The 57671-nt window shown below is 53.1% G+C and carries 54 protein-coding genes and 1 riboswitch (1 of these 55 running past the window's edge); of the genes, 8 read left to right on the top strand and 46 right to left on the bottom strand.

Going from position 1 to position 57671, the window contains the following annotated elements; all coding sequences use genetic code 11:
- Together PBA01S_RS10700 and PBA01S_RS10705 are read right to left on the bottom strand one after the other, a co-directional pair.
- A partial coding sequence (locus PBA01S_RS10700) for a hypothetical protein (protein ID WP_164744145.1) occupies nucleotides 1–432 on the bottom strand: 432 nt, incomplete at its 3' end.
- Between the two features lie 178 nt (nucleotides 433–610).
- Nucleotides 611–985: a winged helix-turn-helix transcriptional regulator gene (locus tag PBA01S_RS10705; RefSeq protein ID WP_028538167.1), complete on the bottom strand. Its 375-nt coding sequence runs from the start codon at nucleotides 983–985 to the stop codon at nucleotides 611–613.
- A gap of 113 nt (nucleotides 986–1098) precedes the next feature.
- Between PBA01S_RS10705 and PBA01S_RS10710 the strand changes: the two genes are divergently transcribed.
- Complete coding sequence (locus PBA01S_RS10710; RefSeq protein WP_016314165.1) at nucleotides 1099–2133, top strand: zinc-binding alcohol dehydrogenase family protein; 1035 nt, start codon at nucleotides 1099–1101, stop codon at nucleotides 2131–2133.
- A gap of 56 nt (nucleotides 2134–2189) precedes the next feature.
- On the opposite strand, the gene murA is transcribed toward PBA01S_RS10710, so the two are convergent.
- From murA to upp, 14 genes are all read right to left on the bottom strand, one after another.
- Nucleotides 2190–3533, bottom strand: a complete 1344-nt coding sequence (gene murA, locus PBA01S_RS10715) for a UDP-N-acetylglucosamine 1-carboxyvinyltransferase (RefSeq protein WP_127575965.1) — start codon at nucleotides 3531–3533, stop codon at nucleotides 2190–2192.
- 311 nt (nucleotides 3534–3844) lie between these two features.
- On the bottom strand, nucleotides 3845–4096 hold the full coding sequence (locus PBA01S_RS10720; protein ID WP_016314167.1) for a DUF1146 family protein: 252 nt from the start codon (nucleotides 4094–4096) through the stop codon (nucleotides 3845–3847).
- A gap of 288 nt (nucleotides 4097–4384) precedes the next feature.
- A complete protein-coding gene (locus tag PBA01S_RS10725) occupies nucleotides 4385–4801 on the bottom strand; it encodes a F0F1 ATP synthase subunit epsilon (RefSeq protein ID WP_016314168.1) in 417 nt (138 codons plus the stop codon).
- Nucleotides 4802–4861: 60 nt separating this feature from the next.
- Nucleotides 4862–6253 carry a F0F1 ATP synthase subunit beta gene (gene atpD / locus PBA01S_RS10730; RefSeq protein WP_016314169.1) on the bottom strand — a complete coding sequence of 464 codons (1392 nt, stop codon included), beginning with the start codon at nucleotides 6251–6253 and terminating at the stop codon, nucleotides 4862–4864.
- Nucleotides 6254–6288: 35 nt separating this feature from the next.
- On the bottom strand, nucleotides 6289–7149 hold the full coding sequence (atpG, locus tag PBA01S_RS10735; RefSeq protein WP_016314170.1) for an ATP synthase F1 subunit gamma: 861 nt from the start codon (nucleotides 7147–7149) through the stop codon (nucleotides 6289–6291).
- Between the two features lie 183 nt (nucleotides 7150–7332).
- Entirely contained in the window at nucleotides 7333–8847 is a 1515-nt protein-coding gene (gene atpA / locus PBA01S_RS10740; RefSeq protein WP_127575966.1) for a F0F1 ATP synthase subunit alpha, read from the bottom strand.
- A 15-nt stretch (nucleotides 8848–8862) separates the two neighbouring features.
- The gene (locus tag PBA01S_RS10745; RefSeq protein ID WP_009223741.1) at nucleotides 8863–9408 is read right to left on the bottom strand and encodes a F0F1 ATP synthase subunit delta; all 546 of its coding nucleotides are present in this window, start codon (nucleotides 9406–9408) and stop codon (nucleotides 8863–8865) included.
- Complete coding sequence (atpF, locus tag PBA01S_RS10750; protein WP_009223740.1) at nucleotides 9405–9893, bottom strand: F0F1 ATP synthase subunit B; 489 nt, start codon at nucleotides 9891–9893, stop codon at nucleotides 9405–9407. The genes PBA01S_RS10745 and atpF overlap by 4 nt, the downstream gene beginning before the upstream one ends.
- A 115-nt stretch (nucleotides 9894–10008) precedes the next feature.
- Complete coding sequence (gene atpE / locus PBA01S_RS10755; protein ID WP_009223739.1) at nucleotides 10009–10233, bottom strand: F0F1 ATP synthase subunit C; 225 nt, start codon at nucleotides 10231–10233, stop codon at nucleotides 10009–10011.
- 115 nt (nucleotides 10234–10348) lie between these two features.
- Complete coding sequence (gene atpB, locus PBA01S_RS10760; RefSeq protein WP_009223738.1) at nucleotides 10349–11167, bottom strand: F0F1 ATP synthase subunit A; 819 nt, start codon at nucleotides 11165–11167, stop codon at nucleotides 10349–10351.
- 40 nt (nucleotides 11168–11207) lie between these two features.
- Nucleotides 11208–11582, bottom strand: coding sequence for an ATP synthase subunit I (locus PBA01S_RS10765; RefSeq protein ID WP_009223737.1), 375 nt, complete (start codon nucleotides 11580–11582; stop codon nucleotides 11208–11210).
- Nucleotides 11575–11820: an AtpZ/AtpI family protein gene (locus tag PBA01S_RS10770; protein WP_009223736.1), complete on the bottom strand. Its 246-nt coding sequence runs from the start codon at nucleotides 11818–11820 to the stop codon at nucleotides 11575–11577. Before PBA01S_RS10770 ends, PBA01S_RS10765 begins: the two co-directional genes overlap by 8 nt.
- A 182-nt stretch (nucleotides 11821–12002) precedes the next feature.
- Complete coding sequence (wecB, locus tag PBA01S_RS10775) at nucleotides 12003–13157, bottom strand: non-hydrolyzing UDP-N-acetylglucosamine 2-epimerase (protein ID WP_127575967.1); 1155 nt, start codon at nucleotides 13155–13157, stop codon at nucleotides 12003–12005.
- A gap of 327 nt (nucleotides 13158–13484) precedes the next feature.
- Complete coding sequence (upp, locus tag PBA01S_RS10780) at nucleotides 13485–14114, bottom strand: uracil phosphoribosyltransferase (protein WP_009223734.1); 630 nt, start codon at nucleotides 14112–14114, stop codon at nucleotides 13485–13487.
- A 281-nt stretch (nucleotides 14115–14395) separates the two neighbouring features.
- Here upp and PBA01S_RS10785 point away from each other — a divergent pair, with 281 nt between their 5' ends.
- Nucleotides 14396–14887: an RrF2 family transcriptional regulator gene (locus PBA01S_RS10785; RefSeq protein ID WP_028538172.1), complete on the top strand. Its 492-nt coding sequence runs from the start codon at nucleotides 14396–14398 to the stop codon at nucleotides 14885–14887.
- Between the two features lie 59 nt (nucleotides 14888–14946).
- A complete protein-coding gene (locus PBA01S_RS10790) occupies nucleotides 14947–15852 on the top strand; it encodes an NAD(P)/FAD-dependent oxidoreductase (RefSeq protein ID WP_085170574.1) in 906 nt (301 codons plus the stop codon).
- Between the two features lie 85 nt (nucleotides 15853–15937).
- On the opposite strand, the gene glyA is transcribed toward PBA01S_RS10790, so the two are convergent.
- The 19 genes from glyA to cls form a co-directional block, all read right to left on the bottom strand.
- Nucleotides 15938–17185 (bottom strand): serine hydroxymethyltransferase, encoded by a 1248-nt coding sequence (gene glyA, locus PBA01S_RS10795; protein ID WP_127575968.1) that lies wholly within the window; start codon nucleotides 17183–17185, stop codon nucleotides 15938–15940.
- 33 nt (nucleotides 17186–17218) lie between these two features.
- On the bottom strand, nucleotides 17219–17803 hold the full coding sequence (locus tag PBA01S_RS10800) for a TIGR01440 family protein (protein ID WP_085278154.1): 585 nt from the start codon (nucleotides 17801–17803) through the stop codon (nucleotides 17219–17221).
- Nucleotides 17804–17955: 152 nt separating this feature from the next.
- Nucleotides 17956–18038: riboswitch (ZMP/ZTP riboswitch) on the bottom strand.
- A 48-nt stretch (nucleotides 18039–18086) separates the two neighbouring features.
- Nucleotides 18087–18671, bottom strand: a complete 585-nt coding sequence (locus PBA01S_RS10805) for a low molecular weight protein arginine phosphatase (protein ID WP_016314175.1) — start codon at nucleotides 18669–18671, stop codon at nucleotides 18087–18089.
- A 74-nt stretch (nucleotides 18672–18745) separates the two neighbouring features.
- Nucleotides 18746–19306 (bottom strand): manganese efflux pump MntP, encoded by a 561-nt coding sequence (locus PBA01S_RS10810; protein ID WP_028538175.1) that lies wholly within the window; start codon nucleotides 19304–19306, stop codon nucleotides 18746–18748.
- 470 nt (nucleotides 19307–19776) lie between these two features.
- Nucleotides 19777–20640 carry a DUF72 domain-containing protein gene (locus PBA01S_RS10815; protein ID WP_127575969.1) on the bottom strand — a complete coding sequence of 288 codons (864 nt, stop codon included), beginning with the start codon at nucleotides 20638–20640 and terminating at the stop codon, nucleotides 19777–19779.
- A gap of 4 nt (nucleotides 20641–20644) precedes the next feature.
- Nucleotides 20645–21742: an L-threonylcarbamoyladenylate synthase gene (locus PBA01S_RS10820; RefSeq protein WP_307719245.1), complete on the bottom strand. Its 1098-nt coding sequence runs from the start codon at nucleotides 21740–21742 to the stop codon at nucleotides 20645–20647.
- Nucleotides 21743–21997: 255 nt separating this feature from the next.
- Nucleotides 21998–22699 carry a stage II sporulation protein R gene (gene spoIIR, locus PBA01S_RS10825; RefSeq protein ID WP_127575970.1) on the bottom strand — a complete coding sequence of 234 codons (702 nt, stop codon included), beginning with the start codon at nucleotides 22697–22699 and terminating at the stop codon, nucleotides 21998–22000.
- Nucleotides 22700–22803: 104 nt separating this feature from the next.
- Nucleotides 22804–24027 carry an FtsW/RodA/SpoVE family cell cycle protein gene (locus PBA01S_RS10830; protein ID WP_085170570.1) on the bottom strand — a complete coding sequence of 408 codons (1224 nt, stop codon included), beginning with the start codon at nucleotides 24025–24027 and terminating at the stop codon, nucleotides 22804–22806.
- Nucleotides 24028–25262: 1235 nt separating this feature from the next.
- Nucleotides 25263–25538, bottom strand: a complete 276-nt coding sequence (locus PBA01S_RS10835) for a hypothetical protein (RefSeq protein WP_028539303.1) — start codon at nucleotides 25536–25538, stop codon at nucleotides 25263–25265.
- A gap of 153 nt (nucleotides 25539–25691) precedes the next feature.
- Nucleotides 25692–26558, bottom strand: coding sequence for a peptide chain release factor N(5)-glutamine methyltransferase (gene prmC, locus PBA01S_RS10840; RefSeq protein WP_127575992.1), 867 nt, complete (start codon nucleotides 26556–26558; stop codon nucleotides 25692–25694).
- A gap of 25 nt (nucleotides 26559–26583) precedes the next feature.
- On the bottom strand, nucleotides 26584–27651 hold the full coding sequence (gene prfA / locus PBA01S_RS10845) for a peptide chain release factor 1 (protein WP_016314183.1): 1068 nt from the start codon (nucleotides 27649–27651) through the stop codon (nucleotides 26584–26586).
- Nucleotides 27652–27867: 216 nt separating this feature from the next.
- The gene (locus tag PBA01S_RS10850) at nucleotides 27868–28335 is read right to left on the bottom strand and encodes a TM2 domain-containing protein (RefSeq protein ID WP_127575971.1); all 468 of its coding nucleotides are present in this window, start codon (nucleotides 28333–28335) and stop codon (nucleotides 27868–27870) included.
- A 2-nt stretch (nucleotides 28336–28337) separates the two neighbouring features.
- Nucleotides 28338–28682 (bottom strand): TM2 domain-containing protein, encoded by a 345-nt coding sequence (locus PBA01S_RS10855; protein ID WP_028539305.1) that lies wholly within the window; start codon nucleotides 28680–28682, stop codon nucleotides 28338–28340.
- A gap of 247 nt (nucleotides 28683–28929) precedes the next feature.
- On the bottom strand, nucleotides 28930–30030 hold the full coding sequence (gene ychF, locus PBA01S_RS10860; RefSeq protein ID WP_016314186.1) for a redox-regulated ATPase YchF: 1101 nt from the start codon (nucleotides 30028–30030) through the stop codon (nucleotides 28930–28932).
- 93 nt (nucleotides 30031–30123) lie between these two features.
- Nucleotides 30124–30954 carry an energy-coupling factor transporter transmembrane component T family protein gene (locus tag PBA01S_RS10865; RefSeq protein ID WP_127575973.1) on the bottom strand — a complete coding sequence of 277 codons (831 nt, stop codon included), beginning with the start codon at nucleotides 30952–30954 and terminating at the stop codon, nucleotides 30124–30126.
- On the bottom strand, nucleotides 30951–32801 hold the full coding sequence (locus PBA01S_RS10870) for an ABC transporter ATP-binding protein (protein ID WP_127575974.1): 1851 nt from the start codon (nucleotides 32799–32801) through the stop codon (nucleotides 30951–30953). Before PBA01S_RS10870 ends, PBA01S_RS10865 begins: the two co-directional genes overlap by 4 nt.
- A gap of 15 nt (nucleotides 32802–32816) precedes the next feature.
- Nucleotides 32817–33377: an ECF-type riboflavin transporter substrate-binding protein gene (locus PBA01S_RS10875; RefSeq protein WP_255315340.1), complete on the bottom strand. Its 561-nt coding sequence runs from the start codon at nucleotides 33375–33377 to the stop codon at nucleotides 32817–32819.
- 653 nt (nucleotides 33378–34030) lie between these two features.
- Complete coding sequence (gene fni, locus PBA01S_RS10880) at nucleotides 34031–35059, bottom strand: type 2 isopentenyl-diphosphate Delta-isomerase (RefSeq protein WP_127575976.1); 1029 nt, start codon at nucleotides 35057–35059, stop codon at nucleotides 34031–34033.
- Nucleotides 35060–35106: 47 nt separating this feature from the next.
- Nucleotides 35107–36618, bottom strand: a complete 1512-nt coding sequence (cls, locus tag PBA01S_RS10885; RefSeq protein ID WP_028539311.1) for a cardiolipin synthase — start codon at nucleotides 36616–36618, stop codon at nucleotides 35107–35109.
- A gap of 190 nt (nucleotides 36619–36808) precedes the next feature.
- On the opposite strand from cls, the gene PBA01S_RS10890 reads away from it, so the two are divergent.
- Nucleotides 36809–37714 (top strand): TetR/AcrR family transcriptional regulator, encoded by a 906-nt coding sequence (locus PBA01S_RS10890; RefSeq protein WP_051417018.1) that lies wholly within the window; start codon nucleotides 36809–36811, stop codon nucleotides 37712–37714.
- Between the two features lie 44 nt (nucleotides 37715–37758).
- Nucleotides 37759–41052: an efflux RND transporter permease subunit gene (locus PBA01S_RS10895; RefSeq protein WP_127575977.1), complete on the top strand. Its 3294-nt coding sequence runs from the start codon at nucleotides 37759–37761 to the stop codon at nucleotides 41050–41052.
- Nucleotides 41053–41426: 374 nt separating this feature from the next.
- Here the strand turns inward: PBA01S_RS10895 and PBA01S_RS10900 are convergent, their stop codons facing one another.
- Entirely contained in the window at nucleotides 41427–42122 is a 696-nt protein-coding gene (locus PBA01S_RS10900) for a TorD/DmsD family molecular chaperone (RefSeq protein ID WP_127575978.1), read from the bottom strand.
- 314 nt (nucleotides 42123–42436) lie between these two features.
- Here PBA01S_RS10900 and moaA point away from each other — a divergent pair, with 314 nt between their 5' ends.
- On the top strand, nucleotides 42437–43444 hold the full coding sequence (gene moaA / locus PBA01S_RS10905; RefSeq protein ID WP_127575979.1) for a GTP 3',8-cyclase MoaA: 1008 nt from the start codon (nucleotides 42437–42439) through the stop codon (nucleotides 43442–43444).
- On the opposite strand, the gene mobA is transcribed toward moaA, so the two are convergent.
- Nucleotides 43441–44124 carry a molybdenum cofactor guanylyltransferase gene (gene mobA / locus PBA01S_RS10910; RefSeq protein WP_127575980.1) on the bottom strand — a complete coding sequence of 228 codons (684 nt, stop codon included), beginning with the start codon at nucleotides 44122–44124 and terminating at the stop codon, nucleotides 43441–43443. The two genes, moaA and mobA, sit on opposite strands and share 4 nt — an antisense overlap.
- Nucleotides 44125–44256: 132 nt before the next feature.
- Here mobA and PBA01S_RS10915 point away from each other — a divergent pair, with 132 nt between their 5' ends.
- Both PBA01S_RS10915 and PBA01S_RS10920 read left to right on the top strand, forming a co-directional pair.
- Complete coding sequence (locus PBA01S_RS10915) at nucleotides 44257–45480, top strand: MFS transporter (RefSeq protein ID WP_085278142.1); 1224 nt, start codon at nucleotides 44257–44259, stop codon at nucleotides 45478–45480.
- A 181-nt stretch (nucleotides 45481–45661) separates the two neighbouring features.
- Nucleotides 45662–46639 (top strand): LacI family DNA-binding transcriptional regulator, encoded by a 978-nt coding sequence (locus PBA01S_RS10920; protein ID WP_127575981.1) that lies wholly within the window; start codon nucleotides 45662–45664, stop codon nucleotides 46637–46639.
- 81 nt (nucleotides 46640–46720) lie between these two features.
- On the opposite strand, the gene PBA01S_RS10925 is transcribed toward PBA01S_RS10920, so the two are convergent.
- From PBA01S_RS10925 to PBA01S_RS10965, 9 genes are all read right to left on the bottom strand, one after another.
- Nucleotides 46721–48493, bottom strand: a complete 1773-nt coding sequence (locus tag PBA01S_RS10925; protein WP_127575982.1) for a glutamine--tRNA ligase/YqeY domain fusion protein — start codon at nucleotides 48491–48493, stop codon at nucleotides 46721–46723.
- A gap of 115 nt (nucleotides 48494–48608) precedes the next feature.
- The gene (locus PBA01S_RS10930) at nucleotides 48609–49100 is read right to left on the bottom strand and encodes a GNAT family N-acetyltransferase (RefSeq protein ID WP_084770905.1); all 492 of its coding nucleotides are present in this window, start codon (nucleotides 49098–49100) and stop codon (nucleotides 48609–48611) included.
- 21 nt (nucleotides 49101–49121) lie between these two features.
- Nucleotides 49122–50345, bottom strand: a complete 1224-nt coding sequence (locus PBA01S_RS10935; protein ID WP_016314201.1) for an MFS transporter — start codon at nucleotides 50343–50345, stop codon at nucleotides 49122–49124.
- Between the two features lie 157 nt (nucleotides 50346–50502).
- Nucleotides 50503–52572 carry a molybdopterin-containing oxidoreductase family protein gene (locus PBA01S_RS10940; RefSeq protein ID WP_127575983.1) on the bottom strand — a complete coding sequence of 690 codons (2070 nt, stop codon included), beginning with the start codon at nucleotides 52570–52572 and terminating at the stop codon, nucleotides 50503–50505.
- A gap of 651 nt (nucleotides 52573–53223) precedes the next feature.
- Complete coding sequence (locus PBA01S_RS10945) at nucleotides 53224–54057, bottom strand: formate/nitrite transporter family protein (RefSeq protein ID WP_127575984.1); 834 nt, start codon at nucleotides 54055–54057, stop codon at nucleotides 53224–53226.
- Between the two features lie 221 nt (nucleotides 54058–54278).
- A complete protein-coding gene (locus PBA01S_RS10950) occupies nucleotides 54279–54878 on the bottom strand; it encodes a TetR/AcrR family transcriptional regulator (protein ID WP_028539321.1) in 600 nt (199 codons plus the stop codon).
- Nucleotides 54879–54970: 92 nt separating this feature from the next.
- Nucleotides 54971–55717: an SDR family oxidoreductase gene (locus PBA01S_RS10955; protein ID WP_127575985.1), complete on the bottom strand. Its 747-nt coding sequence runs from the start codon at nucleotides 55715–55717 to the stop codon at nucleotides 54971–54973.
- Between the two features lie 47 nt (nucleotides 55718–55764).
- The gene (locus PBA01S_RS10960) at nucleotides 55765–56688 is read right to left on the bottom strand and encodes an SDR family oxidoreductase (RefSeq protein ID WP_127575986.1); all 924 of its coding nucleotides are present in this window, start codon (nucleotides 56686–56688) and stop codon (nucleotides 55765–55767) included.
- 193 nt (nucleotides 56689–56881) lie between these two features.
- A protein-coding gene (locus tag PBA01S_RS10965) for an FAD-dependent oxidoreductase (protein WP_127575987.1) crosses the window boundary here: on the bottom strand, nucleotides 56882–57671 show its 3' portion. Its footprint extends 572 nt past the window's final position; the window shows 790 of its 1362 coding nt (coding positions 573–1362); the start codon falls outside the window, past its right edge — the gene reads right to left on this strand; the stop codon is at nucleotides 56882–56884.

Genomic DNA, 57671 nt, shown 5'->3' on the forward strand with positions numbered 1-57671 from the left:
GCCGGTGCCGCCGAACCATCTCCGCCCGAGGCGGGAGAGGGTTCGGCGCGGCCGCGTGCGGACGCTGACGCGCACGCGGGTCTCCGGCGGCACCACTTGCAGCAGCGGTACCGCCGGCGGTGCCCCGGGCCCTGCCGTAAGCTTCACCCTGGCCGTGCCTTCATGGACCGCACTAGCAATCCCCGCACGCCCGTGTTGCTCGACTCCTCCTTTTCCACGTTCTTCACTTAACTCCGTCGCTTGTTCCAATTTCGGTTGAACCTTCATCATAGATACGGGCGCCGGCTTCTTCGTCGCATTCGCCCCGTCATCCCTTAAAGGCTGGCTCACGGCCGGATGACTTATGGGAAGATGGCTGCTTTCTTTTTGGCTTTGCTTGACCTCTCGACGAGGTGCCACATTGACTTTGACTGCTTGAGATCGTTCCTGCATCGATGGATTCCCCCGCCCTCATCATGCTGCCTTACTAGCGAGCTAGTAACCTAGCTTTCTGCCCTTATATCGTTTGCCCGCTATACTTATAGATATGAGTTTTGAGGGATTGCTAGAACAGTAAAAAGACCCGATTTCGCGGGTCCCTTGCAAAAGCTTCTAGATTTTATAGAAACGATCAACCTTGGTCTTCCATCTTGTTCAGAAACGGAGCCGTCTTCTTATAGGTTTCGCCCCATTCCTTCATTTGGATAATGATCGGAATTAAGGTTTTGCCAAATTCCGTTAAGGAGTACTCCACCTTCGGAGGGACCTGGTGGTACACCTCGCGATGAACGACGCCATCCTCCTCCAGTTCGCGTAGCTGCAGTGTCAGCATCCGTTGGGTAATTCCCGGGCAAATTCGGCGAAATTCGTTGAATCGAATCGGTCCGTTCATCAAATGATATAATAAGACCCCTTTCCATTTGCCTCCGATTACATCCAACGTGAACTCCACCGGGCAGGCTTCATCGTTGGGACAAAAGCCATAACCGCTCTTGCGATTGCGCATTGCTGCATCCCTCCACAATAGTATACAAATGTGTACTACATAACATTAATGTGCGTACTTCCCATTTTAGTGCATTACATTTACATTAACAATAGAAAAGGAGGAGGTATACTATGGCTAATCAAACCATGAAAGCCGTTGGATTCTATAACTATTTGCCCATCGAGCACCCGGAGAGCTTGTTGGATGTCGAGATCGACAGACCTGTTCCAACCGGTAGAGATTTGCTGGTCAAGGTTCACGCCATCTCCGTCAATCCAGTTGACACGAAAGTGCGAAAACCCAAAAGTAAAGTGGAGTCTTCCCCCCGAGTGATTGGTTGGGACGTTGCAGGCATCGTTGAAGAAGTGGGGCCAGATGTGACCTTGTTTAAGCCGGGGGACGCCGTGTATTATGCCGGCAGCATCACCCGTCCCGGAGGGAACAGCGAATTCCACCTGGTTGACGAACGAATCGTTGGTCGTAAACCAACTTCGCTGGATTTCGCCGAGGCTGCCGCTCTCCCATTGACCGCAATTACCGCTTGGGAAGCGTTGTATGATCGCTTAGGCGTCTCCAAAGACGCCAACCAGAATGCCGGGAAAACGATTCTAATCATCGGCGCTGCCGGAGGCGTGGGCTCTATCGCCACGCAACTTGCCAAGCATGCCGGACTTACGGTGATCGGCACAGCATCCCGTCCTGAATCGGTCAAATGGGTAAAAGAGCTGGGGGCGGATGACGTCATCAATCACTATGACCCGTTTGTTCCTCAACTTCAAGCGCTGGGAGTTCAACATGTCGACTATATCTTTTGCTTGAACACCACCGAAAAACACTGGAAGAACATGGTCGATGCGATCGCTCCTCAAGGCAAAATCTGCTCGATCGTCGAAACGGATGAGCCGGTCAACATCTCCCTGTTGCAGCAGAAAAGCGTCACCTTCGTGTATGAACTGATGTTCACTCGCCCGATGTTCCAAACGGAAGATATGATTGAGCAGCATCATCTGCTGAACGCTTTGGCTGATTTGATCGATCAAGGTGTGATTCGTTCGACCGTGGCAGAGAAGCTCTCTCCCATCAACGCCGCCAATCTCCGCAAAGCCCATGCGCTACTCGAATCCGGAAGAACGATCGGCAAAGTGGTCCTAGAGCATTTCAACTAAAGAAAAAGAAAAACCATGCCTCGGGCATGGTTTTTCATACTTCTATAAACTTCAACTTAAGCCCAAGAGGGCTGAATTTTCAAAACTGGGATTTCCTCTTTGGCGCTAGCTGATACTTTCTCGGTTTCCGGTGCGGTCTCTTCGACCGAAATCCGCCAAATGTCCGCACCCAAGCCGGACAGCTTCTCGGCCAAATCCACGTATCCCCGGTCGATATGATGGGTACCGCTGACTTCCGTCGTCCCGTCCGCTACCAGTCCAGCTAAGATCAGTGCCGCTCCGGCACGAAGGTCGGTGGCGCATACCTTGGCTCCGCTGAGTTTGTTGCTCCCGGAGAGAATTGCACTGCGTCCTTCCACCTTAATGTCGGCATTCATTAAACGGAACTGATCGACATGCATAAAGCGGTTTTCGAATACCGTTTCGGTAATGACACTTGCTCCTTCGGTTACGAGCAGCAAGGCCATCATTTGCGCTTGCATATCCGTTGGGAAGCCCGGATACGGTAATGTTTTCACATCCACTGCTTTCAGCGGTTTGTCTGCAATCACACGCACGCCGTTCTCCTGAACTTCTATGGTGACGCCCATTTCCTCCAATTTGGAAATCACCGGTCCCAAGTGATCCGCAATTGCCCCTTCAACAAAGACGTTCCCGCCAGTGATTGCCGCAGCGACCATAAACGTTCCTGCCTCGATCCGGTCAGGGATCACCGTATGCTCGCATCCACGCAACCGTTCGACGCCTTCAATCCGAATCATGCCCGTTCCGGCTCCGCGGACAACGGCTCCCATACTGTTCAAATAATTGGCCAGATCAACGATTTCCGGCTCTTTCGCTGCATTTTCAATAATGGTTGTGCCTTCCGCCAAGGTTGCCGCCATCATAATGTTCTCCGTTGCGCCTACACTGGCAACGTCCAAATAAATCTTAGCCCCGCGGAGGCGGCCGTTCGACTTGGCTTCGATAAACCCGTGGCCGATGGTGATTTCTGCACCCATCGCTTCGAAGCCTTTCAGATGCTGGTCAATCGGTCTGGTCCCGATCGCACAGCCACCCGGGAGGGAAATCCGGGTGAATCCCATTCTTGTTAACAATGGACCCATGACAAGAAAAGACGCCCGCATCTTTCGCACCCATTCATAAGGCGCCTCGCAAGAAGTGATTTGCCGCGCATCGACGGTAATGACCTCTCGGTCATACTTAACAGCTGCTCCTAGCGACTCCAACACTTTATTAATGGTCATTACATCGTCAAGAGGGGGTGCATCGCGAATGACGCTGACTCCTTCTTCACCCAGTAAAGACGCTGCAATGATCGGTAGCACTGAATTTTTAGCACCGCTGACTTTTACGTTCCCGGCCAAAACATTGCCACCGCGGACGATAAATTTGCTCATCATGGTTCCCTCCGCGCGTTCATTTTCACTTTTTTCCCGATTTGGAAAAAGATTTACCTGGTTCAATCCCTAAATTTCATCATATCACCGGTCATTTAAGGCACACAAGGCTCCAATCTTGTCGAAAAAGCGAGTTTTGGCACAGAAATCGCTTCTTGCCCCGATTATGGACATGTTCTCGAGTTGTAGTCCTTATTCACCATTGTTGACACAATGAAATGATGTTATTCGACAATTTCCTTCCTGATCTGTCTGTAGACGAACTCCGCAAACACTAAGCTAAACACTCATACGAATGCTTAAAGTTAAGCTCAAAACATATACTTCAGCATTTGGGTATATTGCCAATAATCCATAATAAAAGCAGCTACGAATCGGCCTAGTACAATGGCGAGCAGCAGATGCAGCAGCTTGCCTTGCGGGCTCTTGGGGTGGCGAATGAATAGATCCAGCTTCAAATTCTGCAGGGCCAGCCACGACAGCACCACGCACGCCAAGGAGACGAGGATCGCTGTCAAGCCGTTTACCCCCACTGAAGACGCTACCTGATCGACGGGATTCATAATAAATCCTCCATCACGTTTATATTTATGCAGCAAGTACCTAAACGGTTAATTCTTCCCCATTAGACGCTGTCACATTGATCATAGTTGCGTTAGGTTCGTATTTATATATCGGTTTCGATCCTGTAAAAATATAGACCTTATATATCATACTTGGCATCGCCGCAATAATCCAGCTTTTCTTTGTCATGCAAAGGCTTCCAACGGCATCTATTACCAAAATATCATTCTGACGTCATTCTGTAAGAAAAAACAGGCACCCCAAAGAGGTGCCCGTTATTTTGCAGTCTATTGCTGTTTGCGGTTGGTGACCACGTTAATCCGGGTGACCGCCCGCTGCAACGCGAGCTCTGCACGGCGATGATCGATACGATCCTGGTTGCTGCGATTCGCCAAACGGCGTTCCGCACGCTCACGTGCCGCGATGGCCCGCTCCAGATCGATCTCCTCCGGCAGCTCTGCGCTCTCGGCAAGTACGATCACCTTATCGCCCTGTACTTCGATAAATCCACCGTGTACGGCGATGTACGTCTCTTCCTTGCCGATTTTCGCAACCACCGGGGCAACTTGCAGCGGGGTCACGAGCGGGATATGGCCCTTCAAAACGCCAAATTCCCCTTCAACGCCGCGGACCGTCAAGCTGTCAACCTCTTTCGAGAACACCACATGCTCCGGCGTAACGATTTCCAATAAAAAGGTGCTCAAGTGTTATCCCTCCTGTTCGTGGGACAGTTCATTTCTGAAGCATCCGGATTCGGCTTCGAATTACAGCGTTTTGGCCTTTTCGACAGCTTCTTCAATCGTTCCTACGAACAGGAACGCTGCTTCCGGAAGATCGTCATGCTTGCCTTCCAAGATTTCTTTGAAGCTGCGGACCGTCTCGGCGATCGGCACATATTTCCCTTTAATTCCCGTAAACTGCTCAGCCACGTGGAATGGCTGCGACAGGAAGCGTTCGATTTTCCGGGCACGGGCAACGAGCGTTTTATCGTCGTCGGACAATTCATCCATACCGAGGATCGCGATAATATCCTGCAGTTCTTTATAACGAGCCAAGATTTGTTTTACGCCTTGGGCTACGGCATAGTGCTCTTCGCCTACGATTTCCGGCGTCAAAATCCGCGAGCTGGAAGCCAGCGGGTCTACGGCCGGGAAAATCCCTTTCTCGGAAATTTTCCGTTCCAGGTTCGTCGTTGCGTCCAAGTGAGCAAACGTTGTAGCTGGAGCCGGGTCGGTATAGTCGTCCGCAGGAACGTAAATCGCTTGAATCGAAGTAACGGAACCTTTCTTCGTCGAAGTGATCCGTTCTTGCAATTGACCCATTTCCGTTGCCAGCGTCGGCTGGTAACCTACTGCGGAAGGCATCCGTCCGAGCAACGCGGAAACCTCAGAACCCGCTTGCGTAAACCGGAAGATGTTGTCGATGAAGAGCAATACGTCGCGGCCTTCTTGGTCGCGGAAGTATTCTGCCATCGTCAGACCCGTCAAGGCTACGCGAAGACGTGCACCTGGCGGTTCGTTCATTTGACCGAAGACCATCGCCGTTTTCTCGATAACGCCGGATTCCGTCATTTCCATGTAAAGGTCGTTCCCTTCACGGGTACGTTCCCCTACACCGGCGAATACGGAGATCCCGCCATGTTCGTGAGCGATGTTGTGGATCAATTCCTGAATCGTAACGGTTTTACCTACGCCGGCACCACCGAACAAGCCGATTTTACCGCCTTTGGCGTAAGGCGCCAGCAGGTCGATAACCTTGATCCCGGTTTCCAGCATTTCCGCTTGCGTCGACAGATCTTCAAACTTCGGCGGTTCGCGGTGGATTGGGTATCTCAATTCGCTGTTGGTTTCACCCTTGTTATCAATCGGCTCACCCAGCACGTTAAATACGCGGCTTAATGTCGCCGAACCGACTGGAACCGAAATCGGTGCTCCTAAGTCGATTGCTTCCGTACCGCGCACAAGGCCGTCTGTCGAGGCCATTGCGATACAACGAACGAGGTTATCGCCCAGATGATTGGAAGCTTCCAGAACCAAAGCAGACTGGCCGTCTTGCTTCTCAATTTTAATTGCGTTATAGATTTCCGGGAGTTGACCGCGCTCAAATTCGATGTCAACAACCGGACCCATTACGCTGACAACGCGTCCTTTGTTCATCTTCGTTTCCCTCCTAAAATTGCTGCCCGGAACGATCAGCCTTGTGCGTTAGCTCCGGCCACGATCTCCGTAATTTCTTGCGTAATCGCCGCTTGACGAGCGCGGTTGTACGTCAGGGTAAGTTCATTAATCATCTTCGTCGCGTTTTTGGTCGCGCTGCCCATTGCAGTCATTTTCGCACCAAGCTCACTGGCTTTACCGTCAAGAAGCGCACCAAAGATCAACGTTTCGGCATATTTCGGAAGAAGCACTTCTAATACGCCTTCCGGCGAAGGTTCATACTCATAGCTGCTGACCGGCGCTTCGCTCTCCACCGAATCAAAGGGGAGAAGGCGCTCCACGGTTGGCAGTTGGGTAATCGCATTGATGAACCGGTTATAGCAAACGTAAATTTCGTCGAATTGTTCAGTTTCGAAGCCTTGCACCGCTGCATAGGTCAACGACTTAATATCCGCAAATCTCGGAGAGTCCGAAAGCTCAGTCACTTCATGAACAACCGGATAATTGCGGCGTTTGAAATAATCTCTGCCTTTACGGCCGATAACAAACAGTTCGTATTCCGAAGCCGAGGCGTGGCGAGAACGGATCAGATCCGTCACTTTCCGCAAAATATTCGCGTTATATCCGCCAACCAAACCGCCGTCGGACGTAATCACGATATACGCGGTCCGCTTGACCGGACGCGACACGAGCATCGGGTGACTAACGCCTTGAGAGGCAGCCGCGATGCTGGATACTACCTCTTTCAGCTTCTCTGAGTATGGCCGAGCCGCTTGCGCTCTCTCCTGCGCTTTACGCAGTTTCGCCGAGGCTACCATTTCCATCGCTTTGGTGATTTGCCGGGTGTTCTGAACGCTTTTAATCTGACGCTTGATTTCGCGCATCCCTTTTGCCATGATTTCACCACCTTAAAGTTTTGGCGAAGCCAAAACTAACTTCGTAAGCATGAGCCTAACTTTGGCAGAGCCAAAGTTACTTCGTAAGCATGAGCCTAACTTTGGCCTGACCAAAGTATTTTTTACACATAGGCGTAAACCGGCATTGCGCTTAGCCAAGGCCGGTTTGCCGCAAGAACATTCTTATGCCGTAGTCGCGAAACCGCGTTTGAATTGCTCGATTACTTCTTTCAGCTTCGTTTCGTTCTCTGGCGTCAGATCCTTGGTGTCGCGGATCGACTGCAGAACATCGTCATGCTGATTTTGGACAAAAGACAGGAATTCCGCTTCGAAGCGGCGCACGTCAGCCAGCGGGATATCATCCAGATACCCTTTGACTGCGGTATACAAGCTGATGACTTGTAGTTCAACCGCCAACGGTTGGTTAACGCCTTGCTTCAGGATTTCCATCATACGCGAACCACGGGTCAACCGAGCTTGCGTCGATTTGTCCAGATCAGAACCGAACTGGGAGAACGCTTGAAGCTCGCGGTATTGGGCCAGGTCCAGACGCAACGTACTGGCAACCTTCTTCATTGCCTTGATTTGCGCGGAACCGCCAACCCGGGATACGGAGATACCCACGTTAACCGCTGGACGTTGACCGGAGTAGAACAGGTCGGACTCCAGGAAGATCTGACCGTCGGTAATGGAAATAACGTTTGTTGGAATGTACGCCGATACGTCGGAAGCTTGCGTTTCGATAAACGGAAGCGCCGTGATCGAACCGCCGCCAAGCTCGTCGCTCAGTTTGGCTGCACGTTCCAGCAGACGGGAGTGCAGGTAGAAGACGTCACCCGGATACGCTTCGCGGCCCGGAGGACGGCGGAGCAGCAAGGAAAGTTCGCGGTAAGCTGCTGCTTGTTTCGACAAATCGTCATAGATAATCAGGACATGCTCGCCTTTGTACATGAAGTACTCGGCCATCGCTACGCCAGCATAAGGGGCAATGTACAGAAGCGGTGCCGGTTCCGAAGCAGAAGCCGATACCACGATTGTATAATCGAGTGCACCATGGCGACGAAGCGTTTCAACAACGCTAACAACCGTTGATTGCTTCTGACCGATGGCAACGTAAATACATTTCACACCGTTGCCCTTTTGGTTGATGATCGTGTCGATAGCAATCGCCGTTTTACCGGTTTGACGGTCACCGATGATAAGCTCCCGTTGACCACGGCCGATCGGAACCATCGAGTCGATTGCTTTAATCCCCGTCTGCATTGGTTCATGAACCGATTTCCGGTCGATAACGCCAGGAGCGTTATTTTCGACTGGACGGAATTCCGTTGTTTCAATCGGTCCTTTCCCGTCGATCGGTTGACCGAGCGGGTTCACAACGCGGCCCAGCATCGCTTCGCCTACGGGAACCTGCATGATTTGTCCCGTCCGTTTCACTTGATCGCCTTCACGGATTTCGCTGTAAGGGCCGAGGATAACGACACCCACATTGCTCTCTTCCAGGTTCAGAGCAAGACCAAAAATGCCATTTTCAAACTCGAGCAGCTCGTTTGCCATCGCGTTCTCAAGTCCGTGAACACGGGCGATACCGTCACCAACTTGAATAACGGTGCCGACTTCAGCTACTTCGATTTCCGATTTATATTGTTCGATCTGACTTTTAATCAGTGTACTGATCTCTTCAGGTCTGATACTCAAGTGTTTCACCCCTATCTACAGTGCTTGTCTTCGAAAAGACTTTTCAAGCCGTTCCAATTTCCCGGCCAAGCTTCCATCGTACAACGTGTCGCCAATTCGTACTTTCATTCCGCCAAGCAACGATTTGTCGATCACGTTCTCGACGCGAATCTTCTTATTTAAGAGGGCGCCGAACTCCGCAGCAACCTGCTGCTTCTCCTCTTCGCTAAGCGGGTAAGTCGTTGTCACCAACGCATTGGCAAGTCCAAGCGCTTCGCTGGAAATGCTCACGTAAGCGTCTACCAGCTCCGGCAAGAGTCCGATTCTTCCGCGTTCTACCAGAAGCTTCACCGTCGAAACTACAGGTTTGGACAGTTTGCCTTCAATCGCATTGGAGATGGCTTCCCATTTCGCCGATTCCGTAATCTTCGGTGAGGCAAGAAAATGCTCAATATCCCCTGCCTGGAAAGCTGCCGCCAGTGCTTTCAACTCTTCTTCAACTTCCAGCGTCCGGCTTTCCGCCGCAGCGATCTCATACAATGCTTTGGCATACCGTTTTGCAGCTACGGTCTCGCGGCTCATGAGCGGCCACCGACCTCTTTAAGGTACTTGTCAACCAGTTCGCCTTGAACGCTGTCTTCGCTGACTTCTTTCTCGATCAGCTTGGATGCGATCTTCACCGACACAGCGCCCACTTCGCTGCGAAGTTGTTCCACCGCGCGGTTCTTCTCGTTCTGAATGTCGCGTACCGCTTCTTCTTTCAAGCGGGCCGCCTCGTTCTTGGCTTCCTCCAGCATTTGAGCGGCTTGCTTGCTGCTCGTCTGCTTGGATTGTTCAATAATTTCATACGCCTCTTTGCGTGCTTGCTGAAGGGCAGCTTTTTGCTCCTCCACATAAGCATTTGCCTGTTCACGTGTTTGCGCCGCTTCACTCAGCTGTTGCTGAACGAGTTCACGACGCTTCTCCATCACGGAAAACAGCGGACCAAATGCGTATTTGTTCAACAAGAAGTATAAAATCCCGATCGCAATCAATGCGAGGACGGTGTTTTCCCATACGAATTCCAAACTCAAGTCACTCCTTTCCGAAGCCTATCCGCATATCGCGTATCGCCCGCCCTGGGCTAAAAAGAAGGCGAGGACGTCTGTGGCCTTCCCCGCCATTTCTTTTCTAAAAATCTTATTAAGCCTGACCAAAGAACATAAATGCCAGGACCACGCCGATGATCGGAAGTACCTCGATCAAACCTACGCCGATAAACATCGTTGTTTGCAGAGTGGACTTCGCTTCAGGTTGACGAGCGATCCCTTCAACTGTTTTGCTGATAACCATACCGTTACCCAGCGCTGCGCCAAATGCGCCCAAACCTGCTACGATAGCTGCTGCTAATAATGCCATTGCTCCCATTTTGTATATCCTCCTTAAGTAAAATCAATTTTTATAGTTCAGTCAGGTTGAAGTCGTTCTCCAATCCGTAACTTGAAACTTAGACTAGCTTATGCGGGCTTCCAACACTGCCCGGTTAATGCTCTTCGTGACTTTCCAGGTTTTGCGAGATATAAACCATCATCAAGATGACAAAGACGAAAGCCTGGATAGCACCTACGAAAATACTGAATCCATCCCATACCATCAAGAGCGGAACGGAGAAGATCGCACCAACCACGCTTGCTTTGGCCAACGTCATAATGGTGGAGATCAGTACCTCGCCTGCGAAGATATTCGCGTAAAGACGAACGCCATGCGTTACCAGCTTCGAGAGCTGCTCAATCAAGTTAATTGGTAGAAACAAAGGATAGGGCTGAACGTAATGCTTAAAATAATTTCTCGTGTTTCTCACCATCCCCAAACCGTGGGACAATGTGAAGACGAGCAAGGCCAGACCCATCGTTACGCTGAGATCAGCTGTCGGCGATTTCCACCATGCCACCTCGGCGTGAGCTTCCTCACCCGGATGCTTCTCGTGCTCTTCCGCGAGCACCTTCGTAACCGAAGTGATTTCCTGACCGAAAATTTTCGCTTTCGCCGGATCATCATACTCCGTTACGACCCCAAACAGAAGCCCTAGCATGTTGGCGACAAAGATAAACATAATCATCGTCATGGCCAGGGAGAGAAAAGGTCTTCCCTTCTTCAGATCCATGGTGCTGGAGATCAAGTTCTGAACGAACTCAGCCGCCCACTCCATGAAATTCTGAAGCTTGCCGGGATTCTCTACGGATAGATTCCGAGTCGCTAGACGCGCGATGACGAACACGATGGTGCAGGTCACCACCAGCATCAAGATGATGGACAAGTCCAAATGCAGACCGCCCAACTCTATGACCGGAGCTTCATGCATGTTTTCTCACCCCCATTCCAAGTTGAAATGCTATCAAGCTTTAAGGCTTACGAGAAAAACGAATACCTATAAAAAGAAGAAAAAATTGCGCAAAAACCAGACTGCCGGCAACCGCATACACGTTAAAATACTGCGGATATTTCATTGCGGCAAAAACCGCTAGAACCGCCAGTGCTGCACGGGTTAGAAACCCCATGTTCAACCGCTTCGAACCACCGTTAACCGCGGCATCTAGCACTTGCCGGACTTTGCGGCCTAAGTAAACCGCGTTAATCCAGCTGACCGCTGAGCCGAGCGCGATGCCGAGCATAATGCTTTGATACTGCGGCAATAAAGCGCCTCCCAGAAAACACAGGGCCAAGAAACCTAGGGTTCCGGCTGTTAGAGCGCGGTTGTATTTCGAGAGCTCATCCATCTTTTCCTCCCACAACCGACTTAATTAGAGCGACAATGCCGACAATACCCGCTGCAATGCCGATCAGAACCCCAAGGCCAATGCCCAGTCCATTCTTGAACCACAGCTTATCCAACCAGGCGCCAAGGAAGTAACCTCCCACAGCGCACACGGCAAAGTTCGTTCCTAAAGCGGTTACCACAGCGACAGCCTTCCATACGCTGTTGTTGTTTTTATCAGGTTTAATCGGGTCTTTCATCTCAAATCACCCTAATAATCCCAATTTATTTTACTAATTGTGAAGAGTTATTGTCAATTGAGGTTTTTTAGTGATTTAAAGCCATGAAATGCTAAATTTGCCCTTGCAATCCTGAATAAAACGCATACAGCGTACAGTAATACTGTATACTTTTTTGGGCTCGCGATCAAAACAAATTTTCGCTAGTTTGTGAACTTTCTGTGAAATTCCTCCGGACGATCCTTCAAAAATCCAAAATGGTGACAAATCGCATTGACAATTCTTTGAGATGCTTGTCCATCGCCGTACGGATTCGCTGCCCGGCTCATCGATTCGTATAGCTTTTGATCGCTAAGCAACGCCTTTGTCCGTTCATAAACCATCTCCTCATTTGTGCCGACTAACTCCAGCGTCCCCGCTTCGATCCCTTCGGGCCGCTCCGTCGTATCACGAAGCACTAGCACCGGAACACCAAAGGATGGTGCCTCTTCCTGCAAACCGCCCGAATCCGTAAGTATCAAATGCGTATGAGGGTAGAAGTTGTGCAGATCCACCACATCTAATGGATCAATAAGTTTAATACGGGGATGATCGCCCAACGTTGCATAAGCCGGCTCCCTGACCGCAGGGCTTGGGTGAACCGGGTACACGATGGCTATATCCTCAAACTCATCGGCAATTCTTCTTACGGCGCGGAAGATATTCAGATGCGGTTCGCCTTGCGACTCGCGGCGGTGCGCCGTCATGAGAATAAGCCGCTTTCCAGCGGCCCAGTCCAGCACAGAATTTGTGTAATTCGGCTGTACTGTATATTGAAACACATCTGTCACCGTGTTGCCTGTGACATATATAGCTGACCCCGGTTTATTTTCCTTACGTAAATTTCCAGCTGACCATTCCGTCGGAGCAAAATGAAGATCAGCTAAAACGCCGGTCAACTGCCGGTTCATCTCTTCTGGATAAGGGGAGAGCTTGTTCCACGTCCGCAATCCGGCCTCGACATGCCCCACCTTGATCTGTTGCAGGAAAGCAGCATAACTTGCCAAGAAAGTCGTTAACGTATCACCGTGCACAAGCACAATGTCGGGTTTGGCCTCCTTCAGGACGCCCTCCAATCCTTGCAGCACACGAATCGTAATTTCGTTCAGCGTCTGGTTGGGCTTCATGACGTCCAGATCATAGTCCGGAACGATCTTAAAGACGTCCAGCACCTGATCAAGCATTTCACGGTGCTGGGCCGTTACACACACCACCGATTCGATTTTGTCGGGATGCTTCTGCAGCTCCAGAATCAGCGGCGCCATTTTAATCGCTTCGGGTCGAACGCCGAAGATCGTCATTACTTTAATCTTGCTCACCCTACTCAATTCCTTCCATATAGAGGTAATCAAAATAAGTTGTTGTCGTCTGCCTGTCTCGCAGCAACTAACTGTAAAAGCTACCGTTAATTTTGGGATATCCGGCATAAGTGCCTCGATTAGCTGTAAAAGCTACCGTTAATTTCGGCGCAATCCCGCATTTTCGCTGAGATCGGCCAAATTAGAGACAGGATTTACTGTTATTTCTCTTCATTGCGCAAATAATAGAAAATTAACGGTACAATTTGCCGTTAAACCGGCCCTATGCCCTACGCCTTCGCCCCAACCATCTCCTAAGACGTTGGAGGCTTGATTCAGGCGTTTGGCTTACTTCGTGCCGTACAACCGATCACCGGCATCGCCCAAGCCCGGAATGATATAGCCATGTTCGTTCAGATGGCTGTCCAATGCCGCGACATAAATGTCAACGTCCGGATGCACGTCATGCACCGCCTTGACCCCTTCCGGCGCGGCAATCAGGTTCATCATTTTGATCTGCGTGCAGCCGCGATTCTTCAACGCGGTAATCGCCGCAATAGCGGATCCCCCAGTAGCCAGCATCGGATCGATCACAATCAGCTCGCGCTCCTGAACATCCGTAGGAAGCTTGATGTAATACTCAACTGGCTGCAGCGTATCCGGATCACGGAACAAGCCGACATGTCCCACCTTCGCCGCAGGAAGCAGCTTCAACACTCCGTCCAGCATGCCCAGCCCGGCGCGGAGAATCGGAATCAGCCCCAGCATCCGCCCAGAGATGACCTTCGACTCGGCCTCAGCAACCGGCGTCTGCACTTTGATTGACTCGAGCGGAATGTCCCGCGTAATTTCATAAGCCATCAACGTCGCTACTTCATCTACCAGTTCACGAAAATCCTTAGTGTTCGTGCGCATGTCGCGGATAAAAGTCAGTTTGTGTTGAATCAAAGGGTGATCACATACCACCAGTTTTCTCATATTTCGTTCTTCCCTCCGGTTTTATTGCTAAGTCTTTACTTGCTTGTTCGTTCCCATTCTTCGAACGTCCACAAATCTTGTCTATTATATCACTCCAAGATGGCATTTTCACCCTCACGCCAACTTGTCAGAAAGCCGTCATAAAAACGTCACTCATCCTTTAAAAGATCCGTCGGGGCCGAAAAACACCGCACTCTCTCGCAGATCGTCTTGACAATGTGGAAAAGCCCTCGTTAATATGGATATATTAAGTCCATAATTAACAGAGGAGAGGAACTGCCATTCAGTATTCCAAAAGTACCGATTATGCGCTGCATGCTCTCATTCACTTGGCAAGCGTGGATCGTGGCCAGAACATTGGAATCAAACCATTGTCCGCTGCGCTTGGCGTTTCGGAGAGCTATCTTTCTAAAATTATGTCCAAGTTGCGGCAAGACGGCATCGTCCGGGCTGTTCCAGGTGTAAACGGCGGCTATGAACTGGCGAAGCCTGCAGATCAAATAACGTTTCTTGAAGTAATACAGGCAATCGAAGGCCGCCAGCACCTGTTCGAATGTTCCAACATATCATCCCAACAGCATCAGTTGCTTGCTGAACAAGATCAGGAGGAACGCGGACAATCCAACCTGAATCCTAACCGGAACGTCTGTCTCGTTAAACAGGTCATGGACGGTGCTGAACGTCAGCTCAATCAATACCTACAGGAGCATACGATACAGACGGTGGTGGATGCGGCAGTCGCAGCTGGGAGGTTCCCCGTCCACAAGAAGTGATTTAACGCTTCTTGTATTTTAATTATGGATATAATAGATCCATGGAGGTGTATTAAAGTATGCTTGATGCTGTCATTATCGGCGGCGGCCCTGCCGGCCTGAGTGCCGCCCTGATGCTGGGAAGGGCCCGAAAACACGCAGTGGTCCTCGATGAAGGACGCCCCCGCAACGCGGTGACCCGTGAGGCCCACGGATTCCTGACGCGCGACGGAATTCCCCCCGGGGAACTGCGGCGGTTAGCCAAGGAACAAATCTCACGTTATCCTGGCATCACTTTTATGGAAGATATAGCCCATCTCGTTACCGGCTCGAATGGCAATTTTCAAATCACGACCTCCCGAGGCGCAACCCTTCACAGTAAGAAGTTGCTGTTTGCCGTTGGCATGAAGGATCGTCCCTTGAATATTCCGGGGCTGGCTGAGGTTTATGGAAAAAGCGCCTTCGTTTGCCCTTATTGCGACGGCTGGGAACTACGCGACGAGCCTTGGGTAATCATATCAACCGGAGCAGATGCCATGCACTTCATCCCGCTGATTTCCGGCTGGACGGATCGCTTTACCTTGTGCACGAATGGTCCCGACGGATTGACCGAAGCGGATCGCGAGGATTTACGACGCCATGGAGTCCCTCTATATGACACTCCCATCCGTTCCATTGAATCGGAAGAAGGGATCGTGCAGCAGGTTGTTCTCGAGGACGGTACAGCCATTGCATGCAGGGGGATTTTTTTTAGACCGGATCTAAAGATCGGATCGGACCTCCCTGAAGCCTTAGGATGTGAGATGACCGAAGCGGGAACGATTGTCGTCGATGAATTCGGAAGAACTACCGTGCCAGGGGTATTTAGCGCTGGAGACGCAATTACGATGCGCCATCAAGCGATTGCAGCAGCTTCTTCCGGAGCCATGGCTGCTGCGGCACTTAACAATGAATTAAATATGGAGGCTTGGAGGGAAAACGGTTAAGCTTCGTCCAAGATGAGGAAAAATTCATGAAACGCCAAATAACCGGGAGCGAAGTGCTCCCGGTTTTGCTCTAGATAAATTCAAATTAATATTGAAGATTTGGATACAGCGGGTACCGATCCGTTAATGCCGACACCTGTTTACGCGCTTTATCCAACACCGCTTCGTCCTTCGGCGATTTCAGCACAGTAGCGATGATCTGCCCAATTTCCTTCATCGCTTCCTCATCCATGCCGCGGGAAGTCGCCGCCGGCGTACCGATGCGGATACCGCTGGTGATGAATGGGCTGGTTGGGTCGAACGGAATCGCATTTTTGTTCACCGTGATCCCGATCGAATCCAGAACTTGCTCGGCGTCTTTCCCTGTGATGTTCAGGTTGCGCGTATCCACCAGCATCAGGTGGTTATCTGTGCCGCCGGATACGATGTTAAGGCCTTCGGACATCAGCGTTTCCGCCAGGACTTTAGCGTTCTTCACTACATTTTGGGCATAAGTTTTAAAAGAAGGCTGAAGCGCTTCGCCCAAGGCCACTGCTTTCGAAGCAATCACGTGCATCAGCGGGCCGCCTTGCGTACCAGGGAATACCGCTTTGTCAATCGCGGCTGCCCAAGGCTGCTTGCACAGAATCATCCCGCCGCGTGGTCCGCGCAGCGTCTTGTGGGTGGTGGTCGTCACAAAATGAGCATGTGGAACCGGGTTTGGATGCAAGCCCGCAGCCACAAGACCGGCAATATGCGCCATGTCGACCATAAACAACGCACCTACGTCGTTGGCGATCGAAGCCAGCTTCTCGAAATCGATGATCCGCGGATATGCGCTCGCTCCAGCCACGATCAGACGTGGACGATGCTTAAAAGCGGCTTTGCGCACTTCATCGTAATCGATCAAGAACGTATCTTCTTGTACCCCATAAGCCACGAAATTATAGTACAAACCGGAAGCGTTGACCGGGCTGCCGTGGGTCAAGTGACCGCCATGCGCCAGGTTCATCCCCAACACGGTGTCGCCAGTTTTGAGGGCAGCCAGGTAAACCGCAAGGTTCGCTTGTGCTCCGGAATGCGGTTGAACGTTGGCGTGGTCAGCGCCAAACAATTCCTTGGCCCGATCGCGGGCGATATTTTCCACGATGTCTACGCGTTCGCAGCCGCCGTAATACCGTTTGCCTGGATAACCTTCAGCGTATTTGTTTGTGAGCACGGATCCCATCGCTTCCATAACCGCCTCACTGACGATGTTCTCGGAAGCGATCAGCTCAATGTTGTTACGCTGACGCTTGAGCTCCAGATTCATAGCCTCCAGTACCGCTGGATCTTGCTTTCTCAAATTTTCCATCTTCCGTTGTCCTCCTTAGAATCTAATCTATACTTAATCGCAAAGCGTGGAATCCGAATCCGGCGGCAGCGTATAAACGGCTCGTTCCCCGCCGATCAGCTTCGGACGGGTCGTCGCTGCTGTAACGCGTGCTTGCCCAACCAGGCGCAGTGAAGGACGAAAAGGCACCGCCACCCGCCGCAAATGCATGCCGATCAGCGTTTCGCCGATATCGATCCCGGCATGGGCTTCAAGCGTCTCGGCCAGGCACGGGTCCGACAAACGCCGATAGGCTGCAGCGGCCATCGAACCGCCTGCCTTCGGCACGGGAACCGCAGCAACTTCCGTCAAGGAAAATCGCTCCAGCACCGCCCGTTCAACCACCAGCGCACGATTTAAGTGCTCGCAGCATTGAAAGGCGACGTCAAAGCCGTATTTGGCCCGAACCTGTTCAATTCCCGCCCACAGCTCAGCCGCGATGTCCTCAGCTCCGCTCGTGCCAATTCGTTTGCCCGCCACTTCACTCGTGCTGGCCCCGATGACCAGCAGCTTCCCCGGACCCAGATGAGCTGCAACGGCTACTTCCTCTGCAATTGTTGCTACCAGTGCCCGCAGGGTACCGAGCTCTTCCTGTTCCATGTGATGCCAGCTCCTTTCTCCGCAAACCAAACAACATGTCACAAAGACTGTCCTTATTATATCAGAGAAAGGCGAACCGCAAACGGATGTCCGTCCGCTTCGTTCAAACCCAACCAACAAAAAAAGAGCATAACGCAACTGACGTGCGTCGTGCTCTTTGCCCAGGCGACCGGCCGTATTCTCCGATGCTCCATCGTGGTTTGATCCACTCTTGTCGCCAGTTACATCGGAGCTTAAACTTCTGCTATTAGAATAAAGCATCCGCGCAGCAAATGCAACTGGTTTAATGCCCCTCGCCGCGCTCCAGCTTGGCGATCAGCTTCTCCAGCGCTGCGCTGATCTCCGCCGCCGTTCGGTCGTAGTCTGCTCGCGAACCGCCAAACGGATCGGAAATATCGAACGCGGGCAGCCGAAGATGCAGCTCATCCAGTCGCCGCTGCTGCTCCGCAGGCCACTCCTTCCCCAGCGCTCGCGCCAGCTCCCGATCCGCCGCAAGGCGTCGGAACTCCTCCAAGGTAGCTAATATGGAGGCGTCTTCTTCAACGTATTCTTTTAATGTAAATATTTTATCGGCTGTCTCCGGAAATGAATGGATCACCTGGCGCTTATGCCCTTGCGTCAGTGTCAGAATCAGATCAGCCCACTCCGCCAGTTCGGCATAAAGAGGGGTAGATTCGAAAGTCTCTTTAATCCCCCGGTCCCGCAACACCGCTTCCGCATGACGGGAAATGGAGGCCCCTTTCATGGCGGCTACGCCAGCCGAGCGGACTTCCACGTCCAGCCCCCGGTCCCGCGCCAGCTTGCGCAGCATCCCTTCGGCCATCGGGCTGCGGCAGGTATTTCCGGTACATACAAACAAGATGCGCATGCCCTTTCACCTCCATATTCAGCGGGAAAGCTTACCCGCGTTTGGACCTTATTTTATCACGAAAGGCCTCGGTTTCAAAAGATAAACAATAGTCCAAACGCCAGCAAGATTGCTCCGCCAGCCGCCTCCCCGTAATCGCCCAGCGAACGCCCCATGCCTCGTCCCATCGCCAGTCCAAACAAGGACATGATCCCGCCAAAAAATCCAAAGGCCAGCACCGTCAGGAGCCAGTCTCCATGGAACATGCCCAGCGACACCCCGACGGAAAACGAATCGATGCTGACGCTTAACGAAAATAGCAGCGCACCTAACCAAGTCCGATGGTTGATGGACTGTACGCCGCTGCCTTTGATCGAGCTGACGATCATATGCGTCCCAAGCAGGAATAGAAGTCCGCCTGCCACATACCGTGCCAAGCTTCCCAGCAGCGCACCGACATACTGTCCCGCTGCAATTCCCAACAGAGGCATTAACACGTGAAAGAGAGCCACCATCGTCCCGATGCGGAACGCATCTTTCCGCCGGACTCCCTTCATGCCGATGCCGACACCCAGCGATAAAGCATCCATGCCCAGCGCAATCGCCATCAGCAGGATCGTCACCAGCTCTCCCAGCCGCTCATAAGCCTCTGCCATAACCGTAAGTCCCCTTTGTCCGTCTTTTGTACAACCATATGCGGACAGGTCCCGGTTCATGACTTCACGCAGCCTTCTTTGTGCATTCCTATCAAGTGAGCCCCACCATTAACGGCGAGCTCCCAACAGCAGAGGATCTCCGATCAATGGAGGAGCTCCCACCAACAATAGTGGAACTCCCCCAGCAATGTGAAATTAGCGGTAAAAGACGACGTTATTTTCTCAACACATGGGGAAAGTTGGACAAATAACGGTATTTTGTACCGCTAAACTGCCCTTTAGACGCCTGTAATTCCGAAATCCGTAAAAATAACACCATGATTTACCGCTATTTACTCAAAACATATCCTTACCTCTAATAATAACGTCACTTTTTACCGCTAAAAGCGGCAACCATCGTCGCACGTGCCTACACAGTACCAAGACACCTTAAGCTTCCCTTTAGTTCAGCAGGCGAAACGTTCATTCCACTAATCCTCCCAACCGCCGAACAAATCAATCTGATGCGGTGGAAGCTCCCGTGGCGATTGACCCAGCAGGCCCATCATATCCAAAGCGTTAGATGCTGCATCCCCGCCGGAATTGTTGTTAAAGACCATACAGATTTCCTGGGTCCCTTTGCTGAGCAGCTGGTCCAGCATGTCAACCCACTCCTGCAACTCCTCCAGCGAGTAACGGTACAACGTGCGAATCTCCCGCCAATTGGGCGCGCTGGCTTGACTCCAACCCGCAGCATTTCGTCCATGCATGCGAACGATCGTTAACTCAGGGTCAGTGGGCTCCAGCACCGTGGGTACGGAGCCTTGGCCGATCTGGGGCTCATCGCAAACGATATGGATCCAGCCCTCCTGCCGCATGAACTCCAACGTGCGTTCTCGGTTAGCGGGCGTGAACCAGCTTTGATGGCGAAACTCCAACGCCAGCGGCAAGTTGCCCATCCATTTACGGATTGCGCGCAGCTGCCGGACATGCTCCGCCGTGCAATCGAACCAAGGTGGAAATTGGAACATTACAGCTTTGAGCCGGCCCGACTCCACCACCGGGTGAATCGAATCGAGATAGGCCTGGAACATCTCTCCGGGACCGCCAAAGGGCGTTTTCCCTCGGCTATGTCCAGTCATCCCTTGGTACGCTTTGATAATAAACGTGAAATCGGACGGCGTCTCCGCCAACCAGCGGCGATAGACCTCCTCGCCCAGTACAGCATAAAACGAACTGTCCACCTCGACCACGTTAAAAAACTTCGCGTACCAAGCGAGCTTGTCTTTGGCCGGCGTTCGGGCAGGGTATAAATCGTCATGATCGCCCCAGCCGGCCAGGCCGATGCGGATCATGACCTCACCCCCTGCCCTCTTCCGAATCTCCGCCGGCCTCAATCACCCGGTGACCGGCAGCTTTCAGCAGCCGGTTCATCACCGCCGAGCCGAGTCCGTCTTCGGGGCAGGCTTCGGCGAGAATGTACGTGACGCCGCAATCGTCGAAGCGGCGGAGCGCAGCGTAGAGACGGTGCGCCGCCGTCTCCAGCTCGTCCTCGCGGCCGAGCGAGAGCGCACAGTCGGCGCGGTAGGACGGGAGGCGCTCGTCGAAGGCGAGCACGCCCGTCTTCTCCCCGCGCGCCGCGGCCGCCGCGAGCTCGGCCTGGATGCGGTCCGCCACCCGGTTGGCGGACCCGCGCACAATGTGCAACACGCCCTGCGGCGCATAGTGCGTGTACTTCATGCCCGGCGCGCGAGGCGCAGCCGCCGGGCCAGGGGCCGCTTCGCCGCCCGCCTTCGCCTTCGGCTGCAGGGCGGCGTCCAGCCGCACGCCCGCGCCAGCCACGCGGGCGAGCAGCTCCACCGTGATCCCGCCAGGGCGGAGCACGGTGACAACCCCGTCCCGGCCGGCTTCCACAACCGTCGACTCCAGGCCCACCCCAGTGGGCCCGCCGTCGACGATGCCGTCAATGCGGCCGGACAAGTCCTCGCCCACGTGGCTCGCCAACGTGGGGCTCGGGCGCCCCGACCGGTTGGCGCTGGGCGCCGCCACCGGGCATCCCGCTGCGGCAATGAGCCGCAGCGCCACGTCGTGGGCGGGCATGCGCACGCCCACGGTAGACAACCCCGCCGTCACGCGCGGCGAGACAGCGCCTTCGGCCACGGGCAGCACCAGCGTAAGCGGCCCGGGCCAAAACGCCTCCATCAGCCGCTGTGCCGTCTCGTTCACTTCCGTGACGAGTCCGTCCAGCTGGCTCACGTCGGCGATGTGCACGATGAGCGGATTGTCGGACGGACGGCCCTTGGCGGCAAAAATTGCCTCCACCGCCGCCGTATTCCGCGCATCTGCACCAAGCCCATACACCGTCTCCGTCGGAAACGCCACCGTCCCGCCGGAGGCGAGTACAGCGGCGGCCTCTTGCAGCGCCGCCGCTTCCTCCGCAGCCACATCATCCGACACTTCAGCCCCAGCTCCTGTTCCAGGCTGGATACGCCACCAACGTGTCGTTTTGGGGGTTACTTCTTTTAAAGCAGGGAGATCCCCGCGATGTTCCGTTTGATTGAAATTCATAGATTCCTGTCGGCTCATACTTGTTCATCCCAAACTGTTCAATAATATATTCTACTATTATACCCGAACCCCGCCTTGCGCATAGCCCGCAAAAAAACCGCCCGGCATCCCCGAACGGTTAAACAGTTCTCAATATATAAATCATTAAGCAAATAGACTAACAATCCAGTTCCAGAGCTTCACCAGCATATCCCACAGGAAGAAACGCACTTCTGTCTCCTGCGGTTCAACCTGAACGGCATCACCCGCACTCCCGTCAGCCGAGGCTTTTGCCGTTGCTGTGGTTACAGCCCCAGCGTCCTTTGCCAGCGCATCCCCACTCCCGGCGTCAATGAAGCATAGCGGCGGAAACAATACACACCACCAGTTTTTCCCTTTGCCTTCGCCCAGCGTCACGCGCAGCGCTTCGTAGTCGCCCGCTGGATAAACAGCGCCGCCATACATTTTGGTCGGAAACGGCACGGTGCCGAGCTCAACTTGATAATCGTAGTTTTTACCATATTGCTTAAGCGTTTGACCAACTTGTTCCTCGATGGCTGGCAGATGCTCACGGATGATCCGGCGTGCTTCCTCCAGACTCCGCGGATTGTCCAGCTGTGCAACCCAGCCGTTCATTTGCTCAACGACAGCATCGCGAACACGACGCTTGACGAGTTGATCCGCAGCTCCATCCGAGTTAGCCAAAATGCGCAGCCGAATCGATTCCTGAGGAATCTGCGAAATCACCGTTTGTGCCCCTGCCGCCGCGGCTGTATCAACCAATTGCCCTTCCCAGGACATCATCAACATCACAATCGAAAAAAAGATAAGTGCGATTTTCTGACGGGAAAAAGAACGTTTACCCATGATTCCTTGCTCCTAACCAAACCGGTATTTCAGCCGCTGATGTCTATCAGTATGTCCGGTTAAGAGACTTCTAAACCTAGAAATCTAGGAATCTAGTAAAAATTTTACCCCCGATTTTCCGATTGACGTTTGGACCGGAGCAAGGCATAACGCGACGTAGGAGCCGACGAAGCCACAGGAGGATTCTCTTCCTCCTTCTCTTGCCCATAGATCCGGATACTCATCGCCACGCCGATGCTCGCCATGTTAATTAACAGCGAAGTACCGCCATAGCTGATGAAGGGCAAAGTAATCCCTGTCAAAGGCATGAGGCCAATGAACATGCCGATATTTTCGAAAATCTGATACAACAGCATTGCCACAATCCCCACTATTAAGTAGGGCCCACTGGTTTCACGAGTCTCCAGAGAGATCAGAATGAGCCGATGAATCAGTACAAAATACAACAGCAGTAGCGCCGAGCTCCCGATAAAACCAAACTCCTCAGCGATCACCACAAAGATCGAGTCCGAGTAGGTCAGCGGTACCCGTTCCGACTGCACCGTTTCCCCTTTCATATACCCTTCTCCAGTCATGCCCCCAGAGGCAATGGCTAACTTGGCGTTTCGAGTGTGGTAGGAGGCGTCCTCAGACGCTTTCTCCGGCATGAGCCAAGGATCAATCCGGTTAATCCAGTGTTCCCGGCCGATTTCGACGAAGAAGTTGTACACTTGATCATGGTACGCTTTGTACGCCGTGATACCACCGATCACCGAGCCGGCAAAAATCACAAGCGCAATCAGCGCATGCCAATATTTAATATTCCCAATCCATAACATGCCCGCCAAAATCACGACATAGCTGAGTGCATTCCCCAAGTCGTTTTGGGCCATAACCGCAACAAACGGGATAAAAGTAAGCAAGCAGATCGGTACAACGTCCCGCCAAAAGGACAGACGAAGCTTGCGCTTGCGCAGCAACAAAAACCCGAGAAAAAGAACCAGCAGCAGCTTAAAAAACTCCGCCGGCTGAAAACTCTGATTAATGACCGGGATCGTCAACCAACCGGTTGCGTTATAGTAGGTATTACCAATAAACATAACGACGATCAACAGCCCGAAGCCAAACAGGTACAAGTAAGGCGCATATTTCACAAGCAGCCGATAGTCGACAATCGAAACTCCAAAAAAGGCAACAAACCCCAGCGCATAATAAGCAAGCATGCGAATGTGATAGCCATGATATTGGGTGTTTGACGTAGCGCTGTACAACACCGCAATACTGATGGCCATGAGCAGCAACAGGATCACGACGATGGAGTAATCGATTTTTTTCAGTTTGCTCAGCATGAACATCCTCTTTTCTTGATCTAAAAACCCCGTACCTTTACTTTAAAAGAAACCCGGCCTAACTACAAATGAGCCCTACGACTCAAATAACGAGTCACAGCGTCAAAAGGTTACCTTTTTAGACTTATTTTGCCCCATGGCGTCATTTCTCACGTCTCCCTCATCCCTTGCCCCTCTTGCCTTGCTGTACCTTCCTCCCCCTCTTCACACGATTATCCCTTTCGCTCAGAAAGAAGAAAATGACCATCTATCTCCTCCTTCCGCCACTTTTCCACTCGAACTAACTTCACTCTTTTCTCTTTTTCTCACGCGCTCCCCTCTCACCTTGCCACTCTTTGCACCATTATCCCTTTTGTTCAGATAGGGGGAGCCTTCTTACGCTTTCTTACACCATTATCTCTTTCGTTCAGATGGGAAGTGTTTGCTTACTCCTTCTTACACCATTATCCCCCTTGATCAGATGGGGGAGCTTTCTTACACCTTTTTACGCCATTATCCCTTTCGTTCAGATGGCAAGTTCTTTCCTCCCCCTTCTTACACCATTATCCCCCTTGATCAGATGAGAGGTGCCTTCCTATTCCTTCTTACACTACTATCCCTTTCGTTCAGAAAGGAGTATCCTCTTACGCCTTTACACCACTATCCCCTTCGCTCAGGCAGGAAGGATACTCATCGTCTCAACCATATCCAAATCGATCAGAAAGAAGAACTTGCTCTCGTCCCTATTTTCCAGGTTATCCCTCTCACTCAGGAATGAGGAGTCCAGGAAACTACTTCTTCATCCTTTGTTACCGTTACTCATTGTTTTCCTCAGTCTTTATTGTTACGCGTCCCCCTACGATCTGATGCAACGGGATAATCCTCAAAAAGAGGACCCGAATAGATACATTTACCATAAAACTCGAATAATACGCCAGTGCTAAGATTAAAACCAGCTCCGAAACCAATCCGGCTCTTGGGCTCTAATGTCGCCTATGTACAATTCCGGCATCTCATTGCATAATTATCCCTTTCGTCTTCTTTGTACCATTATCCCCTTCGTTCAGAGGTAGGAAACGAACCTTTCCCCCATAGGTAGTCTCTATTGTTGTTTCGAGTGTACACAGCAACTGATGCAACGGGATAATCCTTAAAAAGAGGGCAAAAGACAGACTTATTGCAAAAAAATGAGCGCCGACGCGTGCGCCGGCGCCCTAGTGGGGTCGGGATAAGAAAGGGAATGGAGGGGGAGCAGGTTATACGGGAGTGATCAAGGTGATCGTTCCCGTCGCTGCCGTCAGCGCAAAAATTCCGATCGTTTGGATGTTGCTCAGTTGAACGGAAAATGTGCTGCCTTGCGTTACAGTCTGAATAAAGTCAGGAGCGTTGTACCGGGTAATCCGGAGTTCGACGTTACCCACTGTAGCCTGAACCGTTACAATCCCGGTTGGGCCCAGCGGGTCGGCGGCCACGAAATACCCTTGGCCGACGCCGGCAGCTTGCGCGTACGGAAACGTCAGTGTAAACGCCATGTGATATCTCCTCCTTTCGGCTTGAGATACCACATTCTATGAAACTATCCTTCCAAAAATAGCGGCTTTTGGTTGAGGAGATCCACCCATTTTCATAGAATCGGCAGAAAGGGGAAGCCCCGGCGCGGCCATCGAACTTTGCAGCCGCGCGGGTTACCCTCGTGCGATTCCGAGCACGTGACGGTCGATACCGGCGAGATCGGGGACGGTCACGATCTCGTCCCAATGGCCGGCGGCGCGGAGCAGGGCCGCGACGTCGGCCGCTTGGCCTTGGCCGAGCTCGAAGCCGATGAGGCGAGGCGGCCGCGGCAGCAGCGCGAGCTGCGCCATCATGGTCCGGTAGGGCGCGAGCCCGTCCGGACCGCCATCCAGCGCGCCGCGCGGCTCATAGTCCCGCACCTCTGGCTGCAGGTGCGGGATGTCCTCCGCCGGTATATACGGCGGATTCGACACCACGATGTCCAGCGGCTCGCCGGCAAAAGGTTCAAGCAGGTCCCCCTGCTTGAACGTCACCGCGAGGCCGAGCCGCCGGACATTGTCCTGCGCCACCGTCAGGGCGTCCGGCGAGATATCGCTCGCCGCGACGCGCCATGCTGGGCGCAGGTGGGCCAGGGCTGCGGCAATCGCGCCGCTGCCCGTGCCGATGTCGGCGGCGTACGGCGCGCCGCCGGGCCACAGCGCATCGCCTTCCAACGCGATGCGCTCCACCAGCAGCTCCGTTTCTGGGCGGGGGATCAGTACCGCCGGATTGACCCGGAAGGTCAATCCGTAGAACTCCTGCTCCCCGATAATATACTGCGCTGGCTCACCCGCCGCTTTGCGGCGGATCACCGCTTCCCAGGCGTCCCGCTTGTCCGCCGGGAACGGGTCACGCAGCGCGGCCAAATACGCCGCGCCCGTCAGGCCCAGCACATGGCGGAGCAGCAGCTCCGCATTCGACTCGGGCTCCCGCACGCCCGCCGCCGCTAAAAAAGAAGAAGCCTCTTTACGGGCTTCCCATATCGTCATTGCACCGGACATCCGGTATCCTTCATTGTGCAACACGTTATTCTCCTTTTTCCATCAGTTCAGCTTGCTCGGCAATCGTCAACGCCGATACGATTTCATCCAGATCGCCGTTCATGACCTGATCCAACTTATGCAGGGTCAAGCCGATCCGGTGATCGGTCACCCGGCTTTGCGGGAAGTTGTAAGTCCGAATCCGTTCGCTGCGGTCCCCGGTACCCACTTTGCTTTTCCGTTCGCCAGCGTATTTCGCTTCCTCTTCCTGACGTTTCATATCATAGATGCGGGCACGCAATACTTGCAGCGCCTTCTCTTTATTAGAGTTCTGCGATTTGCCGTCTTGGCAAGTAGCCACGATACCGGTTGGGATATGAGTCACCCGCACGGCAGATTTGGTCGTGTTAACCGATTGACCGCCTGCACCGCTGGAGCAGAAGGTATCGACCCGGATATCTTTATCCAAAATCTCGATATCCACTTCCTCAACTTCCGGCAACACGGCAACCGTCGAGGTCGACGTATGAATCCGTCCGCCGGATTCCGTCGCTGGAATACGCTGCACGCGATGCGCGCCGCTCTCGTATTTCAGTTTACTGTATGCGCCCTTGCCGTTAATCATAAAGATAACCTCTTTGAATCCGCCTAGGTCGCTTTCATTCATATCCATCACTTCGACGCGCCAGCCTTGAGAATCGGCATACCGCGTATACATCCGGTACAAGTCGGCAGCGAACAGAGCCGCCTCGTCTCCTCCGGCCGCGCCGCGAATTTCTACGATTACGTTTTTATCGTCATTCGGGTCCTTTGGCAGCAACAAAATGCGAATTTTCTCTTCCAAAGCCTGCTGGCGCGCGGTCAGTTCCTCGATTTCCATCTTGACCATTTCGCGCATTTCATCATCCAGCTTCTCGGCCTGCATCGCTTTGGCCGCTTCCAGCTCTCCGATTACATTCTTATATTCGGTGTACGCCTCATAAGCCGGCTGTAAATCCGATTGTTCTTTGGAGTAATCCCGCAGTCGTTTCGAGTCGTTCGCTACGTCTGGATCGCAGAGCAGTTCACTTAACTTCTCGTAACGGTCAGCCAAGGATTGTAGTCGGTCCAACAAGGGATATCACCTCTCTTCATTCGATCACAAGATCCTATAAAAAACCGCTTATCCGCTGATTATTATTTCAGGGATAGACGACTTTTTATTATATCATGGAGGTCATGTTTTGGCTAGATCACCTTCGCCCAGACCTCTAACTTCCTGCTTCCAATTTCCCCTCAAAAAAAGACGCCGCAAAGGCGCCTTTTCATGAAATGGATGAAACGCCGCTTCCTAGATGTCAAGCGGGCGGCTGCCCTCCCCTAACCCATCCGCGCCGGGCTTCGTAAAGCCTGCCGGCGAGCGAAGGGCAGCGATTTGTTCGATCAGCGACTGCTCCAGCTTTGCGTTCCAATTCCGGACGATGCCAGGCAGCAAGCAAGCATCGACAATAACCCACACGGTCAGCGCCAATCCAAAGAGGATGACAGGGATAAGCAAAAACAGCGAATAGCTCGTATCGGGCGAATCCACGCTTTCAATCGCCGTCGCAATCGCAAACACAAAATAAAGTCCAATCGCCAGAACGAATAAACACAGCTGGATCACCCCGCTGGCGATGCGCTTCAAATAGAAACGATGCACGCCCAAATGACCGGCCAGCAGCATCAGATACGCCAGACCCAGCGATTTTTCGCGCTTATTCATCTCCGAATTCAAAAGCAGCAGCTCACTCGTGGTCAGATCGCTTTTGGTCCACATATTTAAATCGGAAACTCCGGAGATCTGCCGCGGTCATAGAAAATTCGGTCAATAATCCGGTTCTCCACCTCAGCGTTATGCTGTTTCACCCAAGTATGTACCAGGAAAGCATCCACGATCCACCAGATCCCGGTTACAATCAGCCCAACCACGGTCAGGGACAAGATCAACTGGGTCACGGCCGTTCCGATTTTCTTCATGTAAAAACGATGTCCTCCAACAATCCCAAGGAAATACCACAGAATGTATGCTACAAACATGTTTTTTCCCTGATTTTTCACCTCGGATTCCAGCAACAGCAATTCCCGGGTATCCAACTGGGACTTGCGGTGCAAGGCATAATCCATACTCATGACGAAACTCCCCCTAGATGTAAGAATGAATCAAACTTGAATTAAGTATACAAACTCGAATCTATGAAAACAACGCAAATTTCTCCCATATGTATATTTTCTATGATAAAGGTATACTGTGCACACTTCTCCGAACACTTTCTATTCGAAAGTAAAAAAATGCAAATAAAAAACTGCCCCAGGGTTCACATCCATGCTGCGCCCCTAAGGCAGTGTTGCTTCGCTGTTACTCGGAATGAAATTAAACGTTAAAACGGAAATGCATAATGTCGCCGTCTTGAACGACGTAATCTTTTCCTTCCAACCGCAGTTGGCCGCGTTCGCGCGCTGCATTCATCGAACCGGCAGCAACGAGGTCTTCATAAGACACAACCTCTGCACGGATAAAACCGCGTTCGAAGTCGGAGTGAATGACGCCGGCAGCTTGCGGGGCTTTCGTACCTTTGCGAATCGTCCAGGCGCGAACTTCTTGAACCCCGGCCGTGAAATACGTATACAAGCCCAGTAGACGGTATGCTGCCTGGATTAAGCGATCCAAGCCGGAAGCGTTCAGGCCCAGCTCCTCCAGGAACATCTTCTTGTCTTCGCCTTCCAGCTCCGCGATCTCCGCCTCCACCTTGGCGCTGATCGGAACGACTTCGGCACCTTCAGCCGCAGCAAATTCTTTGACCTGCTGTACGAAAGGATTGTTGTCCGCATCGCTGACGCCATCTTCGCTCACGTTAGCCGCATACAGCACCGGCTTCAACGTCAGAAGGTGCAGATCGCGCACGATCAGCTTCTCATCGTCCGTCAGCTCTACGCTGCGCGCCGGCTGATCGTTATATAACGCCTCCTTGATCCGTTCCAGAACTTCAACTTCTTGGGCGTATTGCTTGTTGCCGCCCTTCATATTTTTCTTGGCGCGTTCGATCCGTTTCTCCACGCTCTCCAGGTCGGCCAGGATCAATTCCAGGTTGATCGTTTGGATGTCGCTGATCGGGTTAATTTTGCCGTCCACATGTGTAATGTTCTCGTCCTCGAAGCAGCGAACAACGTGAACGATCGCGTCCACCTCGCGGATATGGGCCAAGAACTTGTTGCCAAGTCCCTCCCCTTTGCTCGCACCGCGGACCAACCCGGCGATATCAACAAATTCAAAAGCCGTCGGAACCGTCCGATTCGGAACCACCAGTTCCGTCAGCTTGTCGAGCCGCTCGTCCGGCACTTCCACGACGCCAACGTTTGGATCGATCGTACAAAACGGATAGTTGGCGGATTCCGCCCCCGCTTGGGTTATCGCGTTAAACAGTGTGGACTTCCCCACGTTCGGCAAACCCACAATGCCTGCTTTCAAAGCCATATCATTGACAACTCCTCATTCGTGTAATTGCTCAACTTCCTTCAACCATAGTAACGATACGCCGGGAATATTTCAAGGAGATTGGTGTATCATCTATCCAAACGGATACCAAAAGCCTTGAAGCAAGCTTTGCTTCAAACCTACCCCGGTCGCCAGCAACACGACGCATAGCAGTGCGATCAGTTTATCGCTCCCCTTCATGACGGTGCCCATGTACCAGGTTCGCTGCGGCCTGGTGCCGAACCCGCGCAGGTCCATGGCATCGGAAACCGACTCGATCCGTTGCAGCGAGGATTGCAGCAGCGGCACAACCGCCTGTGTTACATTGCGCGCCCGCTGCAACAGCGTACCGTCGCCGCGAGAGATACCCAGCCCGCGCATCTGCAGCGCATTGAGAATCGTGCGGAATTCCTTCGTCAGATCGGGAATGTAGCGAAAAGCAATGCTAACCGCATAAGCCAGTTTGTAAGGCACACCTAGCTTGTTAAGGCTGGCGGCGAAACGACTGGGATGCGTCGTAAAAATAAACAGCAGCGTGATCGGCAACAGCGTCAGATATTTCAGTGATAGCGTCAACACGTAGAACAACGTTTCTGCATTAATCGTATCATAACCCAGCGGGATGATCGGCGTGTCACTTCCGGTCAGCGTCGTTCCGAAGCGAGGCGTAATCAGCAAAATAAAAATGCTGTTAATCACAGTAAAAACCATCAGTGCCCAAAATAACAGCGCCATTTTTCGGAAGGGAACCCGAGCGAGCAGCAGCATCGTAACCCCGCCGGCCAACATGATGGCAAATACGCGCAAATCCATGAACAGGAAAGTCACGACCGTCCAGGTCAGGAGCAGGATCAGCTTGACAGCGGCGTCCATCCGATGAAAAAAAGATTCCCCAGCAACGTACAATCCGTTCGATTGGTTCATGCTCGTTTCACCTTCTTATCCGCTGCGATAAAGGCTTCCACAAAGCGCGAAGGCGAGGTAAGCCCCTGAGCCTTCGCAAAGCGGGCCAGACTCGTCTCCCGCAGGTTCGCTCTAGCGGTAAGATCTCCATCGGCGAGAATCTGCGCCACCGTATCTTCTGCGATAATTCGACCTCCTGCCATTACCGCTGCCCGATCCGCATATTCCAAGGCCAAATGCATATCGTGCGTGATAAACAGAAAAGCCATTCCCTCCGCAGCCAGCTGGGCGATAAATTCCATAAATTCGGTATAATGCCGATAATCCTGTCCCGCCGTCGGCTCGTCCAAAATCATGAGTTGCGGCTGAAGTGCCAAGATGGCTGCGATGCTCAGCCTTTTCTTCTGCCCGAAGCTCAGCGCAGAAACCGGCCAGTTGCGGTACGGGTACAACCCGCAAATCCGCAGCGCCTCATCCGCTCGCTGATCTCGTTCGCTTTCGGGCACACCGCGTGCCGCGAGGCCAATGCGAACCTCATCCCGCACGATATGCTGGGTCAGCATGTGATGCGGGTGCTGCATCACATAGCCGATCGCTTCGCCGCGTCGGCGAATCGACCAGCCGTTGATCACCTCACCCGACAGCAGGATCTCACCCCTGCTCGGCTTAAGCAAGCCGGTGATCAACCCCGACAGCGTCGATTTGCCTGCCCCGTTGCTGCCAAGCAGAGCCACCGTCTCACCAGCGCGGACGGTCAGCGAAACGTCCTCTACTGCATTCGTCCCCGGCTCATAGGCAAACGACACGCCCCGCAGCTCAAGCAGCGGCTCTCCGGCGCTGCTCCGTACAACCGGCGGAACCGAAGCGGCCCAGGTCTCAAGCCGCTCCCGCAGTTGGAGCTCACTTGCCCCCGTCCGCTCGCGATCATCCTGAATCCGGTGACCATCGCCATCATCCGTGATCTTCGCATCGTTATCCTTCATCCGTTCACTGCCGCCCTGTCCGTTCCCTCCCCCTGCACCATCCGGGATCCCAACAGGTTCTTGGAGTCGTAATGCAGCCGGGTCAGTCAAGTCGGTGAAGTTGGACAACGACAGCCCCGCATGCGAGAGCGCATCCAAGTAGAGCGGCTGGCGCAGGCCATACTGAGGGAGGATCCCTGCAGCAAGCAGCTCATCCGGCGTGCCAATCGCGGCGATCTCTCCTTCGTTCATGACAACGACGCGATCGATATGCTCCAGCAGCACATCCTCGACGCGATGCTCGATCAGAATCACCGTTTTTCCTTGGTTGCGGTGAATCTCGTCAATTAACCGCATCGCCCTGGCCCCGCTGGCAGGGTCCAAATTCGCCAGCGGCTCGTCAAACAGCAAGATATCCGCTTGCGTCGACAGTACGCCGGCCAGCGATACCTGCTGTTTCTGCCCGCCGGAGAGCTCATGCGGGCCCCGGGCTTCAAAGGCTCGCATACCCACCACATCCAGCGCCGAAAACACAGCTTCCTTCATCACATCCTGCGGAGTCGCCTCATTTTCCAGTTGGAACGCTACATCCTCGCCAACCGTCTGACCAACGAACTGGGCATCCGGATTTTGCAGGATCGTGCCGACCCGACGACTGCGCTCAAAGATCGTCATCGCCGAAGCATCCTGACCTTCCAACAGCAGCTGCCCCGAAACTTCACCGCCGTAAGAAAAGGGAATTAGCCCATTGATACAATGGGCTAACGTTGACTTGCCGGAGCCGCTGGGGCCGGCGATCCATATTTTCTCCCCGCGTGCGATCTCTAAGTGGATGTTTTTCAGCGTAGGTTCGCTTTGATTTTTGTACCGAAAACTGAAATGTCGGAAAGAGATGACTGGCTGCATTTGTTCAGTAAACTCCTATCTATCCACGCTTAAATTCGAGTTGCTGCGGTTGCGTCTCACATAAGCCAGCACCGCCGGTAATCCCAGAATGAGAAACACGGCTAGGTTGGCCAGCCCTGCGGAAACAACCTGCACCAAAATTTTATCGTTGGGTTCCCCCATCACGAGAATATCAAAATACCCGGAAAACGCCAGAGAAGCGAAAATCCCCACAATTCCATACACCACAAACCAGGCCACGTGGTTCTTCTTCATTTGCCCTTCCTGAGCGTTGAAGTCCTTCGCCAAATAAATCAGGCCCATGAACGCCGACGTAATGCCGGAGCCAAGTGCCCAACCCCACCAAACGGTGCCGCTGGTAATCAAGTCGTTAATCACATGTCCGATAAATCCGGCGATAAAACCAACCACCGGTCCAAACAATGCACCAAAAATCGCCAACAAAGCGATCGCCGGCCGAAGCTGCGTATCCGGGGCAATCGGGATGCCAATCCAGCTGGTCGCTCCATAGAGCGCAGCCCCAATCCCGATGGTCACCACCGTTCTCGTGCTCCACTTCCACAATGAAGGTTTCATATCCATCTCCCTCTCTTTAACATCAAAGCCGTGTAATGAACACAGGTTTGAAGTCGTTATGTATTTTACCGGTTGCCGGTTCTTATCGAAGAAGAGGTCAGGTTGCCGTCCACGCAGACCGGTGTTTTCTTCAATATAATCGGGATTCCGCCCGATTGCAATAAAATTCTTACTAAATTGGTTGGAATTATCGCAAGCGCACTTATTTGAGCCGGCGTCCTCTCACCATTATCCCGCTGAATCAGCCAGGGAGGAGCTACAACTTCAGGCTGCAGGGAGCGCTGATCACAGAGAGCATCAGAAGCGAATCATCCCAAGTTTCACCCCAAGACTCATCCCCAGATGATTATCTCAAGAAGCTGATCTCCAGGTTTAAACCTAGTCCCCAGTTGCAGATATCCCTACCCTACCATCCTAGCTCCCTGACAAAAAGGGATAATCCCGTAAAGCCCCCCCTAAAAGGTGCCCCATAAGGAAAAAAAGGCTCAAAGGATCAAAGGCCCAAAGTGAACACCACCGAAAGGAATTCGAATCCCCCTTCCCTGCCGAACTGAATGAAAGGGATACCTGAATTAGCGGGATAATGCCTTAAAAACGGCAAGGGGAACGGCCAACATCCCTTTCTTCAAATCAAGGATGCGGTGCGCCCCCCGCTACTCGCGGCGCACGAGCCGCGATGTGTTCTTCAGCGCCGGAATGCTCCCGGCGCCGATGCCGAACATGGCTGTGCGGAGCTCCAGCTCAACGCGCTCAAGCAGCGCGTCCAGCTGTGCCTCCGACCGCACGGCCGGTTCGAGCAGCGCTCGGCCGAACCCGGCCAGGTCCGCGCCAAGCGCCAGCGCTTTGGCCGCGTCCACGCCGGTGTTCAGGCCGCCGCTGCCAATCAGGGCGGCGTCGGGCACCGCCGCCCGCACTTCGCGGAGGCATTCGGCGGTTGGGATGCCCCAATCCGCGAATGCCTCCGCAGCCGCGCGGCGCACAGGATCGCTGCCGCGGAACTTCTCGACCTGGCTCCACGAGGTGCCGCCGGCGCCCGCGACGTCGACGAAGGCGACGCCTGCTTCACGCAGGCGTTTTGCCGTCACGCCGTCGATGCCCCAGCCGACCTCCTTGACGCCAACGGGAATCGGCAGCTCTCGGCATACCTCCTCGATCCGCCGCAGCAGCCCGCCGAAGTTCGTATCTCCCTCCGGCTGGAACACCTCCTGCAGGCTGTTCAGATGCAGCACCAGCATGTCCGCTCCGGCGATCTCCACCGCCCGCTTGCAATCGTCCGGTCCATAGCCGTAGTTGAGCTGCACCGCGCCTAAGTTGGCGATGATCGGTATGCTCGGCGCAAACCGCCGCACCGCGAACGTAGGCGCCAGCTCGTCCCGCTCCACGGCGGCCCGGACCGAGCCGACGCCCATGGCCCAACCGCGCCGCTCCGCCGCTTCCGCCAGGCGCATATTGATCTCGCCGGCCAACCGGCTGCCGCCGGTCATCGAGCTGATCAAGAACGGCGTTCGCAGCGATACGCCAAGAAACGTCGTCTTGAGGCTGATCTCGGCGAAATCCAGCTCGGGCAGGGCGTTATGGCGAAAGCGGTATTTTTCAAATCCGTTCAGGATGCCCTCCGCATTCACTTGCTCCTCCAGACAGAGCCGGATATGCTCGGTTTTGCGTTCCGATGTGGGTTCCATGCTGTACACTCTCCTTTTTCCGCATCATCTACAAGGTTCTAACCCTGTTATAACAGCGGAGATAATAGCCGGGCCGCGGATTCCGCGAGACGTACCGGGATTTTCTTCTTATTCATAAATTCGTCCTTGTCGATCAGCTTCGCCGACAGAAGATCGCGTTCGAAATTGTTGACGACCTTAGCGACACTCTCGTTTTGCACGAGGAGTGCGTTCACTTCAAAATTCAAATGGAAGCTGCGCATATCCATGTTCGCGGTTCCGACCGTGGCCACTTCCCCGTCAACGATCAGCAGCTTGGAGTGCAGGAAGCCTTTTTCGTACTCGAAAATTTTCACCCCGACCTCCAGCAAAGAAGGGAAATACGAATGGGAAGCCAAGAACGGTAACCATTTATCCGGCCTCGCCGGGAACAGGATCCGCACGTCAATCCCCGATAAGCCGGCCACGCGCAGCGCAGTCAGGATATCCTCATCCGGAATAAAATACGGCGTCGCCAGCCATACCGACTTCTTCGCCGAGGTGATCATGGCAAAGAAGATGTTTTTGAGCGTCCGACTTTCGTTGTCAGGCCCGCTTGGCACGATCTGTACCGCGCCGCTGCAGCCCTGTTCCAGTTCCGGAGACAAATAGGCGAGATCCATAATTTTCTCCCCGGTGACGTACTGCCAGTCTTGCAGAAAAATAATCTGCAGCGACCGGACCGCCTCCCCTTTCACCAGCATGTGCGTATCTCGCCAGAAGCCATACGTCTTGCTGCGGCTCAAATATTCGTCGCCGACGTTGAGACCGCCGATAAATCCAGTATTGCCGTCGATCACCACGATCTTGCGGTGGTTACGGTAATTGACTCGGCTCGATAAAGACAAAAAACGCATCGGCCCGTAGATCCCCACCTTTACTCCAGCCGCGCGCAGTTCTGCGGTAAACGATTTGGGCAAGCCAATGCTGCCTACCGCGTCAAACATAAAACGGACCTCAACCCCGGCCCGTGCCTTTTCTATAAGCGTTTTCTGAATTTCCCGTCCGATATCGTCCGCACGGTAGATATAGTATTCCATATGGATATGATGCTGGGCTTTCTTCAGCTCTCGCAGCAGGTTCGTAAATGTCTCTTCCCCGTTGGTCAACACGTACGTGCGGGTTGCCATGGAGAATGGCGTGCGAGCCAGCCGCTGGGACAGATGCAGCAAGCGCTGTTGATTGGGAGTAAACTGCGACAAATCCCGAGGCAACGGGCGAGCGCTGCGATCGATCCGCTCATAGCTAAGGCGATCTTGCTCCGCTTTTTTATCGAATTTACGCCGCTTGAAGTAATTTTGACCCAGCAGAAAATAGAGCACCAGCCCCACAACCGGCAGCAAAGCAAGTACGAGAATCCAGGCCACCGTGCTGGAAGGATTGCGGTTCTCCATAAAAATGGCAAAGCCGATCGTAATGACGGTCAGCGTTTGGAAGATACTAACGAGCGTACCCCCAAATTTACCGAAGACGCCAAATCCGAAATAATAGAAAGCAAATAATATTGCGGCGATAAGAATGATTTGAAGTCCCCGTCTCATCTTACTACTCCCTCTTTACCTATTGATGCATGTGATTATATTCTACATGAACGCTCGAATTCTTCCTACTGGTGTGTGGAAAAATGTACATACGCTCATTTGTATCCGCCTGGGCTTTATACTATAATCGAAATGACCATTAAGTCAGAATGAGAACCCGTGAGTCAGAGGAAGGGGGTTCAGTAATTATTTGTCTCATCCATCCATCGACAAGAAGAAGCTGATTTTACGTGCGGCCATGCAGCTGTTTTCGGCCAAGGGTGCATCTGCCACGTCGATGCAGGAGATCGCCGAAGCTTGCGGGATGTCCAAGGGCAGTCTCTACCTTCACTTTAAATCGAAGGAGGAACTGGAGCAGAGCTTGTTCGACTACTGTTACCAGATGCTGCTTGACCATTTGATGCAGGTGGAGCTCCAGCAAGGATTGACACCTAAAGAGAAATTGCGCCGTCAAATCATCGTCATGCTCGAACTGGTGCTTGAGCTGCGCGAATTCTTGATTATGCAGTTTCAGGATTGGCACAAAAACGGTACGCCCTACAAAGAACCTGCCTCGGTTAAAGCACACAACGCCAAGTTGTTACAGCATGGGAAGAACAAGCTGGAGGCGATCTATGGGCCGAAAATCGAACCGTACACAGGGGATCTGTTAACGATCGCTTACGGTATGGTTGGCATGTACATCCGATTGCTGTTCGAGCCCCATGTTTCGGCCTCGCCGGATCAAATGGCAAACCACTTGATGGACCTGCTTGATCTAGCAGCCGAGCATCAGTTATGCAACCGTCCTGAGCCGTTGATTTCCGAAGAGGCGTTGCGGCTGATGACCGAAGGGGCCCCAGGCAGCCTGGATTTGCAGCAACATCCGATCATCGCAGTCAAACGGCTTCGCGATCACCTTGGCGCCATCACTGACGCAGACAGGCATCAGGAGGCGCTGGAGACGCTGCAAATTTTGGAGCGTGAAATTCTGGAACTTCGTCCGCGCCGCGCGATTATCAAAGGCATGCTAGCCAATTTAGCTGCCGTCCCGGAACTGGCTGCGCATTCTGCTGAATTAAAGCAACTGCTGCAGGCATATATCCAGCATATTTAAAAGAAGTTTGTTACCTATAGAAAGAGAGGAGCAGAAACCCGTATATGAAGAGTATCATCCAGTTTTCCCTGCGTAATAAGTTCGCGATCTGGCTTCTGACCGTGATCGTGACTGCCATGGGATTGTACAGCGGTCTGACGATGAAGCAGGAGACCATTCCAAACATTAACGTACCCTACCTTAGCGTAACTGCGGTCTATCCGGGCGCTGCTCCGGAAGGCGTAGTCGAGGAGATTACCAAGCCGCTGGAGACGCGGCTGCATAATGTTGACGGCGTTAAGACCATAACCTCCACTTCGATGGAGAACGCTGCTTCGCTCATCATTGAATTTGATTACGATACGAACTTGGATAATGCCACCGCAGCGGTTCGCGAGGCATTAAACGATGTGCAGCTTCCGGAGGATGCCCAGAAGCCGCAGATCACCCGGTTTAGTCTAAACTCTATGCCGGTCGTTTCCCTTAGTTTGTCGGATAAGGAATCCGGCAGTCTCGAGGATTTGACTCGAATTACGGAGAACGACATTAAACCTGTACTCGAGGATTTGGACGGCGTTGCTTCGGTGCAAATCGCGGGTCAGTTTGTCCGTGAGGTTAGTTTGAAGTTCAACGAAGCCAAGCTGAAGGAACTGGGTCTGACGGAAGATACCGTCAAAGGAATCGTGCAAGGCTCCGCGCTTCGCGTGCCGCTGGGGTTGTTCAGTCTGGAGGAATCCGAGAAGGCGGTCGTTGTGGACGGCAACATTACCACCGTAGATGATTTGAAAAACTTAGCGATTCCGATCGTACCAAGCTCTGCTAGCGCAGCGGGCAACAGCGCGGCAGGCGCCAATGCTGCTGGGGGTATAGATGCGGCTAGTGGCGCTGGCGCAGCGGCAGGCGCGGCTAGTGGTGCAACTAGCGGTGCTGGCAACGCGGGAGCTGCTGGCGGTGCAGGTGCTGAGGGCGGTGCAGGTGCTGAGGGCGGTGCAAGTGCGACAGCCGGCCCTAACGCCGGAGGCGCTCTGGGAGCTGTTCCAACCGGCCTTCCGACGGTCAAACTTGGCGACATCGCTGACATCGAGACGGTGGGCAAAGCCGAATCCATCTCCCGGACCAACGGGGAGGAATCGATTGGTATTCAAATCGTTAAATCCAATGATGCCAACACCGTTGACGTCGTGAACGAAGTCAAGGAAGCCGCCAAAGAGCTGGGCAAGCAGTACGACCATATCAACTTTACGGTCCTGCTGGACCAAGGTCAGCCGATCACCGACTCGGTGAACACGATGCTGTCCAAAGCATTGTTTGGCGCTTTGTTTGCCGTGTTGATCATCCTGATCTTCCTGCGTAACATTCGCTCGACGATCATTTCCATTATCTCGATCCCGTTGTCCTTGCTGATCGCCATTTTGGCGTTGAAGCAGATGGATATTACACTGAATATGATGACGCTGGGTGCCATGACGGTTGCCATCGGCCGCGTCGTCGACGACTCCATCGTCGTTATCGAGAATATTTATCGGCGCTTGTCCCTGACAGGCGAGAAGCTGAAGGGCAGCAAGCTGATCATCGAAGCAACACGGGAGATGTTCATCCCGATTATGTCCTCGACGATCGTCACGATCGCCGTGTTCCTGCCGCTCGCTTTTGTCAGCGGGATGGTCGGGGAGCTGTTCCAGCCGTTTGCGCTCACGATGGTCTTCTCGCTGCTGGCATCGCTGCTGGTTGCTATCACCCTCGTACCGGCGCTGGCGCATACGCTGTTCCGCAAAGGTCTCAGCAAGAAACATGATCACGATGAGAAGCCCAAAGGCATGGCCCGCGGCTATCGCCGTATTCTGGAATGGTCGCTGTCCCATAAGCTGATCACCTTTGGACTTGCAGTAATCCTGCTGATCGGCAGCTTGTTCCTGTACCCGCTGGTCGGCGTCAGCTTCCTGCCGGAACAAGAGGATAAATATGTGATGGTTACCTACTCTCCGGAACCTGGAGCTCGACTGGAAGATGTGGAGAAGGATATGCTGCAAGTGGAGAAATACATCCTGAAGCAACCGAACGTCGATCGAATGCAATATTCCGTTGGTGGCGACAATCCGCTGGGGATGGGGTCCTCAAACTCGGCTTTGTTCTATATCGCCTACGATCCGGATACCAAACAATTTAACGATGTAAAAGAAAAGCTCATCGAAGGCCTGCGGACCGAGCTTCCGAAGGGGGAATGGAGCGATATGTCCGAGCTGATGACCGGCGGTCTGGGCGGCAGCACGTTAAGCGTGAATGTGTTTGGGGACGAGTTGGAGCAGATCAAGCCGGTATCAGATCAAATCCTCTCCCTGATTCAAGAGGATACGAAGAACTTTGAAAAGGGCGACACCAGCCTGTCCAAAACCTATGAGCAGTACACCCTGGTTGCGGATCAACAGAAGCTAAGCTCCCTCGGCTTAACGCCAGGCCAACTGGCGATGAAGCTAAGCCCGGTTCGAGAGCGTCCAGTTCTGACCGAGGTCGCCATCGAAGGCAAGAAATACAATGTGTATATTGAAGCTGACAACGAGACCTATAACAGCATTACCGATATCGAAAATGCAACGTTGACTTCGCCGCTCGGCATTCAAGTCCCCATCAAGGACGTAGCGAAGGTAGAAAAAGGCACCTCCCCGGATTCCATCATGCGGATCGACGGGAAGATGGTCGTTGAAGTCAGCGCAAAAATCACCTCCACCGACGTACAAAAGGCGTCGAACAGCTTGCAGGAGAAAATCGACAAGCTGGATCTGCCGGACGGCGTGACCGTTAAATTCGGCGGCGTGACCGAACAGATCAACGATACGTTTGGCCAACTCGGACTGGCCATGTTGGCAGCCATCGCCATCGTCTATTTTGTACTCGTCGTTACCTTTGGCGGAGGCTTGGCTCCATTTACGATTCTCTTCTCCCTGCCATTTATCGTAATCGGCGCCATGTTAGGCCTGCTGATCGGTGGAGAGACCTTAAACGTCTCGGCATTGATGGGCGTGCTCATGCTCATCGGGATCGTCGTGACCAACGCAATTGTCTTGATCGACCGCGTTATCCATAAGGAACGCGAAGGCTTGTCCACTCGCGAAGCCTTGCTTGAAGCGGGCGCTACCCGGCTTCGTCCGATCCTGATGACCGCCTTAGCAACGATCGGCGCACTGTTGCCGCTGGTCTTCGGCTGGGAGCGCAGCGCAGGGATTATCTCGCGCGGCCTTGGCATCACCGTTATCGGCGGCTTGATCAGCTCGACGCTGCTCACGCTGGTCATCGTGCCAATCGTCTACGAATTTCTGATGAAGTTCCGCCGTCGCGATCTGTCGGCCAAGGAACTGGATTAAATCAATACTCAAGACGACGTAAGGATTACTATCCTGCGTCGTCTTTTTTTGCCCATTGATGGCTGCACCTCATCGCACGGTTGGCTCTAACGCTGATGACAAACGTTATTTGAGCAATTTGGAGTCATTTAAAATTCTAACGACGATGAGCAACGCTATTGCGGTCATAACCACCGTTTTTGGCCACAACATGGGTGAATAAGCACTGTCATAAGCGTTAGAATTTCTACATGGCGTTTTTGGCCCCAATAAGACGTGTGGCAAGCGTTAGATCTCTCGTTCGTCCTCTCGTTAGCCCTCGCACAGAAAACCTGAAGAACATCAAAAAGGACCCCATCCCGCCGATCCAGCGAAGGTTGAGGTCCTTTGGCGATCTATTCCATCACCGGCTGCTGACTTTCCCGCCAAGCGCGAAGCTGTGCCAAATCTTTGACCAGAAACTCATCCAGCATCTCAGCCAGTCCGATAAAGAGCGGACTTTCCGTAGCTTGCATGAGCTCCTGGGCAAACGGCTGCGCCCATTTTAACAAATGCTCCTCCAGGAAGCGGATCTGCACGTCCGCTAGCGCCAGGCAGCTTTGCTGCAGGTTGGCCTTCGCCAGCATGCCTTCCGCGAGCACAGCCATAAACTCCAGCTCTAGTGCAATATGGTCGTCGCGCTCGCCGTTTAACATATTAAATACAATCGCATTATCCATATATAATTGGCGGACTTCGGCAATACAAGCCATCGCGCCGCCACCTTCTCGGCGACTGCGGAACAAGCTTTCACAAGACGGAATGACCGCCTCCCGCCCCGAAAACAAACGCTCGTACTCCTTCGCTTCTTGATGGCAGACACTGCGAAACTTCGCTTCAGGAATGCTCTCCAGATAGGCCATCAGCCGGCGTCCTCCCCTACTGGCCCCTGCCTTCGGGTACTGCGCGACCTTACGACGCCAATGAGCAATCAAGGACATCCGCGGCGGACGGCTTAGAAAGTCCATTAATAATTGATACACCATCCCGCGAGTTTCCAGCCACTCCACCTGCTCCTGCGTATAGACCAAAGGTTTGAACAGCATTGCCATCCAAATTCATCTCCCTCAAAACGACATCGTGGTTTAATCTTGCCCTGCCATGAGTTAAAAAAAAGATGACTCCCTTCACCATGCGGGAAATCATCTCGAAAGCATATACCGACACATGATTAAGGGGGATCACGTATCGCTCACCAATATTATACCTCTAAATGTAAGCGCTTTTATGTGATCTTTTTTACACTTTACTTCCATTGTATCGTTGTCCGACACAGAATATACTTGAACAGTGTGTGTCAACGCATTGACCCCTAGAAGAATATATATTAAATTTGAAACACCTGAAGAGAAAAGGAGGCGTACACATGGAGCAGTTGCTTGATCCTTTTGGGCGAAAACATGACTACCTGCGCATCTCCGTCACGGATCGATGCAATTTGCGCTGCGTCTATTGCATGCCCGCCGAAGGAATGGTATTTCAACCGCACGAGGAAATCATGAGCTACGAAGAAATTGCCGAGACTGTTTCGGCGCTTGCTCCGATGGGCCTCCGCAAAATTCGGCTAACCGGCGGCGAACCGCTGGTGCGCAAAGATTTAGAACAACTTGTTGCCATGCTCTCCCGCATTCCAGGCATTGAAGATATTGCACTAACGACAAACGGCATGTTTCTGGCGAAAAAAGCCGAGCTGCTGAAGCAAGCGGGATTAAACCGAGTGAACATCAGTCTCGATTCACTGCGTCAGGACCGCTTCGCGATGATTACCCGCGGCGGTGAGGTGGAGAAGGTGCTGGAAGGCATTCAGGCCGCTATTGAGGTCGGTTTTGAGCCGATTAAGCTCAACGTGGTCCTGATGAAAGGGATAAATGAGGATGAAATCCGCGATTTTATCGCATTAACGTTGGATCGGCCGCTGCATGTTCGTTTTATCGAATATATGCCGATCGGCAGTGCCAGCGACACCTGGCGTCAAACTTACCTGCCTCTGACGGCCGTAGAAGACGTATGCCGAGAAGCGGGCTGGGAAGTGGAAGGCGTCGAAGGTCCTCGCGGTAACGGCCCTGCCGAAAGCCGCCGCGTGGCGGGTGCCGCCGGAACGTTTGGGCTGATCCATCCGGTCAGCGACCATTTCTGCGACAGCTGTAACCGGCTGCGCTTGACCGCGGATGGACATATCAAAGCCTGCCTGTATTGGTCGGATGAGCTGCATGTGCGTCCCTATGCCGCAGCCGGTAACCATGAAGGCATCCGCTCCCTGTTCCTGAAGGCGCTGGGAGCCAAGCCGAAGAACCATGAAATGGCGTTGGCTTTGGAGCGCAAGCAACAAAGCCATACGCCAACCGCCCGCCGAATGTCACAGATCGGCGGTTAACCCTCTGAGCGGCCCGATTCTAACCAAGATCGGGCCAGCTCATAGTCCTCCGGCTTGTTCATATTAAACGTGCACCACTCCAAGGGGAGGCCCGAAGCATTGGCGAGGGCCTCCCCTTCGATATATTCGGTGCACAGCGTCTCGGTCCAAGCCGTCATCTTGAGGCGGCCTTCCCGCAACCGCGCTTCCAAGCCTGGAAGCACGCTGCGCCGATAGGCCGCCAGCAGCGGATGGGCCCGCTCCTGCGTGCGGGCCAAAATCGCCTCGGTCGGTGCGAAGCCGCCCGAGGCGCCTGCCGCGAGGTCGCTTGCCCGGTCAACCGCCCGGGCCGCCGCTTCCTCCGCAGCCTCTGCGCGCTCCAGCAGAGCGCGGAACAGGCCGCGATTCGCGAACGGCGTATCACAAGCGACCGCGAGGCTCCAGCGGGTTGTCGAGCTCTCCAACCCGGCATGCAGCCCAGCCAGCGGACCGGCCCCCGGATAACGGTCCGTCACGACTTCTTGGCCAAACCGTTCATAGGCCGCCCTTTCTCCCCCAGCGATCACGATTCTCGAAGCTATCGGCTCCAGCTCTCGAATCAATCGTTCCAGTACCGTCAAGCCGCCAAGTTCAAGCAGCGCTTTGTTGCTGCCCATCCGGCTGGATCTTCCGCCGGCTAAAATGATGGCGGTAATGTTCATCAGTTTTCCCCCAATGCATAAATTATGGTAAAACCAAAAAAACTTGGTTTGTATCCCCTTTCACCTGTGTGTTACATTGGGATCATAGTCACAAGCTTCCCGCTGTGACCATATGGACCCGGATAGAAAGGAATGGCTCGTTTGCAGGACAAAAGACCATATTCGTCCTTTTCGTTGTTGCCGCTAGGTCTGCTTAACTTTTTGATTTACGGAACTTTGGTCATTTTCACTGCCTTTTTTCAATTATATTTGCAGGACATCGGGATGGACAAGCTGGAGATCGGCAGCCTGATGGCCGTCGGCCCCCTCATTTCATTGGTGGCCCACCCGTTCTGGAAATCCCTGGGCGACCAAAGGCAGAATCCACGTGCCATCCTGTTAGTTATGATGCTGGGCTTACTGATCATGGGTCATCTCGTATTTAAGGTGACGACCTTTTCGATGTTGTACGTAACGATGATTTTGCTTTATTTTTTCTTAAGCCCGCTGCTCTCGCAGAACAATACCTTGACCCTTGGCTATCTTGCAGAAACGCCGGACCAATTTAGAACCTACCGCATATGGGGTTCGCTGGGTTGGACGTTCATCGCGCTGGCTGCCGGACCGATCATCGATGCCGTCGGTCATGAAGGAAGCTCGCTGCTGTTTAGTGTGACATTGATGCTGGCGATCGGAGCAACCTTGTTGTTGCCTACCATTCGTCAAGCGTCCCAAACCCCATGGCTGAAGGGCCGGGAGCTGCGCCTGGCGCTAAAGAACAAGTACCTGGTGGTGTTTGTCCTCTTTAGCCTGCTGGTAGCCATCCCGAATGCCATCAACACGATCTTTATGCCTTTGTTTATGATCGATCTCGGCGGAACGCGGCTGTCGGTCGGCGGTGCCGTGTTCTTATCCACCGTTTTTGAATATCTCGCATTTATATTGCTAGACCGCTTGTTCAAGCGAAAATTATCCTATTTACTCGCTTGCACCACGATTGTCAGCTTGTTGTTTGCGATTCGCTGGGATTTGATGTCTGAAGCAACGCTTCCGGTGCACATCATGCTTATTCAACTGCTGCACTCCGTCACGTTTGGCGGATTCTTCTACGTCGGCACCAAGCTGATCGCTCTGCTGTTGCCGCGGCCGCTGAGATCCGCGGGGCAAGCGGTGTATACCTTTGCTGCCAGCGGCCTTGCCAGCGCAATTGCAGGGTTCTGGGGCGGCTGGATGTTTCAAAATTTCGGTCCGGTCGTGATGTACCGGTCCGGCGTCGCCTTAACACTCATCGGTGCGTTGGGGTTCGCCGCCATGTGGTATCAAATCCGCCATCACGGGTATTCGCCCGCCATGGACGATCAACCGGATGTTCCTTAACGAATCGACCTTTACGAAAACGAAAGAAAACAATGCCGGATACCGTAACGCCCTCGCTCCCAAACGAGGTGACGCCGGTGGAAGGCATTGTTTTCTTTATTGCATCTCCATTGTAAAATATGAAATGCATTCCATAGCAAGATCCTTTTTTGATTACATGCGAGGAAGGAGCTGCCCGGCCATGCCGAACATCAAACAGATTGCGGAAGCCGCCGGCGTCTCGGTGACGACCGTGTCCCGGGTGCTGAACGGCCACCCCTACGTCAGTTCTGCCAAGCGGGAGGCGGTGGAGGAGGCGATTCGCCGACTCAACTATTCGCGGAACATGAACGCGGTCCATTTGATCAAAGGAATGACGCAGACCATCGGCGTGATTCTGCCGAACATCAACCATTATTATTTCGCCAGGATCATGGACGGAATCGCCAAGCTGGCGCTACATAGCAACTACCAGCTGATGCTATGCCAGACCGGCTACCGCCCGAATGAGGAACGGAAGGTACTGGAGATGCTTCGCAACAAGCGGATGGACGGATTGATCATCTGTTCGCGGGCGCTGTCCCTTCGGGATATCGAATCCTTTGCCGACTACGGTCCCATCGCATTGTGCGAGCGGGTGAGCGGCCGCAACCTCTCCTCGATTTATATCGATCATTATGCCAGCTTTCAAACCGCGATCCATTATCTCTGGAAAAAAGGGAAACGCCGCATCGCGTTTACCATCCACCGCCGGAACAGCCCCAGCAGCCGCAGCCGTCTGAAGGCTTACACCGATACCCTGGCGGCCTTGGGCGGGCAAGCCCGGGAGGATTGGGTGCTGGACGGCTATCTGGATTGGGAGGATGGTGCGGCGTTGCTGGATCGGCTGCTCGCGATGAAGGAGCGTCCGGATGCCTTGCTCATCACCGGCGACCAAGTTGCCGCCGGGTTTATCCTCTCCGCACGCCTCCGCGGGATCGAGGTGCCGGGCGATTTCGCCGTCATCGGCTTCGATAACCAGCCGATCGCCGGCTTGCTGGGGATCACGACGATCGACAATCGATTGTCGGAGATGGGAGAACGGGCGTTTTCTATCGTTCACGGGCACATCGTCGGCGGCGAGGACCAGCCCGTCTCGGAGGAGCTTCGCTTTCAGTTTATCGAGCGCAGCTCAGTGTGAAACCACCAAAAATAAGGAGCCTGCAGAGATCTGCAAGGCTCCTTTTTGCACGCAAAGTTCTGTGTGCCGCTTATAGCTTACTTAGGCCTTAGGCAATTGGAACGAGCTTTTCAGCGACACGATGCGGTTAAACACCGGTTGCCCCGGCTTCGAATATTTCGTATCGACGTTGAAATAACCGTGCCGGAAGAATTGGAATTTATCTTGCGGCTTCGCATCCTTCATGTTTGGCTCCACGAAACCATGCGCAATCGTCAGCGAGTTCGGGTTGATCAGATCAAGGAACGATTTCTCCTCGGCAGCTTCGACAGTCGGTTCTGCAGCAGCATCGACTGTCACATCATCAACCAGGCCTTCAACCGGTTCCTCTAACGCCACGTCCGCCGTCTTCTCCGCTTCCTCTTCCAGAATCAGCGGTTCGTACAACCGGAACTCGGCAGGAACCGCCTGAGTCGCCTCCACCCAGTGGATGGTGCCCTTCACTTTACGGCCGGTAAAGCCGGTGCCGCTCTTCGTTTCCGGATCATACGTGCAGTGGATTTCCACTACGTTGCCGTCCGCATCCTTAATGACATCGTTGCATTTCACGAAGTAGGCATGTTTCAGACGGACTTCGTTCCCCGGGAACAAACGGAAATATTTGCTCGGCGGATTCTCCATGAAGTCATCACGTTCGATGTAAATCTCCCGCGAGAACGGGATTTTACGGTTGCCCATGTCCGGATTTTCAGGATTGTTCTCCGCATCCAGCCATTCGATTTGCCCTTCCGGATAGTTGGTGATCACGACCTTCAGCGGGTCGAGCACCGCCATCGTGCGCGGAGCTTTCAATTTCAAATCCTCACGGATAAAATGCTCCAGCATTTTCGGATCCACGTTCCCGAAGTTTTTAGAAATCCCGGTTTCGTAGACGAACGCTTTGATCGCTTCCGGTGTATAGCCGCGGCGGCGCAGACCAGAAATCGTTGGCATCCGCGGATCGTCCCAACCGTCAACAATGCCTTCATCCACCAGCTTTTTCAGCTTCCGCTTGCTGGTTACCGTTTGCGTCAAATTCAACCGGCCAAATTCGTATTGGTGAGATACGTGCGGCATTTCCGTTTCGGCGATCGTCCAGTCATAGAACGGACGTTGATCCTCAAACTCAGTCGAGCATAAGGAATGCGTTACGCCTTCGATGGCATCCTCCAACGGATGAGCAAAGGTGTACATCGGATAAATACACCATTTATCGCCGGTGTTATGATGGGTCGCATGCACGATCCGGTAAATGACCGGGTCCCGCAGGTTGATGTTCGGCGAGGCCATATCGATCTTCGCCCGCAGCACCTTTTCCCCATCCTTGAACTCACCTTTCCGCATCCGTTCGAACAGGTCAAGGTTTTCCTCAACCGAGCGGTCGCGGTAAGGGCTGTTTTTCCCCGGCTCAGTGAGCGTCCCGCGCATCTCGCGGATTTGGTCGGCGCTCAGATCATCCACGTAGGCTTTGCCTTTCTTGATCAGCAGCACAGCACGATTGTACATCTCTTCAAAATAATCGGACGCAAAATGCAGCTCTTCCCACTCGAAGCCCAGCCATTTCACGTCTTCCTTGATCGAGTTAACGTACTCTACATCTTCTTTCACCGGGTTGGTGTCGTCAAACCGCAGGTTAGTCCGTCCGCCGAACTCATCCGCTAACGCGAAGTTGATCCAGATCGCTTTGGCGTGTCCGATATGCAGGTAACCGTTCGGTTCTGGCGGGAACCGCGTCACTACGGTTTTCACCTTGCCGGATTTCAAATCTTCCGAAATGATATTTTTAATAAAATTGGGAGGGGTTAAATTATTCTCCACGGGTATCAACCTTTCCATTCGAGTTCTTCCCCGAAATTTCTTCTTCTAAATATACCGATATCTTTAGAATAGTTCAATGCCTTAAGTACTATCAGACGCTTTGCGCTCTGCGCCGGGATCAGCACTTCAGCAGCTAAACCTTTCTCCACATTAATATATCGTCCACATACGTTCCGTTAATCAGAAATTCTTCCACAAGACGGCCCTGTTCCACGAATCCGCAGCTTTTGTAAAAAGCAATAGCCCCCGGGTTGCTGCCCAATACACGTAACGACAGCTTGCGTACGCCCCACTCAGCTGCGAACTTCAGCAAGGCATCCATCAGCACTCGCCCCACGCCCTGCCGCTGGTACTTCGGATGAATCGCAATGTTCAGCTCAAGCACATGTTGATTGCTGGGCAGCGGGGTCGGCGGCTTAAAGCCGATATAACCGCAGATCTCCTCGCCTATCCCGGCCACGATCTGACTTCCCGGCGGGCAGCTCTGCAAATATTGCTCTCTCGACTCCCATTCCATTTTTTCCGCTGGCGTATTGTTATAATCCCAAGTGACCTTGTCGATTTCCATCAATGCGGCCGCATCACGCATTTCCGATAGACGCGTCCAAATTTCACGTTGATTCATGAACTTCATCCTTTCTCCTGCTCACTCCGCCAGACCCGGCAGCTGCGGACGACTCTCCCGGTTCATAGCAGCATGTACCAAGAAGGAGAGCACCGACAGCGCTGCAATGCCCACAGCCAACCAAGCAACCGGCGTAAGTCCATTCCAGTCAAACAGCATGCCCATGGCATAAGGTCCAGCAACGCGGCCAGCCGCCCCCATCCCGCCAACCAAACCGAGGTAGAACGGCGCCGCCTTCCCGGTTCGATCCGAGATAAACGACGGGATTGCCGGAGAGATCAGCATTTCACCGAAGGTGGTGAGCACCATGGCCCCGACCATACTCGGGTACGTATGGAAGCTCAAGATTGTAGCGTAACCCAACATGTAGAAGATGGCACTTGCCGTCATTTGGGCCTGCGGGGAGCCGGCAAAGGTCCGCTTTATCCATAAAGTAAAAGGTTGTCCCACAAAAATCAATAACCCGTTCAGCGTCCAGAGAATACTGTAATTCCACTCCGGCATGCCTTGGGAGATGATATACGGCGATACGCCGTTATTCCAGATACAGTTCCCCAGCCAGAGGAAAAACGATCCCACGCCCATAAACAGGTAAACGGGATACCAGCGAAGCAGCGTCCAGACGCTTTGGCCTTCCACCGTTTTTTTGCGCTTCTGTACTTGCAGCTCGCCTTGCGTTTTTTGAACTTTGTTCAAATAAAACCAAAAAAATAAGGCAAACCCCGCCGAAGTGAGTCCATTCAAAATAAAACTGAGATCATACGAGATCTGCGCCAAAAACCCGCTGATGGCCGTCCCCAACGCCACACCAATATTGTTCGCTACATAAATGACATTAAACAGCTCCCCGCGTTGCTCGGCAAACCGAAAACCGATAAACGCTTGAATGGCCGGCATCGTCGTGGCATTAAAGAAACCAACCAGCAGCATCAGCAGCATAAACAGATGCCAGTTCCCGCTTCCGTAGGGCAGCAGAATCAGGAAGAGGGAGGTCAAAGCAAGACCGCCCACGATCAGGCGCTTGACGCCTAGGCGATGGTACAGCGCTCCGCCCAGCAGCTGACCGGCAATCCCTCCGACAGACATGACGAGAATGACCAGGCCGGCATCCGTCACAGTCCGCCCCAGTACCTTAAACACAAACATCGTGACCAAAGGCCACATCAATGAACCGCCCGCCGAACTGATCAAGCTTGCGATCAAAAATACCTTGACTTCCCGCGGATAAGCCTGCAGCCATCTCATCGTGATTCCCCCTTTTGCTGCAACAATTGTGTATATACAAAAAAAGGAGGGCCACCAGGGCCCCCACTCTTGATTCAGATGGATCGGCAAATCTTGCTTGTATTACGCCCAGATTATATTAGTATCGCCTAAAAGCGTGACTCAGGCAAGTATATTTCTAGCGGCGCTTGACATCCACCACAGTGGAGAAGAACACTGCGCCTCCGCCCATATCGGCTATCCGGTCTGGAGTTAAGGCGTTGGCGCGCGTGCGCTTCCCGTCCTCCTGCTGCCACCACAGCCCTTGGCTGACGACTGTGCCCGGCAGCATCTTGTCGGTGACGGACGCCGTAACGTCATAACTGCCGCGATCATTCCACACCGTAACTTCGTCCCCATCGGCAATCCCGCGTGCAGCGGCATCCTCCGGATGAATTTGCAGCACCGGGCCTTTCTCCAGCGCCTTCAGCTTCTCGACATTCCCAAACGTCGAGTTGAGGAAGTTGTGGTTTGGCGGAGAGATGAACATCAGCGGATACGGCGTGTCCTTGCCGGGACGGCGCTCTCCATCATAGCCTTCCACCAACGGCACATACGTTGGCAACGGCGGCAAGCCTGCCCGCTCCATTGTGGCGGAGTACAGCTCGATCTTCCGCGACGGAGTCGGCAAATGGTCGAGCCAGGTTTGCTGCGGTTCCATGTTCAGCTTCACGAACCGTTGCTCCTTCAGTTTCTCCAGCGTCACGCCTTCCAGATACGGATTATGCTTGAAATCCAAAGCCTGCCGGATCATATCCTCTTCCGTATCGCGGAACGCATCGTCGTCAAAGCCCATCGCAGCCGCCAACAGCTTAAACGTCTCGACGTTGCTTTTGCTTTCTCCCTGAGGAGCGATCACCGGCTCTTGAAGCTGAATGTAATGATGCCAATACGAACCGTACAAGTCTGTATTCTCAAAAGAAGACGTCGCCGGCAGCACAATATCGGCATATTTTGTCGTATCTGTCAAAAAGAGATCATGCACCACGGTGAACAGGTCTTCTCGGAGAAGACCTTGCTCCACCTTCCCTGTATCCGGGGCAACCACCGCCGGATTGGAGCAATAAACGTACAAAGCGCGGATCGGCGGATCCAGGGTCAACAAGACGTCGCCCAGCTGGTTCATGCTGACCGTACGCGCGCCCGGGTTGGGCCGCAGATCAGGACGCTCAAGCGCCGTCGCGTTCATTTTGCCGTAAGCGCCGTTGGACTTGAAGGCGCCGCCGCCCGGCACTAGCCATTGGCCGGTTAACGCCGGCAGGCAGCTAATCGTGCGGACCGTCATCCCGCCATTGTCGTGATGCTGCAGGCCGTTGCCAATATGAATGTAGGCGGGCGAAGTTTCGCCGTACAGAACGGCCAGCTTAATGATCGACTCGGCCGGTACGCCGGTGATCGCCGCCACATGCTCCGGCGTGTACTGCTTCACGTGCTCACGCAGCTCGGCATGACCAACCGTATAGCGTTCCAAGAACGCTTCGTTCACCAGGCCGCGTTCGAACAGCACGTGCATCATACCGAGCGCCAGGGCTGCATCCGTACCCGGATACAGCGGAATGAACCAGTCGGCCCGCTGTCCTGTCCGGTTGCGGTGCACGTCGATGACGACGAGCTGGGCGCCTTGTTTGCGGGCTTTCTCGATCAGGGCAATCTGGTGCATATTCGTGCTGACGAGATTGCCGCCCCACACGATGATCAGCTTCGCCTTGACCGTCTCCTCCGGGCTCGTCCCGCCGCCGAATCCCATCGTATATCTCCATCCCGCATTACCCGCGGAATTGCAAATGCCTTGTTGCAGCCGCGTCGCGCCCAAACGATTAAAGAACCGCCGATCCATTCCATCAACGCTCAAGATCCCCATATTGGCGTAAAAACTATACGGCAGGATCGACTCTGACCCATACTCCCGGATCAATCCCTTATAACGATCCGCGATCTCTTGGATCGCTTCATCCCAGGTGATGCGTTCAAACTTCCCTTCCCCTTTGCGTCCAACGCGTTTCAGGGGATACAGCACTCGTTCGGGATGGTAGACCCGCTCCGCCATATTGCGGACCTTATTGCAGATCGCGCCTTGCGTAATCGGGTGATCGGGATTGCCCGTCACCTTGACGATTTTCCCATTCTCTTTATGAAGCAGTAAGCCGCATGTATCGGGACAATCCAGCGGACACACCGCAGGAAACACCCCGTTAGGTTCATGGATCATGTTCCACCCCTCCTGTCTGTAGCCTATTGTAAGAATAAACCACCCCGGCGTAAAGCCCAAGCGGGAATTTCCTTATGGCGGGAGTATGTTGCGCGCACCTCATTTCACGATTATCCCTTTCGCTCAGGTTTCTGAGTTTGATTAGAAATCTATTTGGGGGCAGCATCCAAACTTGATTGGGTAACCCTCTTTCGTGTGGTATCCCTTTGGTACAGTATTTATTTTAATCAGGTATTCCCTTTGTTCAGATAATCATTCTTTATGAAGTGAAGGGTAGCTATTCATAGGAAGGTCGTATGATTAGAGTTAATGAGATGAATGTAAATGGAGGAAGGATGAGAACCCCCAGCCTATCGTCGATTGGCTAATGGGGGAGAGCGAATTAGCTATAAATCGAGGCACTGTTTTTTCTCCTAACGAATCTCTTAACGAATTTTTCTGATTCATCGGGATAATGGTGTAAAGGGGGGCTTCAACAAACAGCAAACCCAGTCAAGGGTCAAACACGCTAAACAAGCCAAGAGCAATTTAAGAAGCCAAGCCAGTCCAAGTCAATCCAAGCAAGGCCAAGCCGGCCAATTAATCCTAGCCGAGCTGAGCCGGGCCGTGCTCAACCCAGCCCAACCTAAACCAAACTGAAGCCCATTCGGATTATCCGTGATGCTTCGCCGCCTCAGAGGACGCAGCCAACCCGGCAGCCGTTGCATCCTTGGACCCTTTATCCTTCAGAAAAGCTGCCCAATACGCCGAAGCCACGAAGATAGCCCCACCGGTTAAATTCCCCAGCCATACCGGTACAAAGTTACTCAAATATTCGCCCCAAGAGTAATATCCTTCAAAAATTGCCGCTGGAATCAGGAACATATTCGCAACAACGTGCTGGAAGCCAATCGCAACAAAGGCCATGGTTGGGAACCAAATGCCTAAGATTTTACCGCTCATATTATCTGCGCCATAGGAGAGCCATACCGCCAAAGCAACCAACCAGTTGCAACCGATCCCGGACACGAATGCTTGCAGGAATCTGTCGTCCAGCTTATGACCAGCCATATCGACCAGCTTCTCAAGATAAGGCCCGCTGGCCGTCAAACCAACCACGTGTCCAAAAAAGTAAGCGACAAACAAAGCGCCTACGAAATTGCTTAACGTGATGAGGACGAGATTTTTGCACAGATCTCCAGTGGAAATTCGCCCCGCCATCCGTGCCAACGGCACCGCCATCATATTACCGGTCAACAACTCCCCGCCCGCCAGCAGCACTAGAATCAAGCCGATAGGGAATACCGCAGCCCCGATAAAATTAGCGATACTGCCCCATTCCGCCGGAGCGCTGCTGATCACGCGAATATCAAGAAGGAAGCCAAGCGCGATAAACGCCCCTCCCAAAAAACCAAGAATCAATACGGTAAGCAGTGGATAATATGCTTTTTTGACGCCATATTCTACGGATACTTCGGCAATTTGTGCAGGTTTAGAATAAGCCATGATCCTGTCTCCTTTTATATGTCATTTCTAAACGACACTTCACAGGTCATTCGTCGTTTGAAGTCGTGTTCATTGTAGCGTGTGAATGGACCTTGAAAAAATAACATAGATCACGTTAGCGTTTTCACAAATTAGGGATTTCCCTAATGATCACAAAATCACAAAAGACCCCTTCCAGAGCAATCCCGGAAAGGGTCTTTAACCTGCACGTGAGCGCGTAATTATTTGGATGGTGCGGCGATCCCGCCCAAGATTAACTGCCATACCGCATCAAAATCTGCGTCAATCCGCTCATTCGTCCATTGGCGGAAGTGTGCGGGATGATGGAAATGCAGGAACGCTAGGAAGATGGCTCTTGATGCTTCCTTCGGCTCCAACGCTTTAAACTCTCCCGCACGGATGCCGCCCTCAAAAATTGTGTGAATCTGTCCGATCAAGTGATCAATATGAGCTTCGATGATCTCCGCGGCTGCTTCAGTTACAGCGGCATACATGGCAAACATCTCTGGGTCTTCGCTGGCATAGGTTCGCTTGCAGCCAATTAACGTCTTCAGCCACAGCTTCAAGCGCTCCGTATAACTTCCGTCTGTGCCGTTCGCAATATCTGCTAGAGGGGCGGCAATGCTTCGCGTTAACCAACGTTCCGTCACCGCTTCGCGAAGCGCGGCCTTGCTGGAAAAATGCCGGTACAACGTGCCATGACTTACTTGCAGCGCACGCGCCACATCCAGCACGGAGGTTTTATCCGGTCCGAAGCGCCTTAGCACCTGCTCTGCGGTATCCATAATTTGTTCTTTGCTTAAAGGCAGCTCGTTGCTCATTTCACCCGTCCTCCTCCCCGTTTTTTCCCCACTATATCAAAATCGCATCCAAATGACAATGATACGATTCTGTCAATTGTGAACAGCTATCATCAGATGAAACCGCCGTTAACGCGAAGGGTTTGCCCGGTAACCCAACCGGATTCCGGCCCTGCCAGGAACAGGACGACGCTCGTAATATCCTCTGGCTCCGCCAACCGTCCGAAGGCATTGGTGTTGCCGACGGCTTTGATTTGCTCCGGTGTTTTTCCGACAGTAAACAGTTCTGTATTCACCGGTCCTGGGCCAACCGCATTGATCGTAATGCCCAGCGGTCCAAGCTCCTTCGCCAGCTGCCGTGTGATCTGCTCTACAGCTCCCTTGCTGGCTGCATAAGAGCTGTAAGTAGGGAACATTTGACCGGTGACGGATGTCGAGAAGTTGATAATACGGCCCCCTGCCTCCATATAATCCACAGCTTTCTGAATCGCGAAAAAGGTTCCCTTCACGTTAATCGCAAATTGCCGGTCGAAATCCTCTTCCGTGATATCTTTCAGCGGCTTCGTAACCATGACCCCCGCGTTATTGATCAGAATATCGAGACGTCCAAAGGTTTCCTTCGTCTTCTGGAACAGCTTCTCCAATTCAGCCAGCTTGCTGACATCCGCTTGAATCGCGACAGCCTCCACGCCCTCAGCTTGAATCCCCTTCACTACGGCCTCTGCTTTCTCAGGGCTGCTGGCGTAGTTTACAACGACTTTGGCCCCGCGGCGTGCCAATTCCTCTGCGATCGTTTTCCCCATCCCTCTAGATGCACCTGTTACCAAAGCGACTTTTCCATTCAACAATTGTTCGGTCATTTTAATTTCCTCCTAAATGATAGTGTGATGAAATTTGAACAGATTTATTAGTTTTGAGCGTTTTGTGCGGTTTTGACATGCAACAACTCTCCAAAGCCCAGGCGGTTAATGAAATTCTCCTGCGCCTGACGGGCTGCCTCGTTAACCTCTTCAACGCCTGCATTGGTGAAGTCCACGACGCTGCGGAACGGGCGTGTTCCCGCCGGCATCGCAAGAATGCGAGCAATTTCTTCGCCAACCGCTCTAGGATGGGCATCGACCCCTGGTACAAATAGACTCGACGTAGCTTCTTCATTACGCTCTACCAACGGGTCCAGCTCGGCATAAGCCTTACTCCGTTCTACATCGCTTGCCCGGCTGGCATTCGGGAAATGGTCGGTTCCCTCAGTAAACGGACCTGGCATGACGATCGTCGTTTCGATGCCATATTGCCCTACTTCGTAGGCGGTGACCTGAGCAATTGCATCACCGGCGAACTTGGAGGCTACGTAAGGGCCCATGAATGGTGGAGCAACTACCGTCGTTGTGCTGCCGACATAAATAAGAGTTCCCGAACGACGCTCTCGCATATGCGGGAGTACAGCCCGGTTCACCCGTTGGATTCCGAGGGCGTTCACGTCAAACAGATGATGGATATCCTCTGGGGTAAACGCCTCAACGTAGCCAACCACTAAATGACCTGCGTTATGCACGACGACATCCAGTCTGCCGGCCTCCTCAAGAATCGTTGCGACGGCAGCTTCAGCCGAAGCATCGGATTGCACGTCGAGTTCCACAACTCGAAGGTCCAGCCCATGGCTTCTTCCATATTCCAGAAGCTCCTCGGCACGGACAGCATTGCGGCCTCCGATGTTCCGCATGCTGGCATATACCGTGTGTCCGGCCTCGGCCAAAGACCGAGCCGTCAAATTTCCGATTCCAGTGGATGCGCCCGTGACGAGAACTACTTGATCCTTCGTTTCATTTTTCATTTTGATCATCTCCTCCATTTGATGGCTTGATTATATACCGAACATATATCAGATATCAAGTATCAATTTTTTATTTTTGTCATTTGTTTTTTTGGCTATAGGGTTCCAATCAAATAAAAAAGCCGATTCCTCAAGGGTTTATGCCCTTTTCGAATCGGCTTATTTCGATATGAAACTTGTTGATGTTCTTGTATTAAGCGTGAACCGTTTCCCGCTTCGGAACTTCCGGCAACACCTGTAAGCCTGCACTGTTCAAGAAATTCCACGGTTTGTTGTAATGAGGTTGGAAGAAGAAATCAACGAAAGCGAGCTCTTCCATTTTCATTCCATTTTGGATGCACACCGAAATCGTGTTGATCGACTGAGTCAAGTCTACTTTCGACATGATTTGTGCGCCCAAAATCCGGCGAGTATTTTTCTCGTAGACTACCTTCAGCAGGACCGGCTCATGGGTTGGCATAAATTCCGGACGGTAGTTGTCTGTGATCAGCACCGCCTCTGCATCCAAACCGGCGTCCTTGGCTGCTGCTTCTGTTAATCCGGTTCCGGCGATATTATCCTCATAGATTTTAATGCCCGAAGTGCCTTGGGTCCCCATATACTTCACGGTTGGTGTAACCAGATTCCGTGCGACCAGCGTCCCCATGCGGACGGCGTTGGTGGCCAGCGGGATATAAACATGCTTGCCTGTCGGGTTATAGTAGACGGCGCAGCTGTCACCTGCCGCATACACATCCGGCTTCGAGGTGCGCATATATTCATCCACGATGATCGCGCCATTGTCCAGCATATCAACCTGACCTTTTAACAGCTCTGTGTTAGGACGGAACCCAATGCACATAATCACCAGGTCGGCAGCGTATGTGCCTTTATCGGTAATCACTTGCGCGACTTTGCCATTCTCGCCTTCAAAGCGTGTGACTTTTTGGCCTAATGCCAGCTCAATGCCATGGTCGCGGAGCGATTGTTCGATCTTGTCCGTG

This window comes from Paenibacillus barengoltzii NBRC 101215, assembly GCF_004000745.1.
Lineage (GTDB): Bacteria > Bacillota > Bacilli > Paenibacillales > Paenibacillaceae > Fontibacillus > Fontibacillus barengoltzii.

What these genes read in the sequence shown, in the direction of transcription:
- murA (WP_127575965.1), bottom strand. Translation starts at nt 3,533, where the DNA reads ATGAGCAAATTTATCGTCCGCGGTGGCAATGTTTTGGCCGGGAACGTA.
- PBA01S_RS10770 (WP_009223736.1), bottom strand. Translation starts at nt 11,820, where the DNA reads ATGAAAGACCCGATTAAACCTGATAAAAACAACAACAGCGTATGGAAG.
- PBA01S_RS10955 (WP_127575985.1), bottom strand. Translation starts at nt 55,717, where the DNA reads ATGACCGAACAATTGTTGAATGGAAAAGTCGCTTTGGTAACAGGTGCA.
- PBA01S_RS10915 (WP_085278142.1), top strand. Translation starts at nt 44,257, where the DNA reads ATGGCTCGTTTGCAGGACAAAAGACCATATTCGTCCTTTTCGTTGTTG.
- atpD (WP_016314169.1), bottom strand. Translation starts at nt 6,253, where the DNA reads ATGAACAAAGGACGCGTTGTCAGCGTAATGGGTCCGGTTGTTGACATC.
- PBA01S_RS10835 (WP_028539303.1), bottom strand. Translation starts at nt 25,538, where the DNA reads ATGGCGTTTACACTGACGTTTCCGTACGCGCAAGCTGCCGGCGTCGGC.
- atpE (WP_009223739.1), bottom strand. Translation starts at nt 10,233, where the DNA reads ATGGGAGCAATGGCATTATTAGCAGCAGCTATCGTAGCAGGTTTGGGC.
- PBA01S_RS10865 (WP_127575973.1), bottom strand. Translation starts at nt 30,954, where the DNA reads ATGAACCAATCGAACGGATTGTACGTTGCTGGGGAATCTTTTTTTCAT.
- PBA01S_RS10900 (WP_127575978.1), bottom strand. Translation starts at nt 42,122, where the DNA reads ATGGCAATGCTGTTCAAACCTTTGGTCTATACGCAGGAGCAGGTGGAG.
- PBA01S_RS10940 (WP_127575983.1), bottom strand. Translation starts at nt 52,572, where the DNA reads ATGATCCATGAACCTAACGGGGTGTTTCCTGCGGTGTGTCCGCTGGAT.
- ychF (WP_016314186.1), bottom strand. Translation starts at nt 30,030, where the DNA reads ATGGCTTTGAAAGCAGGCATTGTGGGTTTGCCGAACGTGGGGAAGTCC.
- spoIIR (WP_127575970.1), bottom strand. Translation starts at nt 22,699, where the DNA reads ATGGGTAAACGTTCTTTTTCCCGTCAGAAAATCGCACTTATCTTTTTT.
- PBA01S_RS10705 (WP_028538167.1), bottom strand. Translation starts at nt 985, where the DNA reads ATGCGCAATCGCAAGAGCGGTTATGGCTTTTGTCCCAACGATGAAGCC.
- PBA01S_RS10950 (WP_028539321.1), bottom strand. Translation starts at nt 54,878, where the DNA reads ATGAGCAACGAGCTGCCTTTAAGCAAAGAACAAATTATGGATACCGCA.
- PBA01S_RS10855 (WP_028539305.1), bottom strand. Translation starts at nt 28,682, where the DNA reads ATGGATTATGCCTTGCACCGCAAGTCCCAGTTGGATACCCGGGAATTG.
- PBA01S_RS10945 (WP_127575984.1), bottom strand. Translation starts at nt 54,057, where the DNA reads ATGGCTTATTCTAAACCTGCACAAATTGCCGAAGTATCCGTAGAATAT.
- prmC (WP_127575992.1), bottom strand. Translation starts at nt 26,558, where the DNA reads ATGTCCGGTGCAATGACGATATGGGAAGCCCGTAAAGAGGCTTCTTCT.
- atpB (WP_009223738.1), bottom strand. Translation starts at nt 11,167, where the DNA reads ATGCATGAAGCTCCGGTCATAGAGTTGGGCGGTCTGCATTTGGACTTG.
- PBA01S_RS10920 (WP_127575981.1), top strand. Translation starts at nt 45,662, where the DNA reads ATGCCGAACATCAAACAGATTGCGGAAGCCGCCGGCGTCTCGGTGACG.
- moaA (WP_127575979.1), top strand. Translation starts at nt 42,437, where the DNA reads ATGGAGCAGTTGCTTGATCCTTTTGGGCGAAAACATGACTACCTGCGC.
- PBA01S_RS10790 (WP_085170574.1), top strand. Translation starts at nt 14,947, where the DNA reads ATGCTTGATGCTGTCATTATCGGCGGCGGCCCTGCCGGCCTGAGTGCC.
- PBA01S_RS10805 (WP_016314175.1), bottom strand. Translation starts at nt 18,671, where the DNA reads ATGCGCATCTTGTTTGTATGTACCGGAAATACCTGCCGCAGCCCGATG.
- PBA01S_RS10930 (WP_084770905.1), bottom strand. Translation starts at nt 49,100, where the DNA reads ATGAATCAACGTGAAATTTGGACGCGTCTATCGGAAATGCGTGATGCG.
- PBA01S_RS10810 (WP_028538175.1), bottom strand. Translation starts at nt 19,306, where the DNA reads ATGGCAGAGGCTTATGAGCGGCTGGGAGAGCTGGTGACGATCCTGCTG.
- PBA01S_RS10765 (WP_009223737.1), bottom strand. Translation starts at nt 11,582, where the DNA reads ATGGATGAGCTCTCGAAATACAACCGCGCTCTAACAGCCGGAACCCTA.
- PBA01S_RS10875 (WP_255315340.1), bottom strand. Translation starts at nt 33,377, where the DNA reads ATGAAACCTTCATTGTGGAAGTGGAGCACGAGAACGGTGGTGACCATC.
- atpG (WP_016314170.1), bottom strand. Translation starts at nt 7,149, where the DNA reads ATGGCAAAAGGGATGCGCGAAATCAAGCGTCAGATTAAAAGCGTTCAG.
- PBA01S_RS10850 (WP_127575971.1), bottom strand. Translation starts at nt 28,335, where the DNA reads ATGTGGACCAAAAGCGATCTGACCACGAGTGAGCTGCTGCTTTTGAAT.
- PBA01S_RS10895 (WP_127575977.1), top strand. Translation starts at nt 37,759, where the DNA reads ATGAAGAGTATCATCCAGTTTTCCCTGCGTAATAAGTTCGCGATCTGG.
- PBA01S_RS10925 (WP_127575982.1), bottom strand. Translation starts at nt 48,493, where the DNA reads ATGGAAAGGTTGATACCCGTGGAGAATAATTTAACCCCTCCCAATTTT.
- fni (WP_127575976.1), bottom strand. Translation starts at nt 35,059, where the DNA reads ATGGAACCCACATCGGAACGCAAAACCGAGCATATCCGGCTCTGTCTG.
- PBA01S_RS10745 (WP_009223741.1), bottom strand. Translation starts at nt 9,408, where the DNA reads ATGAGCCGCGAGACCGTAGCTGCAAAACGGTATGCCAAAGCATTGTAT.
- mobA (WP_127575980.1), bottom strand. Translation starts at nt 44,124, where the DNA reads ATGAACATTACCGCCATCATTTTAGCCGGCGGAAGATCCAGCCGGATG.
- PBA01S_RS10830 (WP_085170570.1), bottom strand. Translation starts at nt 24,027, where the DNA reads ATGCTGAGCAAACTGAAAAAAATCGATTACTCCATCGTCGTGATCCTG.
- glyA (WP_127575968.1), bottom strand. Translation starts at nt 17,185, where the DNA reads ATGGAAAATTTGAGAAAGCAAGATCCAGCGGTACTGGAGGCTATGAAT.
- PBA01S_RS10720 (WP_016314167.1), bottom strand. Translation starts at nt 4,096, where the DNA reads ATGAATCCCGTCGATCAGGTAGCGTCTTCAGTGGGGGTAAACGGCTTG.
- cls (WP_028539311.1), bottom strand. Translation starts at nt 36,618, where the DNA reads ATGAGACGGGGACTTCAAATCATTCTTATCGCCGCAATATTATTTGCT.
- PBA01S_RS10710 (WP_016314165.1), top strand. Translation starts at nt 1,099, where the DNA reads ATGGCTAATCAAACCATGAAAGCCGTTGGATTCTATAACTATTTGCCC.
- upp (WP_009223734.1), bottom strand. Translation starts at nt 14,114, where the DNA reads ATGAGAAAACTGGTGGTATGTGATCACCCTTTGATTCAACACAAACTG.
- PBA01S_RS10800 (WP_085278154.1), bottom strand. Translation starts at nt 17,803, where the DNA reads ATGGAACAGGAAGAGCTCGGTACCCTGCGGGCACTGGTAGCAACAATT.
- PBA01S_RS10960 (WP_127575986.1), bottom strand. Translation starts at nt 56,688, where the DNA reads ATGAAAAATGAAACGAAGGATCAAGTAGTTCTCGTCACGGGCGCATCC.
- PBA01S_RS10815 (WP_127575969.1), bottom strand. Translation starts at nt 20,640, where the DNA reads ATGATCCGCATCGGCCTGGCCGGCTGGGGCGATCATGACGATTTATAC.
- PBA01S_RS10935 (WP_016314201.1), bottom strand. Translation starts at nt 50,345, where the DNA reads ATGAGATGGCTGCAGGCTTATCCGCGGGAAGTCAAGGTATTTTTGATC.
- PBA01S_RS10870 (WP_127575974.1), bottom strand. Translation starts at nt 32,801, where the DNA reads ATGCAGCCAGTCATCTCTTTCCGACATTTCAGTTTTCGGTACAAAAAT.